This window comes from Octadecabacter sp. SW4 (assembly GCF_008065155.1).
Taxonomy (GTDB): Bacteria; Pseudomonadota; Alphaproteobacteria; order Rhodobacterales; family Rhodobacteraceae; genus SW4.
In genome coordinates this window covers 1-56,951 of the sequence record NZ_CP042819.1, presented here as the reverse complement: position 1 = coordinate 56,951, position 56,951 = coordinate 1, and the positions used below count along the sequence as shown (strand labels likewise).

Annotated in this window: 53 protein-coding genes and 2 pseudogenes (1 of these 55 running past the window's edge); 26 read left to right on the top strand and 29 right to left on the bottom strand. The window is 59.1% G+C overall.

The features are described from left to right. Positions 1–64: the 5' end (the start) of a 2,3,4,5-tetrahydropyridine-2,6-dicarboxylate N-succinyltransferase gene (gene dapD, locus FTO60_RS00270; RefSeq protein WP_148054084.1), read on the bottom strand. 764 nt of this gene lie to the left of the window's left edge; 64 of the gene's 828 nt are visible here — the first part of the coding sequence; its start codon is at positions 62–64; its stop codon lies beyond the left edge, outside the window. 153 nt (positions 65–217) lie between these two features. Between dapD and FTO60_RS00265 the strand changes: the two genes are divergently transcribed. Both FTO60_RS00265 and FTO60_RS00260 read left to right on the top strand, forming a co-directional pair. Next, the gene (locus FTO60_RS00265) at positions 218–1,066 is read left to right on the top strand and encodes a TIGR00730 family Rossman fold protein (protein WP_148054083.1); all 849 of its coding nucleotides are present in this window, start codon (positions 218–220) and stop codon (positions 1,064–1,066) included. Next, positions 1,066–1,560, top strand: coding sequence for a gluconokinase (locus FTO60_RS00260; RefSeq protein WP_254696841.1), 495 nt, complete (start codon positions 1,066–1,068; stop codon positions 1,558–1,560). The genes FTO60_RS00265 and FTO60_RS00260 overlap by 1 nt, the downstream gene beginning before the upstream one ends. Here the strand turns inward: FTO60_RS00260 and FTO60_RS00255 are convergent. Genes FTO60_RS00255 through FTO60_RS00245 form a run of 3 tightly spaced genes read right to left on the bottom strand, consistent with a single transcriptional unit; the run spans position 1,550 to position 4,773 of the window. Next, positions 1,550–2,650 (bottom strand): Gfo/Idh/MocA family protein, encoded by a 1,101-nt coding sequence (locus FTO60_RS00255; RefSeq protein WP_148056989.1) that lies wholly within the window; start codon positions 2,648–2,650, stop codon positions 1,550–1,552. The two genes, FTO60_RS00260 and FTO60_RS00255, sit on opposite strands and share 11 nt — an antisense overlap. Before the next feature lie 17 nt (positions 2,651–2,667). Continuing rightward, the gene (locus FTO60_RS00250) at positions 2,668–3,723 is read right to left on the bottom strand and encodes a sugar phosphate isomerase/epimerase (RefSeq protein ID WP_148054082.1); all 1,056 of its coding nucleotides are present in this window, start codon (positions 3,721–3,723) and stop codon (positions 2,668–2,670) included. A gap of 18 nt (positions 3,724–3,741) precedes the next feature. Further along, positions 3,742–4,773, bottom strand: coding sequence for a LacI family transcriptional regulator (locus FTO60_RS00245; protein WP_148054081.1), 1,032 nt, complete (start codon positions 4,771–4,773; stop codon positions 3,742–3,744). A 130-nt stretch (positions 4,774–4,903) separates the two neighbouring features. Here FTO60_RS00245 and FTO60_RS00240 point away from each other — a divergent pair, with 130 nt between their 5' ends. The 7 genes and pseudogenes from FTO60_RS00240 (at position 4,904) to FTO60_RS00210 (ending at position 13,396) form a co-directional block, all read left to right on the top strand. Further along, on the top strand, positions 4,904–6,133 hold the full coding sequence (locus FTO60_RS00240) for an ABC transporter substrate-binding protein (protein WP_148054080.1): 1,230 nt from the start codon (positions 4,904–4,906) through the stop codon (positions 6,131–6,133). Between the two features lie 134 nt (positions 6,134–6,267). Continuing rightward, positions 6,268–7,095, top strand: a complete 828-nt coding sequence (locus FTO60_RS00235; protein WP_254696840.1) for a carbohydrate ABC transporter permease — start codon at positions 6,268–6,270, stop codon at positions 7,093–7,095. Beyond that, the gene (locus FTO60_RS00230) at positions 7,088–8,002 is read left to right on the top strand and encodes a carbohydrate ABC transporter permease (protein ID WP_148054078.1); all 915 of its coding nucleotides are present in this window, start codon (positions 7,088–7,090) and stop codon (positions 8,000–8,002) included. The genes FTO60_RS00235 and FTO60_RS00230 overlap by 8 nt, the downstream gene beginning before the upstream one ends. Positions 8,003–8,006: 4 nt before the next feature. After that, positions 8,007–9,085 (top strand): annotated as a pseudogene (locus tag FTO60_RS00225) (ABC transporter ATP-binding protein). Next, entirely contained in the window at positions 9,082–11,487 is a 2,406-nt protein-coding gene (locus tag FTO60_RS00220) for a glycoside hydrolase family 2 protein (RefSeq protein ID WP_254696839.1), read from the top strand. Before FTO60_RS00225 ends, FTO60_RS00220 begins: the two are co-directional and overlap by 4 nt. A gap of 19 nt (positions 11,488–11,506) precedes the next feature. Then, positions 11,507–12,253: a sugar phosphate isomerase/epimerase gene (locus tag FTO60_RS00215; RefSeq protein WP_148054077.1), complete on the top strand. Its 747-nt coding sequence runs from the start codon at positions 11,507–11,509 to the stop codon at positions 12,251–12,253. Positions 12,254–12,265: 12 nt separating this feature from the next. After that, positions 12,266–13,396, top strand: a complete 1,131-nt coding sequence (locus tag FTO60_RS00210; protein ID WP_148054076.1) for a Gfo/Idh/MocA family protein — start codon at positions 12,266–12,268, stop codon at positions 13,394–13,396. Here FTO60_RS00210 and FTO60_RS00205 read toward each other — a convergent pair. Continuing rightward, on the bottom strand, positions 13,393–13,596 hold the full coding sequence (locus FTO60_RS00205; protein ID WP_148054075.1) for a hypothetical protein: 204 nt from the start codon (positions 13,594–13,596) through the stop codon (positions 13,393–13,395). The genes FTO60_RS00210 and FTO60_RS00205 overlap by 4 nt on opposite strands. A gap of 120 nt (positions 13,597–13,716) precedes the next feature. Between FTO60_RS00205 and FTO60_RS00200 the strand changes: the two genes are divergently transcribed. Next, complete coding sequence (locus FTO60_RS00200) at positions 13,717–14,631, top strand: hypothetical protein (protein WP_148054074.1); 915 nt, start codon at positions 13,717–13,719, stop codon at positions 14,629–14,631. Here the strand turns inward: FTO60_RS00200 and rlmN are convergent. Both rlmN and FTO60_RS00190 read right to left on the bottom strand, forming a co-directional pair. Further along, positions 14,628–15,815, bottom strand: a complete 1,188-nt coding sequence (gene rlmN / locus FTO60_RS00195) for a 23S rRNA (adenine(2503)-C(2))-methyltransferase RlmN (RefSeq protein WP_148054073.1) — start codon at positions 15,813–15,815, stop codon at positions 14,628–14,630. The two genes, FTO60_RS00200 and rlmN, sit on opposite strands and share 4 nt — an antisense overlap. A 101-nt stretch (positions 15,816–15,916) precedes the next feature. After that, positions 15,917–16,447 (bottom strand): invasion associated locus B family protein, encoded by a 531-nt coding sequence (locus FTO60_RS00190; protein ID WP_148054072.1) that lies wholly within the window; start codon positions 16,445–16,447, stop codon positions 15,917–15,919. Positions 16,448–16,638: 191 nt separating this feature from the next. On the opposite strand from FTO60_RS00190, the gene FTO60_RS00185 reads away from it, so the two are divergent. Beyond that, positions 16,639–17,625, top strand: a complete 987-nt coding sequence (locus FTO60_RS00185) for an asparaginase (protein ID WP_148054071.1) — start codon at positions 16,639–16,641, stop codon at positions 17,623–17,625. Here FTO60_RS00185 and FTO60_RS00180 read toward each other — a convergent pair. The 3 genes from FTO60_RS00180 to FTO60_RS00170 all read right to left on the bottom strand — a co-directional run bounded on the left by FTO60_RS00180 (position 17,622) and on the right by FTO60_RS00170 (position 20,125). After that, positions 17,622–18,380 carry a TSUP family transporter gene (locus FTO60_RS00180; RefSeq protein ID WP_148054070.1) on the bottom strand — a complete coding sequence of 253 codons (759 nt, stop codon included), beginning with the start codon at positions 18,378–18,380 and terminating at the stop codon, positions 17,622–17,624. The two genes, FTO60_RS00185 and FTO60_RS00180, sit on opposite strands and share 4 nt — an antisense overlap. Next, positions 18,380–19,249, bottom strand: coding sequence for a phosphoserine phosphatase SerB (serB, locus tag FTO60_RS00175; protein WP_148054069.1), 870 nt, complete (start codon positions 19,247–19,249; stop codon positions 18,380–18,382). The genes FTO60_RS00180 and serB overlap by 1 nt, the downstream gene beginning before the upstream one ends. 69 nt (positions 19,250–19,318) lie before the next feature. Further along, positions 19,319–20,125 (bottom strand): sterol desaturase family protein, encoded by an 807-nt coding sequence (locus tag FTO60_RS00170; RefSeq protein ID WP_148054068.1) that lies wholly within the window; start codon positions 20,123–20,125, stop codon positions 19,319–19,321. A gap of 172 nt (positions 20,126–20,297) precedes the next feature. On the opposite strand from FTO60_RS00170, the gene FTO60_RS00165 reads away from it, so the two are divergent. The 4 genes from FTO60_RS00165 to mnmH all read left to right on the top strand — a co-directional run bounded on the left by FTO60_RS00165 (position 20,298) and on the right by mnmH (position 25,209). Then, positions 20,298–21,437 carry a phosphoserine transaminase gene (locus FTO60_RS00165; RefSeq protein ID WP_148054067.1) on the top strand — a complete coding sequence of 380 codons (1,140 nt, stop codon included), beginning with the start codon at positions 20,298–20,300 and terminating at the stop codon, positions 21,435–21,437. 53 nt (positions 21,438–21,490) lie between these two features. Beyond that, entirely contained in the window at positions 21,491–23,083 is a 1,593-nt protein-coding gene (gene serA / locus FTO60_RS00160; protein WP_148054066.1) for a phosphoglycerate dehydrogenase, read from the top strand. Between the two features lie 123 nt (positions 23,084–23,206). Next, entirely contained in the window at positions 23,207–23,995 is a 789-nt protein-coding gene (locus FTO60_RS00155; protein WP_148054065.1) for a metallophosphoesterase, read from the top strand. Positions 23,996–24,156: 161 nt separating this feature from the next. Next, a complete protein-coding gene (mnmH, locus tag FTO60_RS00150) occupies positions 24,157–25,209 on the top strand; it encodes a tRNA 2-selenouridine(34) synthase MnmH (RefSeq protein WP_148054064.1) in 1,053 nt (350 codons plus the stop codon). On the opposite strand, the gene selD is transcribed toward mnmH, so the two are convergent. The 4 genes from selD to FTO60_RS00130 are packed head-to-tail and all read right to left on the bottom strand — an operon-like array spanning position 25,184 to position 31,500. Further along, positions 25,184–27,364 carry a selenide, water dikinase SelD gene (gene selD, locus FTO60_RS00145; RefSeq protein ID WP_148054063.1) on the bottom strand — a complete coding sequence of 727 codons (2,181 nt, stop codon included), beginning with the start codon at positions 27,362–27,364 and terminating at the stop codon, positions 25,184–25,186. The genes mnmH and selD overlap by 26 nt on opposite strands. A 59-nt stretch (positions 27,365–27,423) precedes the next feature. After that, the gene (locus tag FTO60_RS00140; protein ID WP_148054062.1) at positions 27,424–28,461 is read right to left on the bottom strand and encodes a lipocalin-like domain-containing protein; all 1,038 of its coding nucleotides are present in this window, start codon (positions 28,459–28,461) and stop codon (positions 27,424–27,426) included. Further along, entirely contained in the window at positions 28,451–30,847 is a 2,397-nt protein-coding gene (locus tag FTO60_RS00135) for an FtsX-like permease family protein (RefSeq protein WP_148054061.1), read from the bottom strand. Before FTO60_RS00135 ends, FTO60_RS00140 begins: the two co-directional genes overlap by 11 nt. Continuing rightward, entirely contained in the window at positions 30,844–31,500 is a 657-nt protein-coding gene (locus FTO60_RS00130) for an ABC transporter ATP-binding protein (protein WP_148054060.1), read from the bottom strand. The genes FTO60_RS00135 and FTO60_RS00130 overlap by 4 nt, the downstream gene beginning before the upstream one ends. Before the next feature lie 316 nt (positions 31,501–31,816). Between FTO60_RS00130 and FTO60_RS17570 the strand changes: the two genes are divergently transcribed. Next, positions 31,817–31,984 (top strand): hypothetical protein, encoded by a 168-nt coding sequence (locus FTO60_RS17570; RefSeq protein ID WP_172623764.1) that lies wholly within the window; start codon positions 31,817–31,819, stop codon positions 31,982–31,984. A gap of 35 nt (positions 31,985–32,019) precedes the next feature. Here the strand turns inward: FTO60_RS17570 and tdh are convergent, their stop codons facing one another. Further along, positions 32,020–33,057, bottom strand: coding sequence for an L-threonine 3-dehydrogenase (gene tdh, locus FTO60_RS00125; RefSeq protein ID WP_148054059.1), 1,038 nt, complete (start codon positions 33,055–33,057; stop codon positions 32,020–32,022). Further along, the gene (locus FTO60_RS00120; protein WP_148054058.1) at positions 33,054–34,238 is read right to left on the bottom strand and encodes a glycine C-acetyltransferase; all 1,185 of its coding nucleotides are present in this window, start codon (positions 34,236–34,238) and stop codon (positions 33,054–33,056) included. Before FTO60_RS00120 ends, tdh begins: the two co-directional genes overlap by 4 nt. A gap of 96 nt (positions 34,239–34,334) precedes the next feature. Between FTO60_RS00120 and FTO60_RS00115 the strand changes: the two genes are divergently transcribed. Beyond that, a complete protein-coding gene (locus FTO60_RS00115; protein WP_148054057.1) occupies positions 34,335–35,510 on the top strand; it encodes an acetyl-CoA C-acyltransferase family protein in 1,176 nt (391 codons plus the stop codon). Between the two features lie 22 nt (positions 35,511–35,532). On the opposite strand, the gene yaaA is transcribed toward FTO60_RS00115, so the two are convergent. The 3 genes from yaaA to FTO60_RS00100 all read right to left on the bottom strand — a co-directional run bounded on the left by yaaA (position 35,533) and on the right by FTO60_RS00100 (position 38,753). Further along, positions 35,533–36,306, bottom strand: coding sequence for a peroxide stress protein YaaA (gene yaaA, locus FTO60_RS00110; protein ID WP_148054056.1), 774 nt, complete (start codon positions 36,304–36,306; stop codon positions 35,533–35,535). A 49-nt stretch (positions 36,307–36,355) separates the two neighbouring features. Next, positions 36,356–38,389: a DNA helicase RecQ gene (gene recQ, locus FTO60_RS00105; RefSeq protein ID WP_148054055.1), complete on the bottom strand. Its 2,034-nt coding sequence runs from the start codon at positions 38,387–38,389 to the stop codon at positions 36,356–36,358. Positions 38,390–38,465: 76 nt separating this feature from the next. Continuing rightward, on the bottom strand, positions 38,466–38,753 hold the full coding sequence (locus FTO60_RS00100) for a YggT family protein (RefSeq protein ID WP_148054054.1): 288 nt from the start codon (positions 38,751–38,753) through the stop codon (positions 38,466–38,468). Positions 38,754–38,868: 115 nt separating this feature from the next. Here FTO60_RS00100 and FTO60_RS00095 point away from each other — a divergent pair, with 115 nt between their 5' ends. The 6 genes from FTO60_RS00095 (at position 38,869) to FTO60_RS00070 (ending at position 44,238) form a co-directional block, all read left to right on the top strand. After that, on the top strand, positions 38,869–39,438 hold the full coding sequence (locus FTO60_RS00095) for an acyl-CoA thioesterase (RefSeq protein ID WP_148054053.1): 570 nt from the start codon (positions 38,869–38,871) through the stop codon (positions 39,436–39,438). A gap of 63 nt (positions 39,439–39,501) precedes the next feature. Continuing rightward, complete coding sequence (locus tag FTO60_RS00090; protein WP_148054052.1) at positions 39,502–40,893, top strand: MFS transporter; 1,392 nt, start codon at positions 39,502–39,504, stop codon at positions 40,891–40,893. Continuing rightward, entirely contained in the window at positions 40,863–41,777 is a 915-nt protein-coding gene (gene mepA / locus FTO60_RS00085; RefSeq protein WP_148054051.1) for a penicillin-insensitive murein endopeptidase, read from the top strand. Before FTO60_RS00090 ends, mepA begins: the two co-directional genes overlap by 31 nt. Before the next feature lie 90 nt (positions 41,778–41,867). Continuing rightward, positions 41,868–42,491: a queuosine precursor transporter gene (locus tag FTO60_RS00080; protein ID WP_148054050.1), complete on the top strand. Its 624-nt coding sequence runs from the start codon at positions 41,868–41,870 to the stop codon at positions 42,489–42,491. A 287-nt stretch (positions 42,492–42,778) separates the two neighbouring features. Further along, positions 42,779–43,204, top strand: coding sequence for an alternative ribosome rescue aminoacyl-tRNA hydrolase ArfB (gene arfB / locus FTO60_RS00075; RefSeq protein WP_148054049.1), 426 nt, complete (start codon positions 42,779–42,781; stop codon positions 43,202–43,204). A gap of 41 nt (positions 43,205–43,245) precedes the next feature. Further along, the gene (locus FTO60_RS00070; RefSeq protein WP_148054048.1) at positions 43,246–44,238 is read left to right on the top strand and encodes a DUF3578 domain-containing protein; all 993 of its coding nucleotides are present in this window, start codon (positions 43,246–43,248) and stop codon (positions 44,236–44,238) included. On the opposite strand, the gene pncB is transcribed toward FTO60_RS00070, so the two are convergent. Both pncB and FTO60_RS00060 read right to left on the bottom strand, forming a co-directional pair. Further along, positions 44,235–45,527 carry a nicotinate phosphoribosyltransferase gene (pncB, locus tag FTO60_RS00065; protein WP_148054047.1) on the bottom strand — a complete coding sequence of 431 codons (1,293 nt, stop codon included), beginning with the start codon at positions 45,525–45,527 and terminating at the stop codon, positions 44,235–44,237. The two genes, FTO60_RS00070 and pncB, sit on opposite strands and share 4 nt — an antisense overlap. A gap of 57 nt (positions 45,528–45,584) precedes the next feature. Continuing rightward, positions 45,585–46,172 (bottom strand): DUF2585 family protein, encoded by a 588-nt coding sequence (locus FTO60_RS00060; RefSeq protein ID WP_148054046.1) that lies wholly within the window; start codon positions 46,170–46,172, stop codon positions 45,585–45,587. A gap of 375 nt (positions 46,173–46,547) precedes the next feature. On the opposite strand from FTO60_RS00060, the gene FTO60_RS00055 reads away from it, so the two are divergent. After that, positions 46,548–47,132 (top strand): NADPH-dependent FMN reductase, encoded by a 585-nt coding sequence (locus FTO60_RS00055; protein WP_148054045.1) that lies wholly within the window; start codon positions 46,548–46,550, stop codon positions 47,130–47,132. A 35-nt stretch (positions 47,133–47,167) separates the two neighbouring features. Then, positions 47,168–47,515 (top strand): annotated as a pseudogene (locus FTO60_RS00050) (pirin family protein); the annotation flags it as partial. Between the two features lie 127 nt (positions 47,516–47,642). Here FTO60_RS00050 and pncA read toward each other — a convergent pair. Beyond that, on the bottom strand, positions 47,643–48,236 hold the full coding sequence (pncA, locus tag FTO60_RS00045) for a bifunctional nicotinamidase/pyrazinamidase (RefSeq protein WP_148054044.1): 594 nt from the start codon (positions 48,234–48,236) through the stop codon (positions 47,643–47,645). Between the two features lie 101 nt (positions 48,237–48,337). On the opposite strand from pncA, the gene FTO60_RS00040 reads away from it, so the two are divergent. After that, complete coding sequence (locus tag FTO60_RS00040) at positions 48,338–49,243, top strand: rhodanese-related sulfurtransferase (protein WP_148054043.1); 906 nt, start codon at positions 48,338–48,340, stop codon at positions 49,241–49,243. Here FTO60_RS00040 and FTO60_RS00035 read toward each other — a convergent pair. The 7 genes from FTO60_RS00035 to dnaA form a co-directional block, all read right to left on the bottom strand. After that, complete coding sequence (locus tag FTO60_RS00035) at positions 49,240–49,611, bottom strand: GFA family protein (RefSeq protein ID WP_148054042.1); 372 nt, start codon at positions 49,609–49,611, stop codon at positions 49,240–49,242. The genes FTO60_RS00040 and FTO60_RS00035 overlap by 4 nt on opposite strands. A 97-nt stretch (positions 49,612–49,708) precedes the next feature. Continuing rightward, on the bottom strand, positions 49,709–52,126 hold the full coding sequence (gene gyrB, locus FTO60_RS00030) for a DNA topoisomerase (ATP-hydrolyzing) subunit B (RefSeq protein WP_148054041.1): 2,418 nt from the start codon (positions 52,124–52,126) through the stop codon (positions 49,709–49,711). Positions 52,127–52,228: 102 nt separating this feature from the next. Continuing rightward, on the bottom strand, positions 52,229–52,759 hold the full coding sequence (locus FTO60_RS00025; RefSeq protein WP_148054040.1) for a GNAT family N-acetyltransferase: 531 nt from the start codon (positions 52,757–52,759) through the stop codon (positions 52,229–52,231). Then, on the bottom strand, positions 52,746–53,183 hold the full coding sequence (locus tag FTO60_RS00020; protein WP_148054039.1) for a VOC family protein: 438 nt from the start codon (positions 53,181–53,183) through the stop codon (positions 52,746–52,748). Before FTO60_RS00020 ends, FTO60_RS00025 begins: the two co-directional genes overlap by 14 nt. Next, positions 53,180–54,295, bottom strand: a complete 1,116-nt coding sequence (recF, locus tag FTO60_RS00015) for a DNA replication/repair protein RecF (protein WP_148054038.1) — start codon at positions 54,293–54,295, stop codon at positions 53,180–53,182. Before recF ends, FTO60_RS00020 begins: the two co-directional genes overlap by 4 nt. Before the next feature lie 80 nt (positions 54,296–54,375). Next, complete coding sequence (gene dnaN / locus FTO60_RS00010; protein WP_148054037.1) at positions 54,376–55,494, bottom strand: DNA polymerase III subunit beta; 1,119 nt, start codon at positions 55,492–55,494, stop codon at positions 54,376–54,378. Between the two features lie 128 nt (positions 55,495–55,622). Further along, complete coding sequence (dnaA, locus tag FTO60_RS00005) at positions 55,623–56,951, bottom strand: chromosomal replication initiator protein DnaA (RefSeq protein ID WP_148054036.1); 1,329 nt, start codon at positions 56,949–56,951, stop codon at positions 55,623–55,625.

The following is a 56,951-nucleotide window of genomic DNA, read 5'->3' as shown; positions in this document are numbered from 1 at the left end:
GAGAAATTCCGTCGCGCGCCTCCCATGCGGCTTCAATGGCTGTTTCAAGGGCGGCGTTGGACATGGTGTTCTCCGGCTTGGCAAAGGTCAGGTTCGCCTGCGCTATAGCGGCGGCAGGCCTGTCGCGCAATCACTTGGACCAAGCGCGGTGGTGTTATTGGACTTTGCCCGCCAACCCTGCCAGACATTTCGAACAACTCACGAGGGAGCACACCATATGAAAGACGACCCGCATCGCCATCCGTTTCGCCGCAGTGGCGAGGACCGCGAGACCGCGTGCCATATTCCCGAAACGCCGCAAACCCGCGCGCCGTCCTATGCGTTGGCCTTTGCCGATCCTGACTTCATGCTCCGCGATGAATTGCGCCCTGTGCGGTTGCAGTTGGAGTTGCTCAAGCCCGAATTGCTGATGAATGAGGCCAAGGTGCAGTCCACAATCGTGATGTTCGGCGGGGCACGCATTCCAGCGCCAGAAAGCAAGGACAAGGCCCGCACCAAAACGCTGGCGGACCTGTCGATGTATTACGCGGAGGCCCGCAAACTTGCCCGTATCGTCACGACCGAAGGGTTAAAGTCAGATGCGCTTGAGAATGTCATTGTCACCGGCGGCGGCCCCGGTGTGATGGAGGCGGGCAACCGTGGCGCGCAGGACGCTGGCGGCAAGAGCATCGGCTTGAATATCGTGCTGCCCCATGAACAGGCCCCAAACGAATACGTCACGCCTGATCTGTGTTTCAACTTTCACTATTTCGCTATTCGCAAGATGCATTTCCTGATGCGCGCCAAGGCGATCTGCGTGTTTCCCGGTGGTTTTGGCACGTTGGATGAAACCTTTGAGGCGCTGACGCTGATCCAGACCGGCCGGATGGAGCGGGTGCCGTTTCTGCTGTTTGGGCGCGCGTTTTGGGAAAAGATCATCAACTGGGATGCTCTGGCCGATGCGGGCACAATTTCCGAAGAAGATCTGGACTTGTTCCGCTTTGTGGAAACCGCCGACGAAGCCGTCGCGGCCATCGCAAACTGGCAAGGTGCGGGCGAAAAGCGCGGCGCCATTCCGGGGCGGTGATGCGCGCTATTCTGGTGATGGGTGTTTCGGGGTCGGGGAAATCGACGATCGGCAAAGGGCTGGCGCGGCGGATCGGCGCGGCCTTTCTGGATGCCGATGATTTTCACCCACCCGAAAATGTCGCGCGGATGGCCGCTGGCAAACCGCTGACGGATGACATGCGCTGGCCGTGGCTTGATCGGTTGGTGACCGAAGTTGGCAGCGTGGGTGGCGATCGTGATGTTGTGCTGGCCTGTTCAGCGCTGCGGCGCAGTTACCGTAACCATCTACGCCGCGGCATTGCAAATCTGATCCTGATCTATCCAGATGCGCCCCGCACCTTGATCCAGTCACGGATGGCGGCCCGCGCGGGCCACTATATGCCGCTTGCCCTGCTGGACAGTCAGTTTGCCACGCTCGAGGTGCCCACGCCCGATGAAGGCGCGATCACCGTCAGCGTCGATCAGCCCGTCGATGCGATTGTTGCGCAGCTGGCCGAGGCCATCAGCGGCTAACCCAAGCCCCGCCGTCGCGCGATGACCGAATGCAGGCATCAATGAACCACATGCCCTGAAGCCCCGCGTCGATACCGGGCAGCAGCGCGCCGTCACCCTTGCCGCCGATCAGGTCCGCCGCATCGTTGTAGATGGTCGCGAACCCTTCAAGGTATCCTTCGGGGTGGCCCGGCGGGATGCGCGTCCAATCGCCCGCGCCGCCACCCAATCCGGCACCACCGCGTGTGATGATCTGCTTGGGTGCGCCCAAGGGCGTAAAGGTCATTGCGTTGGGGTTTTCCTGTCCCCATTCGAAGCCGCCCTTGTCACCGTAAATCCGCAGTCGCAGGCCGTTTTCATTGCCCACGGCAACTTGCGAGGCCCACAGCATCGCCTTGGCGCCTCCGTCAAGGCGCAGCATGATATGAGCGTTGTCATCAACTTGGCGTCCCTTGCCAAAGCTGTGCAGGTCGGCCGACAGGGCCGTGGCATCCAGACCCGTCACGAATGTCAGCAGGTTCAGCGCGTGGGTGCCGATATCGCCAATCGCCCCACCACCACCGGATTTCGCCGGATCGGTGCGCCAGACCGCCTGTTTGTTGCCTTCGGTTTCCAGCGCGCCCGACAGCCAATCCTGGGCATATTCCGCCTGAACGACACGGATTTTGCCCAGATCGCCGCGGGCAATCATCTGGCGCGCCTGGCGCATCAAGGGATAGCCGGTGTAGTTATGGGTGAGGATAAAATGCGCGCGGCTGGCCTTGATCGCGGTGGCAATTTCCGCGGCTTCGTCCAAGGATGCGCACAGCGGTTTGTCACAAATCACACTGATCCCCGCATTCAGAAAGGCAATCGTCGGGGCCGCGTGCATGTGGTTCGGTGTCACGATTGAAACAGCGTCAATCCCGTCGGCGCGCGCGGCTTCGGCCACGGCCATCGCGTTGAAATTGGCATAGGACCGGTCCGGTGCGATACCCAGTTCAGCGGCGCTGTCTGCGGCGCGCTGTGCGTTGGACGACAAAGCACCTGCGACCAATTCCCAGCGGCCATCAAGTCGGCTGGCATAGCGATGCACGCCGCCGATGAATGCGCCCTGGCCGCCGCCGACCATCCCCAGCTTCAAACGTGTCACAGGCCAAGCATCCTTTTGATTGTTGCTTCGTCTTTTGCGCCTCCGGCAAAGTCGTCAAACGCGGACTTCGGGGCCTCGATCAGGTGTCCGGCAATGAATGGCGCGCCTTCGGCGGCCCCCTGTTCGGCGGACTTGATGCAGCATTCCCATTCCAGCACGGCCCATGAATCGTAACCATATTGCGTGAGTTTGCTAAAGATTCCGGCGAAATCGACCTGCCCGTCACCCAAGGACCGGAAGCGGCCCGCGCGGTTTGTCCAGCCTTGGTAACCGGAATACACGCCTTGGCGACCGTCGGGATTAAATTCAGCGTCTTTGACGTGAAACGCGTTGATGCGGTCGTGATAGAGATCGATGAAGGCCAGGTAATCAAGCTGTTGCAGCAGGAAATGGCTGGGGTCGTAGTTGATCAGGGCGGCATCGTGGCCTCCACAGGCCTCCACGAACATCTCGTATGTCGCGCCATCAAACACATCTTCGCCGGGATGAATTTCATAGCCGATGGTCTGGCCGTGATCGGCGTAGTGGTTCAGGATCGGCGTCCAGCGGCGGCCCAGTTCGGCAAAGGCTTCGTCGATCAGGCCTTCGGGACGTTGTGGCCAGGGGTAAAGATAAGGAAAGGCCAGCGCGCCGGTGAAACTGACGGTGGCGCTCAGGCCAAGGCGCTGCGAGGCAACGGCAGCTTTCATCATCTGATCGACGGCCCAGGCCTGACGTTTGGCGGGGTTGCCCTTGCAGTCGTCTGGCGCGAAGGCATCAAACGCCAGATCATAGGCGGGGTTCACGGCGACCAGTTGACCCTGCAAGTGGGTGCTGAGCTCGGTGATCGCGACACCCGCATCGGCGCAGATGCCTTTGACCTCGTCACAGTAGGTCTGGCTTTCGGCAGCTTTGGTCAGATCAAACAGCCGACCATCAAACGTGGGGATTTGCACGCCCTTGTAACCCAGACCCGCGGCCCATTTGGTGATCCCTTCAAGGGTGTTGAACGGCGCTTCATCGCCAGCGAATTGCGCAAGGAAAAGGGCGGGGCCCTTGATTTGAGGTGTCATGGCAAGCCTATTTTCAAGTTAGTCCTTGGGGTGAGTTGGCACTTCAAGCCCCTGCATCGGCGGGGCGTTTGGTTCACGCACCGCCTGAATGGCCGCGCGGGCTAGAAATTCACCGGCATGTTTCACGTCCTCGGGAATGACGATAATGCCTTTGCGGAACAGTTGCAGAAACGGCATCGCTTCTTTCGAGAAGACATCAATGTCGGTTGCCACATCAAAACCTTCGGCCTCCATTCCCGCGACTGCGGCCATCGTCGCGGTGGTCGATCCGCTGATGACCCCGTCGATCAATGGGTCTTGTGTGACCGCCTGGGCAATGAATGTTCGCACGTCGGCCGAGCTGCTGTCGCTGTCGATGCGGCGCGCCACGGTCAGGTTCAGACCACAATCGCGCGCGGCGGATTGCGCGCCTTCGATCATTGCGCTGCCATAGCTTTGTGTCGTCGGCGGCGCGACCAACAGCAGACGTTTGCGACCGCGCCGGGCAAGATGTTCAACGGCGATCCGGCCAAAAACATCATTGTCGAAATCGAAATAGGGATGCTGATCGGCCCATTTGCTGCGGCCATGTGTGGCAAAGGGAAAGCCCATGTCGCGCAGATAGGCCACGCGCGGGTCGTCTTGCTCGATCTGGTTGAAAATGACCGCATCCGCCGAGCCGGTTTCGACAATATAACGGAACGGGCGCAGCAGGTCGTCACCGGGGTAGTGGGGCGTGACGTTGAGGTGAAATTGCGTTTCCTTCAGCCCCCCTGCAATCGATGAAATCAGACGGGCGGTGTGGTTCATCAGGTCATGTTCCGTCGACAACACGAGGCTGATCACATTGGTGCGCCCGGTGCGCAAACGCACCCCTGCCCGATTCGGCACATAACCGACCTCCTTGGCGATTCGCCGCACGCGTTCCTTGGTCTTTTGGCCGATGTCAGGTGCATCGCTCAGGGCGCGTGACACGGTCGGCACAGCCAACCCGCTGAGTTGCGAGATCGTCTTGAGAGTAGGCTTGCGGCCTACTTTTTCAGGGGTTGCGGGTTTTACCTCGTTTGTCACGTGTCACTCGTTTCAGGTTTGGCTCGGGATAGCAGAGCCGTTGGACAATTGAACAGAATAACTGTTGCCAGATCAATCTAAAACGTTATAGAAAAATCTACAACGATTTAGAACCAGGGAGGAGAGAATCGTGAAACTAACAACCAAACTGCTTGCCGCCACGGCACTTGTGGGTGCTTCGACGGCACATGCCGCCGAACTTGAGGTCACGCACTGGTGGACATCCGGCGGTGAAGCCGCGGCTGTTTCCAAGCTCGCCGAAGCGCTGAACAGCAACACAGAACATACTTGGGTCGACGGTGCCATTGCCGGGTCCGGCGGCACCGCGCGTCCGATCATTATCAGCCGTATCATCGGCGGCGATCCGATGGCCGCAACCCAGTTGAACCACGGACGTCAGGCCGAGGAACTGATCGAAGCGGGCCTGATGACAGACCTGACCGAACTGGCGGATGCCGAAGGCTGGCGTGATCTTGTCAACCCGTCCGCCCTTCTGGACAGCTGCACGCTGGACGGTCGCATCTATTGCGTTCCGATCAACATCCATTCGTGGCAGTGGATCTGGCTGAGCCATGCCGCATTTGAAGAAGCCGGCGTTCCGGTGCCAACGAACTGGGACGAATTTGCAGCCGCTGCCCCCGCATTGCGTGCGGCAGGTCTTCAGCCGCTCGCGATGGGTCAGCAGGGTTGGCAACAAAGTGGCGCGTTCGGTGTGATGGCGATTGCGCTTGCAGGTCAGGACGCATGGTCGGCCGTGAACATCGACAAGAACGCCGATGTGGCCGCGGGCCCCGAATACGCCCGCGTGTTCCAGGCGGCTGTTGATGCCCGCGCATTCGCTGCCGGATCAAACGTGCAGGACTGGAACCAAGCGACCAACATGGTGATCACTGGTCAAGCTGGCGGTCAGATCATGGGTGACTGGGCGCAGGGTGAATTCCAGGTTGCCGGTCAGGTTGCCGGCGAAGACTACACCTGTCTTCCCGGTCTGGGTGAAGCCGAGATTCTGGATACTGGCGGTGATGCATTCTACTTCCCCGTTATCGACGATCCCGAAGTAAAGGCAGCCCAGCTTGAACTGGCCTCGCTGCTGATCTCGCCCGAGGTGCAGGTCTCGTTCAACCTTGCGAAGGGCTCGCTCCCGGTGCGTGGTGACATCGACATGTCTGCCGCAAACGACTGCATGCAGAAGGGTCTTGATATTCTTGCAAGCGGGAGCATCCTGCCTTCTGGCGACATGAATCTGACGCCTGACACGCAGACCCAGATCGAAGAGCTGATGGCCGAATTCTGGTCTTCGGATATGAGTGCCACTGACGCCCAAGCGCGTTACGCATCGATCATCGCTGACGCTGATTAAGCTTTCGCGCAGTGCGGGCCCGGCCAATGTGCCGGGCCCAAAATCTTTCTAGACAAATGGGGGCGACGATGGACGCGAGCAAGCGACCCAGCAGGCTATTCCGAAACCTTAACGCCAAGATTGCATCTGTGCCGATGATCCTCACCGCCTTGGTGGTTTTCGTTGGCGGAACGACGTGGACTGTTGTTCACTCCTTCACCAGTTCGCGCCTGTTGCCCAGGCTCGACTTTGTGGGGCTGGAACAATACGAACGCCTTTGGTCCAGTAGCCGCTGGATGATTTCCATCTCGAACCTTGCGGTTTACGGCGTCTGTTCGCTGATCCTGACGCTGGTGATCGGCTTTACACTTGCGGCGATGCTTGATCGCAAAATCCGTGGCGAAGCTGTCTTTCGCTCCATCTTTCTTTATCCTTTTGCCCTGTCGTTTGTCGTGACCGGCCTTGCGTGGCAATGGATCCTGAACCCCGACTTTGGTGTGCAGGGCGTTGTGCGCAGCCTTGGCTGGGAGAGCTTTACATTTGACCCTCTCAACAACCCCAATATCGTGATTTACGGCATTCTGATCGCCGGGATCTGGCAGGGGTCGGGCCTGATCATGGTGATCATGCTGGCCGGTCTGCGCGGCATTGACGAAGACATCTGGAAGGCCGCCCGCGTTGACGGAATCGGCACCGTCAAAACCTATATCCGCGTTGTCATTCCCATGATGCGCCCTGTTTTCATCACCGCTCTGGTGCTGATCGCCAGCGGGATTATCAAACTCTACGACCTTGTGGTCGCCCAGACGAACGGCGGCCCCGGCCTCGCGTCCGAAGTGCCCGCGAAATACGTCATCAACTATATGTTCCAGGCGCAGAACCTTGCGCAGGGGTTTGCTGCATCAACGATGATGCTTTTGTCGGTGATCATCATCCTGATCCCCTGGGCCTACCTTGAATTCGGAGGCAAGAAAAATGGCTGATACGACCCTTCATACGCCGACCGACATGACCGGCCCGCGCGGCCCCAAGCCCAGACGCAAACTGTCGCGCAACAACATTTTCCTTTATGGTGCGCTATTGCTGGTCTCGGTTTACTACCTGTTGCCGCTTTATGTGATGGTTGTGACCTCGCTCAAGGGGATGCCGGAAATCCGGCTGGGCAATATTTTCAGCCCGCCCATCGAGGTGACATTCCAACCCTGGGTCACCGCCTGGGCCGAGGCGTGCACCGGTATCAACTGTGACGGGCTGTCGCGCGGGTTCTGGAACTCGGTGCAGATTCTGGTGCCTTCGGTGGTGCTGTCGATCCTGATTGCCAGCGTCAATGGCTACGCCCTGTCCAACTGGAAATTCAAAGGCTCCGAGGTGTTCTTTACGATCCTGATCCTTGGCGCATTCATTCCCTACCAGACGATGATCTACCCGATCGTGATCATGCTGCGCGAAATCAAGTTGATGGGCAGTATCTGGGGGTTGGTGCTGGTGCACACCGTGTTCGGGATGCCGATCCTGACGCTGTTGTTTCGTAACTACTTCACCTCGATTCCCGAGGAATTGTTCAAAGCGGCCCGCGTTGATGGCGCAGGTTTCTGGGGCATTTATTTCCGTATCATGCTGCCAATGGCGATCCCGATTTTCGTGGTGGCGGTGATCCTTCAGGTCACGGGTATCTGGAACGATTTTCTATTCGGCGTGATCTACACGAAACCCGAAACCTATCCGATGACGGTCCAGCTCAACAACATCGTCAACTCGGTGCAGGGCGTAAAGGAATACAACGTCAATATGGCGGCGACGCTGCTGACCGGGCTTGTGCCGCTGGTCATTTACTTCGCTTCTGGAAAACTATTTGTGCGCGGCATTGCGGCCGGCGCAGTCAAAGGCTGATCTCATGACTCACTCTGTTCAAATCAAAAACCTCGACCTTAATTTCGGCTCTGTTCAGGTACTGCGCAACCTGAACCTCGATATCAACGAGGGTGAATTTATCGTGCTGCTTGGGTCGTCCGGCTGCGGGAAATCCACGCTGTTGAACTGCATCGCGGGGCTTTTGGAAGTCAGCGACGGGCAGATTTTCATCAAGGGCGACAATGTCACCTGGAAAGAACCCAGCGAACGCGGCATCGGCATGGTGTTCCAGTCCTACGCGCTTTATCCGCAGATGAGCGTCGAGGGGAACCTATCGTTCGGCCTCAAGAACGCCAAAATGCCAAAGGCGGAAATTGCGCAACGTGTCGCCCGCGCCGCCGAGGTTTTGCAGATTGAACAATTGCTGAAACGCAAACCCGGCGCGCTGTCGGGGGGCAACGTCAGCGTGTCGCGATCGGCCGTGCGCTGGTGCGCGATGTGGATGTGTTCCTGTTTGACGAACCGCTGTCCAACCTTGATGCAAAATTGCGCGCGGACCTGCGGGTTGAATTGAAACGGCTACACCACAGCCTGAAAAACACGATGATCTATGTGACCCATGATCAGGTCGAAGCAATGACGCTGGCCGACCGGATCGCGATCATGAAGGGTGGCAACATCATGCAGCTTGGGTCACCGGACGAGATTTATAACCGCCCGCAGAATATCTATGTGGCCGATTTCATCGGCTCGCCCTCGATGAATTTCATGGAGGGCGAATTCCGCGATGGGACATTCACCACCAACGGGATCGCCATGCCGATGGAAGGTTACGAATACGCCAGTGAGACTGTCCACAACGGTGCCGCCGTGATCGGTATCCGCCCGGAACATATCGTCACCGGCGAACTGGTGAACAACGCACCGATCCAGATGGATGTGACCGCCGATCTGGTAGAACCGATGGGATCGGATACGCTGGTGCACGTTACGGTGGCGGATAAAACCTTTCGCATTCGTATGGATGGCCAGGCCCGCGTTCACGAAGGCGACGACCTTAAGATCGGCATCGTTCCGGCGCAGGCATCCCTGTTTGACAAAAAGACCGAGGCGCGACTTTGACACCAAAAGGCCGGTCCGATGGCACCGATCTGACGGGCGCCTGGACATTGACCGACATAAACGGCGATTACCGTTGTGACGTGATGCTGCCCGGTGACGGCATTACCGCGCTCCACGCCGCGGGGCATATTCCCGACCCCTATTGGGGACGCAACGAATATGATCTGCGCTGGATCGGCGAGCGTGACTGGGTTGTGCGCCGCGATGTGACCTTGACCGACATGGCGGTTGATCTGGTGGTGTCCGGCGTCGATACCGTTGCGACGATCCGGTGGAACGGGCGGGTGGTCTTGCGCTGTGATAACGTGCATCGCAGCTTTCGGATTGATCTGTCCGATGTGGCCAAGCCGGGCAAGAACACGGTCGAGATCACCTTTCATTCCCCCGTGGCCGAGGGCGCAAAACGTCAGGTCGCGCACCCTTTCCCCATCCCCTATTCCACCGACAACAACCCGATCCCGAACGGAAATATGCTGCGCAAGGTGCAATGCGATTTCGGCTGGGACTGGAACATCGCGCTGACACCCTTTGGCGTGGGCGGCGGTATTCGGCTGGAGCCAACAGGCGCGCCGCGGATTGATGCGGTGCTGGTGCAGCAAACCCACAGCGATGGTCATGTGGCCGTTGATGTGACGGTGAATGCGGCCTTTCTGGACGGTGAAACGGTGCGGGCGCGCCTATGTGATCAGACGGCAAGCGCCGAGATAGATGGCGGCAAAGCTTTTGTGCGCCTGTCCATCAAGAACCCTGACCTGTGGTGGCCAAACGGGCAAGGGCCCCAGACCCTGCACGACCTTGAAATCGACGCCGGCGGCGTGACCGCGCACCGGCGTCTGGGCCTGCGCAACATCGAATTGGTCACGCAACCTGACACGGCCGGTGCGTCTTTCGGGTGTCGTGTGAATGGACGCGCTGTATTTGCCAAGGGTGCCAACTGGATCCCAGCCGATGCCCTGCAGGGCAACATCACCGACGCAAAGACGCGTGGATTGCTGCAATCGGCAGCCGACGCGCATATGAATATGATCCGCGTTTGGGGCGGCGGGCGCTACGAGCCGGACAGTTTTTATGATGCCTGCGACGCGTTGGGCCTGATGGTCTGGCAGGATTTCATGTTCGCCTGTTCGATCTATCCGTCCGACGATGCATTCCTTGAAAACGTCACCGCCGAGGTGCGCGAAAACACCGCCCGCCTCCAGCATCACGCCTGTCTGGCGCTGTGGTGCGGCGATAACGAATTGGTCGGCTCGCTGGACTGGTTCCCGGAAACCCGCGACAACCGCGACCGCTATCTGGTGAATTACGACCGGCTGAACCGCACTATTGAAACGGCGATGAAATCGGTTGATCCCGCGGCGAACTGGTGGCCCTCGTCACCTTCGCTTGGGCCGATGGATTTTCGCGATGGCTGGCATGTGGACGGGCAAGGCGACATGCATTTCTGGTCGGTCTGGCACGAGGGGCGCGATTTCGACCACTATCGCGATGTGACCCCGCGCTTTTGTTCGGAATTCGGTTTTCAATCCTATCCGTCGATGTCGGCGATCCGCACATTCGCCGCGCCCGAAGATTTCAACATCGCGGCTCCGGTGCTGGAAAGCCACCAAAAGAATGCTGGCGGCAATGCGCGGATTGCGGAAACCATGTTTCGCTATTTCCGCTGGCCCGCGCAATTTGAAGATTTCGTGTATCTGAGCCAGGTGCAGCAGGGCATCGCGATCAAGACCGCCGTGACCCACTGGCGCAGCCTGAAACCGCAGTGCATGGGCACGCTTTACTGGCAGTTGAACGATACCTGGCCGGTGTGTTCCTGGGCCTCGCTTGATCATGGTGGCAACTGGAAATTGCTGCACCATATGGCGCGCGATTTTTATAACCCCGTGCTGGTGACGGCCGTGCCTATGGGCGACGGTATCGTGCTGCGCGGCGTCAATGATCTGGCTGACAGGGTCGATGTCTTTGTCACGGCCGTTGCCCTGGCGATGGATGGCAGCACCCGCGACCTTGGCAAGGCGGATGCCAGCATCGGCAGCGATGCAGTTGATGTTTTAACCGTGCAGGCTGGCGATCTAGGTGCGCAAGAGATGCTGTTTTTCGCCTGGACCGGCAGCGATGGAACCAGCGGCAGCGATATATACGCACCCCACCCCTTCAAACATTACGCATTGAACGCACCCGATATCGCAATGGCTGTCGCGGACCAAGGTGGCGTTTGGCAGATCACGCTGACGGCGCAAAAGCCCGCGTTTTTCGTCAGTCTCGAGGCATCTACGGCCGGACGGTTTGACCGCAACGCTGTGCATCTCATGCCTGATACGCCCCTTACGTTCTCATTCGTGCCGGAGAGGGGCGACACCCCCGCATTCACCCTGCGCGATCTTCATACGGCCACGATGGCCTGACAACCTGAAAGGAAACCCGATGCCGACGATTGCCTATCAACTTTACTGTTCCCGCAACTTCCCGCCGCTGGGCGATACGCTGTCGATGCTGTCGCGCCTCGGGTATTCGTATGTCGAAGGGTATGGCGGGCTTTATGACGATGCGGCTGGCTTGCGCGCCCAACTTGATGCGACGGGGCTGCAAATGCCGACCGGGCACTTTGGTCTTGATATGGTCGAAGGCGATCCCGCACGCGCGATCGAAGTCGCCAAAACTTTGGGGATCAAACACGTGCTTGTGCCCCATATCGCGCAGGACTTGCGCCCGACAGATACTGCTGGTTGGCGCGCCTTTGGTGCGCGGCTGGCCAAAGCCGGGCAGCCGATCATCGACGCGGGGTTGAATTTTGGCTGGCATAACCACGACTTTGAACTTGTGGCCGGTGCCGATGGTGTCATGCCGCTCGATGCAATGATGGAAGGCGGCCCATCGCTCTCGCTCGAGCTTGATCTGGGGTGGGTGCAGCGCGCAGGTCAAAGCCCTGCCGCGTGGATCGCTAAATATGCGGACCGGCTTGTTGCTGTTCACATCAAAGACATTGCCCCCAGCGGTGAATGCGTGGATGAAGATGGCTGGGCCGATGTGGGCCACGGCACGATGGATTGGGCATCGATCACGGCAGCGCTTGCGGCTGCGAATGTTACGCACTTTGTCATTGAACACGACAACCCCAATGACGACGAACGCTTTGCGCGCCGATCACTGGCAACCGCAACGAAATTCTAAAGGATCACGGATATGAAGAAACTTGGGGTTGGCATCATTGGATGCGGGAACATCTCGGCGGCCTATTTGCGTTTGGGTCCGCTGTTCAAGGCGCTGGATATGCGCGCGGTAGCCGATATCAACATGGATGCCGCCAAGGCGCGTGCCGATGAATTTGGCGTGCGTGCCGACACCGTTGAGGGGCTGCTGGCGGCGGGCGATATCGATGTGATCGTGAACCTGACGATCCCTGCGGTGCATTATCAGGTCACGCGGCAAATTCTTGAGGCAGGCAAGCACGCCTATTCCGAAAAACCGCTGGTGTTGACACTTGAGGAAGGCGAAGCCCTGCGCGAACTGGCGGCGGCCAAGGGTCTGCGCGTTGGGTCAGCGCCCGATACATTTCTGGGCGGTGCACACCAGCAGGCGCGTGCGGCCATTGATGCGGGCGATGTGGGCCGGATCATCGGTGGCACCTGCCACGTGATGAGCCACGGCATGGAGCAATGGCACCCGAACCCCGATTTCTTTTTCCAGCCGGGGGCCGGACCGGTTCTGGATATTGGCCCCTATTACGTGACCAACCTGATCCAGCTGATCGGGCCGGTCAAAACCGTCAGCGCGATGGCCGCGGCCACCTTCAAGACTCGCACCATTTCCAATGGGCCACGGGATGGCGAAACCGTGCCGGTGGACACGCCGACCAACATTCATGCCCTGCTGGAGTTTCACAACGGTGCCATCGTGACGCTGGGCGCGAGCTGGGATGTTTGGGCGCACAGCCACCCCAACATGGAACTTTACGGCGAAACAGGCAGCCTGTTTGTGCCCGACCCGAATTTCTTTGGTGGCAATGTCGGCCACGCGGGGATGGATGGTGACCGCACAAATCTGGTGCCAACGGACCATCCCTTTGGGATCGCCAATCAGGATGACAAGGGCACGCCGCGCGCCAATTATCGCTGTGCCGGTCTTGCCGATATGGCCCAAGCCATCAGCGAGGGGCGCAAGCACCGGTGCGACATTGATCTGGCTGTGCATGCGATTGAAGTGATGACAGGTATCCTGCGCGCCGCCGAATCCCGCGGCTTTGTAGACATGACGACGACCTGCGAACGCCCCGCCGCCCTATCGGCCGACGAGGCCCGCGCGTTGTTGGCCTAAGGTGAAAACGCCCGTTGGCTGGGCGCGCCTTGTGAAATTTTGGCGGCGGCAACCTGATGTTGCCGCCGTCGCCTGATTTCACGCGCGATCGCATCACGCACCACATGACCGAGCGTTGTTTCATCTTCCCACGCGGCAAGGCGCAATGCCTCCTCCATTGGGGCGGCGATTTTCAGTTGAACTGTGAGTGTCTGGTCCATGCCGCCAAACTGACGCGATTCTGGTGAACGCGAGGTTAACCACCGCGATACGTCACGCAACCACCCGCCGTTTTGCGGATTCGCGACTGTGGGCTATGCTTTGGCGGATTGGGGGGCACTATGAAAATCAAAATTGGCAGCATCGACTTCGAGGCGACACCCTATGTGCCGCAAGACCCGCCGCGCACGATGTTTCCATCGCCACATAGCTATCGAAATTTCTTTGAACATGCCGATTGGGAATTACGCCAGAAATCCAACCGCCTTGTCTATCGCTATGATTGCCGCACCAAGGTCGAAAAACGCTTTGCCATCGACGTGAATAACCAGATCACGCTTGAGACCGATTTGTTCGCCTTTGTGCCGCGCAAGCCGGACCCCAGCGCACCCAAGGCCCCACCCGGCAATCACCCCAAAAGGGCCAAGGCGTTTGCCAATGCCACCGCCAAGGCGGCGGGTTTGTCCGGTCTGGCGGACCTTAACAAGGCGCTGCAAGGCGCGCTGGCCAGTTTCAAGGTCACCGTGCCGATTGCCAAATTCAAGGCGGGGTTTGCGCCCGATACCAGCTTTGCCATTCGGGCCGAAGTCGAATACCGCCACTTTATTCTGAGGGTTCCGGGTAAACAGTTGCGCGGCTACCTGTTTGTGTCCTTCCCCTTTGCGGTGCAGTTTCACGGCAGTTTCCTGCGCCACTGCGTCAAACCCAAAAAGGGCGATCCGATCCCATCGCGGTTCGAAGATCCGCCGCGCCCCCTGCTGCCTGATGACCTTGGCACGCTAGGCATCACCGAAGATGCCCTGAAGGCGCATCGTGCCAAGGTCGAGGCCCACATCAAATGGCTGCGCAAACGCGCGCAGGAAGAACGCGACAGACCCCTGACCAAAGGATTGACCGACAAGAAGGCCAAGAAAGAAAAGGATTTCCGGGATTTCATGGTCAAGATCTTCACCGACGCCATAGAACGCCACGAAAAAGAGCTTGAAGCCTTTGACAAAGCCCTGCGCGAGAAGAAAGCCGCGTTGGGCGGGGGTTAGTCGCCCAAGCCTGCCTCTGCGTCGATTTGCTTGCGGGATTTGCGGGCACGTTCGGTGGCAGATTTCAACTGACCGCAGGCAGCCATGATGTCTTCGCCGCGTGGACGCCGGATCGGGCTGGCGTAGCCGGCGCGATAGACGATTTCGGCGAAGGCGTCGATCCGCGCCTTGTCGCTGCGTTCATAGGGCGCGCCGGGCCATTCGTTGAACGGGATCAGGTTGATCTTGGCGGGGATGCCGTCGATCAGTTTCACCAGACGGCGGGCATCATCGTCGCTGTCGTTCACGCCTTTCAGCATCACATATTCAAAGGTGATCCGTTCGCTGTTGGACACCTTGGGATACGCGCGCAGGGCGTCCAGAAGCTCGGCGATATTCCAGCGCTTGTTGATCGGCACCAGTTTGTCACGCACCTCGTCCGTGGTGGCGTGAAACGACACGGCGAGCTGGCAGCCAATTTCCTGCGCCGTGCGGTGGATTTCCGGCACAACGCCGGACGTGGACAGGGTGATGCGGCGTCGCGACAGGGCGATGCCTTCGCCGTCCATCGCGATCTTCATCGCGTCACGGACGTTTTCAAAATTATAAAGCGGTTCACCCATGCCCATGAGCACGACATTGGACAAAAGGCGCGGGCCTTGGTCGGCGGTGCTGACGCCCTGTTCCGGCCAGCCGTCCAGATCATCGCGGGCGAGCATGATCTGCCCGACGATTTCACCGGCGGTCAGGTTGCGCACCAGTTTCTGCGTGCCGGTGTGACAAAAGCTGCAGGTCAGGGTGCAACCGACCTGACTGGAAATGCACAACGTGCCGCGATCGGTTTCGGGGATATAAACCACCTCGACCTCGTGACCGCCGGCAATACGCACAAGGTATTTGCGGGTGCCGTCGGTGGATACCTCGCGTGTCACAACTTCGGGCAGGGCGATGACAAAGGTATCCGCCAGTTGCGCGCGAAAATCCTTGGAGAGGTTTGTCATATCAGCGAAATCGCGCGCGCCCCAGTGATAGATCCATTGCCAGATCTGGTTCACGCGCATCTTGGCCTGTTTTTCCGGTGTGCCCATTGCGATCAGGGCCTCGCGCAGCGCATCACGGGTCAGACCGACGATATTTGTCGGGCCTTCGGGAAGCGCGCGTTTGATGGTCATGACGTCTTGGGTGATCGGTGCAGTGGCCGACATGATGAACCTTTTGGGTTTGGGGTCAGATAGGCCCAATATAGGATTCGGGGCCGGTTTCCAAAGAAAACCGGCCCCGTTCATTTCACAACACTGTTTTCAGCTTAACCCGAGCAGCGGCGCTGCGCCTCTTCAACGGCGGCCGTAAAGCCCAACAGCGAGAAAGTATCGGCTGTTTGCGTGCCACGACCCGACCGCGCGGTCAGCTTGGCTTCGGCACCGCGGCGCATTGCGGCGACAATGGCTGCATCATCTTCGGGAGTGGCAGGCCAGGCCCATTCGCCTTCGGTAAAGAGTTCAAATTTCGATCCGTCGATGTCCACTTCCACGGTCGAGCCGCCGGCAAAGGGGTAGCCGCCTGTAAACGTCACCTGCCCTTGGACGCCCGAACCGGGGCGATAGAACACGAACAACAGGATATCGCCACGCCGCACGGCCACGGGCTGCCCGTCGCGGGTATTCACCGTTTCCTTGGGGGCCGACACACCCCAGCATTCGGTCGGGCTGTCCTCGACGAAAACGGACCAATCGGTGTTTGCGGCGACGCGGTTGCCGCTTTCCTCTTGCGCGGAAACGCTACCCGCAATCATCAGGGCGGTCGTAACGCCAATCACACGTGAAAATGCTGAAATCATATCTACACAGCCTCCAAGCTGTCCTTGCCTCTGGTGTCCGGCCCCTGATGCATCTTCTGGCATCTTATGGCTGGTCGGACGTGTTTCAACTCGATACGTGTAGGGATAACAAGAATTTGCGCCTAGGGGAAAGCCTAATTGCCCCCCATATTTGCGCGGAAAGCCGCTGAAATCACCTTTAGGAGAGCGAAATGGGAAATCCCGTGACTTTGGTCGAACTTTGGCGCGGTGGCATTTTTGAATCCGCGCACCAGGGGCATGCGGTGATTTGTGACGGGTCGGGCCAGATTATCGACGCCTGGGGCGATCCCGAAATGGTGATTTTCCCGCGTTCGTCGTGCAAGATGGTGCAGGCGCTGCCGCTGGTCGAAAGCGGCGCGGCAGATGCATTCGGGTTGACGGACGCGCATCTGGCGCTGGCCTGCGCATCCCACAGTGCGGCAAAAATCCACACTGATACTGTGCGCGAGTGGATTGCCACGCTTGGCTATAGTGATGCGGATTTTCGCTGCGGGCCAGCCATGCCAGCCGACAACGATGCCCGCAACAAACTTATCAAGACCGACAGCAGCCCCTGCCAATACCACAACGAATGTTCGGGCAAACACTCGGGCTTCCTGACTGTGGTGAACCACCTCAAGGCGGGTCCAGAGTATATTGAGCTCGACCACCCGCTCCAGAGGGCATTCAAGCAATCCTTCGAAGACGTCACATCGCAAGATAGCCTTGGCCACGGACTTGACGGATGCTCGGCCCCGAATTTTGCGACAACGGTCCACGGTCTGGCGCGTGCGATGGCGTTCTTTGCCACAGCACAGGATCGGAACGATCTGCGTTCACAGGCTGCGGCGCGGCTGACCCAAGCGATGATCGCCTTTCCCGAGATGGTCGCGGGCAAAGCACAGTCCAGCACGGATTTGATGCAGGCGATGGATGGCAAAGTCGCCGTGAAGTTCGGGGCGGAAGGAGCATTTACCGCAATCATTCCCGACAAGCGTATCGGTGTTGCTCTCAAGATCACCGATGGCGCCACACGCGCATCAGAATGCGTGATTGCCGATATCCTTGTGCGGCTTGGTGTGCTGGACCCGAACCACCCCACCGCAATTAAATATCGCAATCCGCGCATCTTAAATCGGAACGGTTGGGACACGGGCGAAATGCACCCCGTTCTTTAGGTCATGTCCCAGATCAGTTTCAGCGCCAGCGCGGTTGCAGCGATCACCACCAGTGGTTTGATCAACCGTGCCCCGATGCGCATGGCAAGGCGTGATCCGACATAGGCCCCCGCCATCTGTGCCGCACCCATCGCCAGCCCGACAAACCACCAGGGCTGCGCCACGACCGCATAGGCGACAATGCCGCCGGCGTTACTGGCAAAGTTCAGCAGTTTCGTATGGGCTGTTGCCTTGAGGACGCCATAGCCCGCTAGCCCGACAAAACCGATCATATAGAACGATCCCGCCCCCGGCCCGATTAGCCCGTCATAAAAGCCGATTAACGGCACAAGCGTCAGCGTGAATACCACGGGCGTGACCCGCGCGGTGCGGTCCAGATCGTTCAACCCCGGCTTCAGCGCGAAGAACAGCGCAATTGCGATCAGCAGGACCGGCAAGCCAAGGCGGATCACCTCGGTCGGGAGGGAAGATGTGAGGAGAGCGCCAATAATCGCGGCCGCGAAGGCTATGCAGGCCGCTTGCCACTGGCGGTGCAGGTTCACATGGCCACCGCGGGCATAGGCAAAGGCAGCCATAGCCGCACCAAAGACCCCCTGCACCTTGTTTGTCGCAATCGCCGTCAGGGGTGGTGCGCCAGCGATCACCAGAACGGGCAGCGTTATCAGACCACCACCACCGGCAATGGAATCGACGATTCCCGCGATGAAGGCTGCGGCCATCAGCAGCAACAGGATGTCAGTGCTAACCTCGATCATCAGGTGATGAATTCGTCGCGGGCATAGCCTTGGATAAACAACAGCGCCGTCAGATCACCGTGGTTGATCTTGACTGCGCATTTGTCTTGCAGGGCGGGTTTGCCATGCAGCGCGACACCGGTTCCGGCGCGCGACAGCATCAGCAGATCGTTCATCCCATCACCCACGGCCAGCGCATCGGCCGGATCAATCCCCAACCGCGCGGTCATGTCGTTCAACGCGTCCAGTTTTGCCTCTTGTCCAAGGATCGGGCGCACGACTTTGCCAGTCAGCCTGCCCTCTTGGATGCCGAGCGTATTGGCACGGTTTTCATCAAATCCCAGATCGGCGGCGACCTTGGCCGTAAAGGCCGTAAACCCGCCGGAAACAAGCGCCGCGAACGCCCCTTGCGCCTTCATGGTTTGCACCAATGCGCGCCCGCCGGGCATATAGGTGATCCGCGTGTTCAGGACGTGATCAATGATGTCCGCGCCCAGGCCGGCAAGCAGGCCAACCCGTTCGTCAATCGCGCCCTCAAAGTCCAATTCGCCATTCATTGCGCGGGCAGTGATGTTGGCTACGCGCGCACCAACGCCCGCTTCGTCGGCCAGTTCGTCGATACACTCCTGCTGTATCATCGTGCTGTCCATATCGGCGATCAGCATCTTTTTGCGGCGGTTCGCGATGGGCTGGATCACCAGATCGACGCCCTCGCCCTGCAAGCTGCGCCACACATCATCGGCGTTCGCAGGCTGAGCCTGTATATGAAAGGCCGCCGCCTCGTCTGGCGACAGCCACTGGGCATCGCCACCACCCCATGCGTTGCGCAGGGAATGAACGAGGGCAGGATCAAGCCCACCAGCTTTGGCAATCAGGGTTGCAACGTGCATGATCAATCCTTTGGTTCGTGGTGCAAAAAGCACATCTTGACCAAGGGCACCAGAGGATCGTGCGTTGCCCTACTTTCGGTCAGGGCGGAAAGGCTGGATCAACAGGCGGTCAAGCCACTGTTCGCGCCGCTCGCCAAATTTACCGATCCCGATCACCATCTTGTCGTGACCAAACTTTGGCTGGTCACGGTAGGTGCCAAAGACCCTATCCCACCACGGCAGGCAAAACCCATAGTTGCTATCGGTTTCCTCCCGGAGTTCCGAGTGATGGACGCGGTGCATGTCAGGGGTCACCAGAAGCCAGCGCACCGGCTTTTCCGCCCATGCGGGAAGGCGCGCGTTGGAATGATTGAAAAGTGCCGTGCCGCTCAACGCGATTTCAAACAGAATGACGGTGACGGGCGCAAGCCCAAGCGCCAGGACAACGCCCATTTTGATCAACATCGACAGCACGATCTCGATCGGGTGAAACCGTAGTGCCGTGCTCATGTCAAAGTGCGGATCAGTGTGATGCATCCGGTGCAGGCGCCACAAGACGGGCACCTTGTGAAACACGATGTGCTGCGCATAGATTGCCAGATCAAGAAGCAGGAAGCCAAGAAGAATCGCGCCGAGTCCATCAAAGCTCAGCCACCCAAACAGCCCCCATCCGCGTTCCGTGGCAACAGCCGCAACGCCAACCGCAAGGATCGGGAACACCAACCGCAATACCAGCGTATCAAGAACGACCATCGCAAAGTTATTTGTCCAGCGGATCAGGCGCGGAATTTCGGTGCGTCGCGCGGGCGCGGACAGTTCCCAAATCGCCATCGCGGCAAGGATCACCACAAAAATACCGCCCCGCCAGAGGGCTTCGTATGTTATCAAGTTCTCCATCACATAAACATATGTAGATTTTCTTATTTGTCCAGCCGTGCAATCGCCGGAAAATGACCCCGTCCCGTCGTTTTTGATCTTTTCTATCTTGTCGCGCCGCAGCAATACGCCTAACAGCGTGAGTGGGACACCCTTCCCCAACGAAGGGCGCATATCTGTGAGGATACCAGCAATGGTTACGACAAAACCGGCGACGCGGCCGATGAATCCGCGTTTTTCTTCTGGCCCCTGTGCCAAACCCCCCACATGGACAGCCAAGGCATTGGACGACGCGCCCCTGGGCCGCTCGCACCGCGCAGCCGAGGGCAAAGCCAAACTCAAGCAGGCCATCGACCTGACTCGCGAGATATTGGGGATGCCAGCGGATTACCGCATCGGCATCGTGCCCGCGTCGGATACAGGTGCCATGGAAATGGCCATGTGGTCGCTTCTGGGCGAACGCCCCGCTGAAATGGTCGCATGGGAAAGTTTTGGCGCAGGCTGGGTCACGGATGTGGTTAAGCAGTTGAAAATCGACGCGAGGGTGCACACGGCTGACTATGGGCATATCGTCGATATGGCGGGGCTGAACTATGACAACGATGTGGTATTCACCTGGAACGGCACGACATCGGGCGTTTGTATGCCCAATGGCGCCAAGATTCCCAATGATCGCGCAGGCCTGACGATCTGCGATGCGACCAGTGCCGCATTTGCCCAGGATCTCCCTTGGGACAAGCTCGATGTGACGACCTTTTCCTGGCAAAAAGTCATGGGCGGCGAAGCAGCACATGGCATGATCATCCTGTCGCCCCGCGCCGTTGCGCGGCTGGAAAACTACACACCCGCATGGCCGTTGCCCAAGATTTTCCGCCTGACCAAAGGCAGCAAACTGATCGAAGGTATCTTTGTCGGTGAAACCATCAACACACCCTCGATGCTGTGTGTCGAAGATTACCTTTTCGCGCTGAACTGGGCGAAATCCATCGGTGGGTTGGACGCCCTGCGTCACCGCGCCGATGCCAACGCGCGCGCCGTGTGGAATTTCTGCGCTGCACGGGACTGGATTGACAACCTCGCGATTGATCCGGCCACGCGATCCAACACCAGCGTCTGCCTGAAATTCACCGATGATCGGATCAGCGATGGTGCTGTCTTTGCCAAGGCCGTTGCCAAACGGCTGGCTGATGCAGGCGTCGCACTTGATATCGGGGCTTACCGCGACGCGCCCGCCGGTCTGCGGATCTGGTGCGGCGCGACTGTGGACACCTCGGATATCGAGGCGATGCTGCCCTGGCTTGAATGGGCATTCATGTCTGAAATCAACGCCTAGGGTGGGTTTCCGCCCCACCTACCCCCTATCATTCAAATCAAAGGACCATCGAAATGGCCCCCAAAGTGCTCGTCTCTGACAAACTTTCTGAAACCGCAGTGCAGATTTTTCGTGATCGCGGCATCGACGTAGATTTCATGCCCGACCTTGGCAAGGACAAGGAAAAATTACTGTCGATCATTGATCAATATGACGGTCTTGCGATCCGCAGTGCCACCAAGGCGACCGAGAAACTGATCAAGGCTGCGACCAACCTCAAGGTGATCGGGCGCGCCGGGATCGGCACCGATAACGTGGACAAGGATGCCGCATCCAAGGCCGGTATCATCGTCATGAACACGCCGTTCGGCAACATGATCACCACGGCGGAGCATGCCATCGCGATGATGTTCGCCGTTGCGCGCCAGATCCCCGAAGCCAGCGCTTCAACCCACGCCGGGAAGTGGGAAAAGTCCAAGTTCATGGGCGTGGAACTGACCGGCAAAACCCTTGGTGTGATCGGTGCGGGCAATATCGGCGGGATCGTCTGCGAGCGCGCGCTGGGCCTCAAGATGAAGGTGCTGGCCTATGACCCCTACCTTGGCGAAGAAAAAGCCGAACAGATGGGGGTGCATAAGGTCGAATTGGACGAATTGCTTGCCAAGGCCGATTTCATCACCCTGCATGTGCCATTCACCGACCAGACCGCAAATATCCTGTCTGCCGAAAACATCGCCAAGCTGAAAAAGGGCGTGCGGATCGTCAACTGCGCGCGGGGCGGCCTGGTCGATGAAGCGGCCCTGGCCGAGGCGCTGAAATCGGGCCATGTGGCTGGCGCGGCCTTTGATGTCTTCGCCGTTGAACCGGCCACCGACAGTCCGTTGTTCAACCTGCCCAACGTCGTGGTCACGCCTCACCTGGGTGCTGCCACGACCGAAGCGCAGGAAAACGTGGCGCTGCAAATCGCGGAACAAATGGCCGACTACCTCCTTACGGGTGCTGTGACCAACGCGCTGAACATGCCCTCGGTCACGGCCGAAGAAGCCAAAGTCATGGGGCCGTGGATCAAACTGTCCGGCCACCTTGGCAACTTTGTCGGCCAGATGACGGACGAACCGATCAAGGCGATCAATATCCTGTTTGACGGTGTAGTCAGCGAAATGAACCTCAAGGCGCTGACCGCTGCCACAATCGCGGGCATCATGAAAAAGGCAAACCCCGACACGAATATGGTCAGCGCGCCCGTGATCGCCAAGGAACGCGGCATCCAGATATCTACCACCAAGCAAGACCAGTCCGGCAGCTTTGACGGCTATATCAAGGTCACGGTTGTCACGGACAAACGCGAGCGTTCAATCGCGGGCACGGTGTTCAGCGACGGCAAGCCGCGCTTTATCCAGATCAAGGGGATCAACATCGACGCCGAAATCGGTGCGCATATGCTTTATACCACCAACGAAGACGTGCCGGGGATCATCGGCACACTGGGCATGACGATGGGTGAAAACAACGTCAACATCGCCAACTTTACCCTTGGGCGATCTGCTGCCAAGGGCGAAGCAATCGCGCTGCTTTACGTCGATGATGCCGTGCCCGCGCCGATCATCAACAAGCTCGAATCAACAGGGCTGTTCACGCAGGTCAAACCGCTGACTTTTGATGTCTGACAACTGGGTGCCCGTCACGATCGTCGGGCGCCCATTTCGCTTTTTCTTCCAGAATAACTTTCGCCGAAGGCTCCGCCAGTCGCCACAAAGTCTGACCATCCGTTTTGCAACCCCGAGGTCCACATGAAACCAATTTACGCCGTCGGCGACATCCACGGGTATCTCGATCAACTTGATCGGGCCCTGGCGCTTATTCAGGCCGATGGCGGGCCGGATGCGGACATCGTGTTTGTCGGCGACTACACAGATCGCGGGCCTGACAGCCGCGGTGTCATTCAGCGGCTGCTGGATGGCGTTACCGCGGGGCGGCCGTGGCACGTCTTGCGTGGCAACCACGACCGGATGTTCACGCGGTTTGTGCGGAACGGCACATCGACCGATCCGATGATTGCCTCTGGCAAGGGCTGGCTGCATACGGCTTTGGGTGGCCCGGAGACACTGTCGTCCTATGGGGCGTTAAACGGGTTCCATCACCCCGATGGCGGTGATGGCGACACTGTTCTGCGCAACGGTTTAGACCCTGTTCCACGCCAATCACGCGATCAGCTGGTTGCCTTGGCTCAGGCGGCTGTGCCGACGACACATCTAGACTTTCTTGAACAGCGTCCGCTGACACATGTCACCCGCGACCTATTGTTCGTTCACGCAGGGATCCGGCCCGGTGTCGCACTCGCCGCTCAAACCGAGGACGATCTGATCTGGATTCGCGATGGTTGGCTGGACGATCCGCGCGATCACGGGCGGCTGGTGGTGCATGGCCACACCGCCTTGGATCACCCGCACCACTACGTAAACCGTGTAAACCTTGATGGCGGTGCCGGATATGGCCGGCCATTGGTGCCGGCCGTCTTTGAAGGGCGCGATGTCTGGACGTTGACAGATGCGGGACGGGTGCCGCTTTTACCCGATTAGACACTGATCCGTGCGAATGACGCCCGTGAAACAGAACGCCATTGCGCAGCAAGATGTCGCGGGCCACGTCCGCGCGCACCGCGCAATCGGGCGCCTGAACGGCAGTGTCACAAGATAACTTGATGCTTTCACCCGTCGTGGCAGCGGGCTAGAACCGCCCCATGCCCAAGACATTCGACACCCTCGCAGCGCTTTTGGATCACGGCTATGACGCGGTAATCGACGTGCGCAGCCCCGCCGAATTTGCCGAGGACCACCTACCGGGCGCGATCAACCTGCCTGTTTTATCCGACACCGAACGGGCAAAGGTCGGGACGATCTACAAGCAGGTGTCCGCCTTTGATGCGCGCAAGGTCGGGGCCGCGCTGGTGTCACGCAACGCGGCCGACCACATTGCCGGGCCGCTCAGCGGGTTTGACGGAGGCTGGCGACCGCTGGTCTATTGCTGGCGCGGCGGGCAGCGGTCAGGGTCTTTCACAAGTATTTTGCAGCAGATCGGCTGGCGCGCCGACGTGATCGCGGGTGGATACCAGACCTACCGACGCCTTGTTCACGGGGCGATGTATGACGTGCCCCTGCCCCATCGTATGGTCCTTTTGGATGGCAATACTGGCACCGCCAAAACCGACATTCTGGCCCGTTTGGCCGCCTTTGATGTGCAGATCGTCGACCTTGAGGGGCTTGCTGGGCATCGCGGATCGCTGTTGGGCGAAATACCCGAGGGCCAGCCAAGCCAGAAGCAATTTGAATCCCTGCTGGCGTCCGCCTTCGCAAGGCTTGATCCGCACAAGATCACCGTGGTCGAGGCCGAAAGCAGCAAGATCGGCAAACGGGTCATTCCGCCGACAGTCTGGGCGCAAATGATCGCCGCGCCGCGTATCCAGATTGACGCATCACTTGCGGCCCGTGCCGGGTGGCTGGTCGCGGCCTATGCCGAAGTCATCAGCGACCGGCAACGCCTGCGTGGGCAACTGGATTTCCTGCGCCGTCACCGCGGGCACGAAACCGTGAATCGTTGGGTGGCGTTGTTGGAAAGTGGCGATCATATCGGGCTGGCCACCGCGCTTATGGCCGATCATTATGATCCCGCCTATGCAAAATCACGTGCCAACCATAGGCATGATGTGATCGCAACATTGCACGCGGAAACGCTTGATCGCGAGGGTCGTGCCGCCATGACAGAACAGATCAAGCAGATTCTGGATCGTTTGTGATCACATGAATACCGCGCCCTTGGCCAAGACTGCCGATTAGCGCTGCCGTGTAGCCCGCCGCGTGCAGCTTCTTTAGCATCGAAGGCGCTGAACGCGGGGAAACCGCAGCCAAAAGGCCGCCAGCGGTTTGTGGATCAAACAACAAGTCAGCATGCGGACCTGTCGCGCCAAAAATAGAGTCTATTCCAGCAAAATTGTCCTGAAACAGCGTCGATCTTGTGCCGCTCTGGGACAGTTCAAGCGCGCCATTCATGACCGGAATATGGTTCAGTTTCAACGTTGCCGCAACGTTAGACGCTTCGCAGATACCTGCCAGATGCCCGGCAAGGCCAAAACCAGTCACATCGGTCATGGCGTGGGCTTTTGACAGGATACTTGCGGCTTTGGCCTGCGATTGACACATCAGGTCAAGAGCTGTGATCACATCCTCACCACGCGCAGCGCCAGCCATGTCAGCGGCCATGATCACACCCGATCCAACAGGTTTCGTCAGGATCAACACATCTCCCGCCCTGGCCCCCGCGATGGTAATCGGAGTGGACTTGGCCAGACCGGTGATTGTGAACCCGATCGTCATTTCGTCGCCTAGTGAGGTATGGCCACCGACAATCGCCGCACCAGCCTCGCGCAGCACGCGATCCGCGCTTTGCATGATTTCCGTCAGAGTGCGTTTTTGCAAATCGGCCGACATCCGCGGCAGGATCACATTGATCGTCGCCGCTTGGGGCGCGGCACCCATCGCCCATATGTCGCCCAGCGCGTGAATCGCAGCAATACGCGTCATCACCACCGGATCATTCGAAAACGCGCGCAGGTGGTCGGTTGTCATAACCTGCGTCACCCCTCCGGTGCGTAAAATCGCAGCATCATCGCCCGCAACAGACTGCACATCATCGCGCCCGTGCTGGGGCAGGCCCGCTAGCACGCCGCGCAAAGCGCCACGCCCGACCTTGGCACCACAGCCGCCGCACATGGGCTTGTCACCCAAGGCCGACGTCACCCCCACCGCAGCGGTGCGCGGTATTTTGGGTTGGTCCATTTGTGGCAGGTCGCGGAACTGATCCATGAATTTCCGGTCAATCCTGTCTTTCCAGCGCCACAGCAACGCACCCCTGCGCGCGGTTCCGAATTTCTCGGCCAAGGCTTGTTTTGCGCCAAGCGAGACAATTTTGAGGTAGTCTCTTTGCGGGTGGTAGTCGCGCAGGTCTCCGCCAGACATCGCAGCGCGCATATTATCAAATAAAACAGGTGCCTGGCGCACCGCATACACGCCAGCCTTGGGGCGTGGTGCATGGGCCATGTGGGCACAATCGCCCACGGCAAAGATGGCAGGATCATTACTGCGCAGATCGGCCCCGACAGTGACAAAACCATCGTGCAGGTCAAGACCGGTTGCAACAATCCAGTCATGCGGTCGCGCACCAGCAGCACCGGTCACAAAGGCTGCCGCGATCGTGCGTCCGTCAGACAGCACCGCACCATCGGCCATGACGCATTCGACGCCTGTGTTTTCGATCAGCGCGACCCCCTTAGCGGTCAACGCGTCGACCATAAGGCGGCGCGCAGTTTCGCCAAAACCGTCAAGGATGCGACTGCGATCAATAAGCGTGACCTTGGGATCATGCCCGCGCGCGCGCAAGGCGTGGGCCATCCCCATTGCCAGTTCTGCGCCCGCAACACCACCTCCGATCACCGCGACCGAAGGGTCATCTGTAGTTTCACGAAAAGCATCCCAGCGCGCGGCAAACGCGCCCAAGGGTTTCGCGGGTATTCCATGTTCGGCAAACCCCGACAGTTTGGGCATTTCCGATGTGATGCCCACATCAAGCGAGGCGATATCATAGGCTATCGGCGGACGCCCCTGAACCATGATTTCCCGCGCCGCGCGGTCAATCGCGATTGCCTTACCGTTGATCACCCGCGCACCAGCGAACCGCGCAAGCTGAACAAGGTCGATATCAAGATCATCGCGACCGTAATGCCCCGCAACAAAGCCGGGCAGCATGCCGGAATAGGGCGCGGTAGGGCCGGGATTGATTACCGTGACCCGCACACCGGCAAGCGGGTTCATCCCCCATTTTCGCAGCACCAGTGCATGCGTATGGCCACCACCGATCAGCACAAGGTCTTGGACAAGGGGAAGATCGGGTCTCATAAACGCAGCCTTAGCCCAGCAAGCCGGTTTCGGCCACTGGCAGGTTTGTCACGTCTGCGTCACTCATAGCCAGTCATTTCAAGATAGCCGCGCCCAGCATGGCTGCCCGTGATCCGGACCGGCCCCTCCCAATAGGGCACGCTGACATCCATCCACGCATCGGTGTTGATCGCCCTGACTGAAACATCGACGTCGCGTTCCGGCAGCGTGACTTGCCATTCAGTCGGGATATCGCGGCCGGCGACCTCGGAACGCTTTAACGGGCGGGCGGAGAAAGCACCGTCCGCATAGGGCGTGACGGTGCCATCGGCACCGATCCATGTCGCCGAAGAATAGCTGCTGCCATCGCTTTGACGAAGCAGAAAACCCATCAGCTTGTCGCCGGTGTCGAACGACAGCGAAAACCAGTCCCAGCCCGTCTGGCTTTCCGAAAGCGGTTGTGATGACCATTCACGGTCAAGCCATGCGGTGCCGGTAACGGGAACCTCACCTTCTGGCAGACTGAGCACACCCGACAGCGCGTAATTGGGCTGCGAGTAATAATACGAGGCCTGCCCTGCCGCGGATTTCACGGAATAGCCGTCCTCGCCATGAAACACGAGCGGGCCTCGCGCCGTCAAATCGACTTCATACGCGAAATCTGGACCGGTCGCTGTCATGGTTAGCGTGTCAAAACCAGACCCTATCAATGCCCAATCGTCGATCCAGGCCGCGAATGGCCCGGCTGTCACGCCTGCCTGACCAATCCCGCCACGTGCCAGCCTTTCGGTGACAAAGTGATCTTCAGGCGTGGTCACTGCCGCGTGCCCCATCCATAGCTGCGGCGATTGCCAGTTTTCCCCATCCGTGGGTGCAAGGGCCGAACGAAACAAGGTCCACTGCAGCCCATAGTCCGTCCCGTCAGGGCCGGTCATGTTCGCTGTGACATACCACCATTCAATGCGGTAGTCGGGGTGCGCACCATGATCGCGCGGAAAGTCAAAAACCGGCGCAGGTGTTGGCACTGCAAACCCTTCGGCATCGCTGCCCAATCCCGCGAACCCCTGGGCATGGGCGGCGAACGGCAGAAGACAGAGGGCGATTACCTTAGCGTTCATTGGAAAACACCTTGAGAAGCTCGCTCGCCGGGGTGCGCGCAAGACGCAGCGCGGGCCAGAGCGCAGCAAGGGCCGCTGCCGCCAGCGCGAAAACACCAAGCCGCAGATAATCGAGCGGGAAAAGATAAAGCGGCAAACGCCAGCCAAATGCCTCGACGTTGACGACTGCCAGCAGGATCCATGCCAGCGCAAGGCCAAGAGGAAGCGCAAGTACGGTCGTGACCACGGCAAGCACCACCGCGCGCGCCAGTTCGTATCGCCCGATCTGCGCGCGCGTCAGCCCAAGCGCCCAGACGGGGGCAAGCTGCGGCAGGCGCATGCCTGCAAGGGTGAGCAGACTCATCAAAATGGCAAAGGCCGCGACCGCAAGGGTCAGGACATTGAGCGCCGTTGTGACGGTAAAGGTGCGTTCAAACACCGACAGCGAAAACGCCTTGATCCCGGCCTGATTGATCACATTGCCCCCGCTTAGTCCGAAATCATCGCGCAAAGCCGCGGCTAGAGCGGGAACTTCGTCTTGCGGCAGGCGCAGGCCAAACCGCAATGGCACGGCTTCGGGGAAGGTCTGTGCAAAAAGAGACTCGGTAATGACAGCCTGCCCGATGGGGTTGCCGTAGTCACCGTAGACACCAATGACAGGCAGTGTCAGCCCTCCTGCGACTTGTACGGGATCTCCCAAAGCCAGCCCGGCGCGGCGGTAAAGCTGTTCGTTGATAATCACGCCTTCCCCACGCCCCAGAACGCCCCATGCGTCTTCGACGGCGGTCAAGAATTGCCAGTTGTCTGAATAGGTTGCGTGCGGGCGGTAGCCATAGATTTCCGCAGGCAGCCCCGCCAGATCACGTTCGACCGACTGGATCGGCAAGACAGCGTCAACACGCGGTGCAACATAGGCCGCGAGGTCCGCTGCCTGCTGTGCATCATGCGCATAGACGTAAAGTTCGGATGCAAGGCGCTGATCAAGAAAGCCGACAAATGTGAGCCGGAAGCTCGAGACCATTGTCGACACGCCGACATTCGCGGCCATCGCCAAAAGCAGCGCCATGAGGGCCAGTGACAGGCCCGGCAGCTGTTGGCGCGTATCGGCCCAAAACCAACTGACTGTCGCGCCTTTGCCCAAGGATTGCCCAATGGCAAGGACACGATCCAGCACAAGCGGCAGTGCAAGCGCCGCGCCAATCAACAGGGCTGCAAGTGCGAAAAACCCCAGCAATAGACCCTGTCCAAAGACGATCAGGCCAGCCGCGATGATCAACAATGCCAGCGCCACAGCGCCTTGCCAACGCGCACCCTTGCCTGCCGCCATCGCCCATGCCCGCGGGCGCGCCGAGGCCAAAAGCGGCATGCGCGCCAACCGCCAAAACGATCCCGCAGCTGCCAGGCCCGTGCCACCGACGGCGATCGCCATCCCCGATAGCCACCACGACGGGCGCAATTGCAGGTTGCCCGAGACCTCGGCCCCGTAAAGACCGCGCAGGGTTGCCGCCACATCAGGCAAAAGAGCGGCCGCGATCAAATAGCCCAGGAATACCCCGAGCGCCCCGGCTAGAAGTGCAAGAAACAGCAATTCAACCGCCATCAGGGCGATCAGCATCCGCAAGGGGAACCCAAGCGCGCGCAGGGTTCGCACCACGCTGCGCCGTTGTTCAAACGCAAGGCCAATCGCGCCGTTCACGATGAATATCCCCACGGCAAACGAGAGCAGCCCAAAGGCCGAAAGGTTCAGGTGGAAACTGTCAGTCAGCCGCGCGACATCACTACCGCCCTGCGGGGGGCGCAGTGCAAGATCGGGCGCGATTTCGGCAAGCGCCGGTTGCCCCAAAGGCTGATCCGGCGCAACAATCAAACGCGAGATCTGCCCCTCGCGCCCCAGTAACTGCTGCGCCACACCGATATCTGTCATCGCAACGTTGGGGGCGATATCCGGCGCTGTGATCAGATCGGCCGCGATCTGGCCGCGCAGGGCATCCACGGTCTCTTGTGTGCCATAAACCTGCCCGCGCCCAGTCAGAAAGCCCGCGATATCTGTGCCGGGGGCCAGGGACACCGGGCCGATCGTTCCGGGTGATGTTAGCGGATCGATTCCGACAACCCGCACGCCATTGATGCGCCCTTCGACAACGGGGCTGACCAGCCAACCGGCGCGGCGCAACGCGATATAGGTGTCCTGACTGATCGCCGCGTCAGCCGCGGGCAATAGTTGCGCGAACTGCCCTTCGCCCAATGTTGCGGCGGCGGCATCATAGCTTTGGCGCGCCTCGGCGTTGACGGCCTGCACCCCTGACCAAAGCGCCGTCGCCAGCGCCAAACCAGCCAGTAAAGTAAACAATTGCAACGGGTTGCGCCACCAATGCGACGCCAACGCCTGCAAGCCCACGCGGATCATGCGATGTGACCTGCGCGCAAATGCACCTGACGGTCCATCCGTTCGGCAAGCCGTATCGAGTGGGTAACCATCAACAAGCCTGCCCCTGCCTCGGCCACCAGTTCAAGCATCAGATCAAGCACGGTCTGCGCTGTATCTTCGTCAAGGTTTCCAGTTGGTTCATCAGCCAACACGAGCGCCGGGCGCGCCGCAAGCGTGCGGGCAATCGCGACCCGCTGCTGCTGCCCGCCCGAGAGCTGTTCGGGATATTTACGGACCTGTTCGGCCAGCCCCATCCGCGTGATCAACGCGCTTTCCCATGACGCATCATGCCGGCCGCCAAGGCGCGCCTGAAAGCTGATATTGTCGGCAACGTTCAACGACGGAATCAGGTTGAACTGTTGAAAGATGACGCCGACCGTTTCGCGCCGCATCCTGGCGCGGGCGCGGTCATCCATGCCCGCGATATCTGCGCCGTTGATCAGGATTGACCCGCTGTCCGGCGCATCAAGCCCGCCGATCATGTGCAATAGCGTGCTTTTCCCGCTGCCGCTTTCGCCCGTCAATGCCAGTGATTCCCGCGCGCCAAGGTCAAGGTCAATCCCGCGCAGGACCGCCACAGGCCCATCCGCAGAGGTAAAAGTTTTCGCAACATCGCGCGCTGTCAATAACATGCCCCCTTCATCCCAGAGAGACACAGGATGGGCAAGCGAAAGCGCTAGGAAAAGACCCCGATCACTGCGACAATAGCGCCCGGCGCGACGGTCGCGATGGCGAATGTCACCGCCAAAACCCGCACAAAGCGCAAGGCGTTTTCTATCTGTCGCATGAAGTCCCCCAACTCGGTCAGTCTTGCGATCAGAGCGCCGCCGTCAAGCCCAAAGCATTTGATATGAATCCCGATTTCTTGCTGGGGTGCGATTTACCTTTTGATAGGAACTTGGCGGCAAATTCATCCGTGGGGGCGCTAAAGTGCCAAAGGGTGAGAGAATGAAAACCAAGATGATCGACGGCGTGAAATATCTGAAACTTGAAGAAACACATCCCGAAGAAAACAGCCGCGCAAGCGAAGCTTTGGGGATGCTGCATTTGTGGACATTGATCACCGGCGAAGACGCCTTGCGTGATACCACCGTCGGGAACCGTCAGTTGCGATAACGCGGATGGCGCGCCGATTTCCGGCGCGCCGCCACTTATGTCCAGTCCAGCACGACTTTGCCGCTACTCCCCGACAGCATCGCGGCAAATCCACTTGCAAATTCATCGACCGGAAAACGGTGGGTGATGACGCGACGCACGTCCAATCCGTTTTCAAGCATGGCAATCATTTTATACCAGGTCTCGAATATTTCGCGGCCATAAACACCCTTGATCGTGATCGCCTTGAAGACGATGCGCGACCAATCGACCGGGCTTTTGCCGGGTGGAATACCAAGCAAGGCAATCCGGCCACCCATCACAAGGCTTTCGACCATTTGGTCAAGGGCGCGCTGATTGCCCGACATCTCCAATCCCACATCAAAGCCCTGTTTCATCTTTAGATTAGACACTGTTTCAGCCAAATCATCCGTCCCAACGTTCACGGGCACCACATCGGCAACCTGCGCAGCCAGATCAAGCCGGTCCTGGTTGACATCCGTGATCACCACATGGCGTGCACCGACATGGCGGGCAACGGCGCCCGCCATGATCCCGATCGGACCAGCACCTGTGATTAAAACATCCTCGCCAATCAGATCGAACGACAGGGCGGTGTGCACGGCATTACCCAAAGGATCGAGGATCGCACCGATCTCGTCATCAATCGCATCGGGGAGCGGCACGACGTTGAACGCTGGCAGACGCAAAAACTGCGCAAATGCCCCCTGTTCGTTCACGCCAATCCCGCGCGTCCCCGGATCAAGATGAAACTTGCCTGCGCGGCTTTGGCGGCTGGTCTTGCCAATTAAATGCCCTTCACCGGAACAGCGCTGGCCAATCTCCAGATCTTTTACATCGCGTCCGACTTCGACAATTTCGCCGGCAAATTCGTGCCCGGTGATCATTGGCACGGGAACCGTATGCGCCGCCCAGTCGTCCCAGTTCCAGATGTGTATATCGGTGCCGCAGATGCCGGTTTTCTTGATGCGGATCAGCACGTCTTCGGGGCCGATCTCTGGCACGGGTGCGCGCTCCATCCAAAGGCCAGTTTCTGGCTTGGCTTTGACCAGCGCTTTCATCTGGTTGCTCATGATAGCACTCCTGTGGCTTTGCCCGCCTGCGTGAATGCCGCAAGCGCCTGTTCAAGGTCTGCGCGCGACAGGGCCGCATTCATTTGGGTGCGGATGCGCGCCTGCCCTTTTGGAACGACGGGAAAGAAAAAACCCGACACATAGACGCCACGGTCAAATAGCTGCGCGGCGAGGGTCTGCGCCTTATGGGCATCATAGGTCATCACCGGAATAATCGGATGCTCGCCGGGCAACAGATCAAATCCTGCGCGAGTCAGTCCAGCCCGCCAATATTTGGCATTTTCAGTCAGTTGACTGCGCAGATCATCACCGTTTTCAACCAGATCAAGCACCGCGATCCCGGCCGCGACGACCGCTGGTGGCAAGGCGTTGGAAAACAGGTAAGGCCGCGCACGCTGGCGCAACAGGTCAACAACCTGCTGCGGTCCGGCAATATAGCCGCCAATCGCGCCACCCAGCGCCTTGCCCAAAGTGCCTGTCACAACATCCGCCGTAACGCCGAAATGCGCTGGCGTTCCCGCCCCTTTGGGCCCCATGAACCCGGTCGCATGGCAATCATCGACCATCAGAACAGCATCGTATGTATCGGCGAGCGCGCGAATTTCGGGCAGTTTCGCAAGCGTGCCATCCATCGAAAACACGCCGTCCGTTGCGATCATGATCTGCTGCGCCCCATCGGCACGGGCCTTGCGCAGCTGTGCCTCAAGATCGTCCATATCCGAGGTGGCATACCGGTACCGCCTGGCCTTGCTTAACCGGATGCCATCAATGATCGACGCATGGTTCAGCGCATCTGAAATCACCGCGTCCTGATCCGTCAAAAGTGTCTCGAACACTGCGCCATTCGCGTCAAAACAGGCCGCGAACAGGATACTGTCGTCGTGCCCCAGAAACCCGGCAAGACGCTGTTCAAGCTGGCGATGCAGGTCTTGCGTTCCGCAGATAAACCGCACTGACGCCATGCCGAACCCATGCGTATCCATCGCGTCCTTTGCGGCAGCCACAAGGGTGGGATGATTGGCCAGCCCAAGATAGTTATTGGCGCACAGGTTGATCAATTCACGCCCGTTCACCGTGATATGCGTGCCTTGGGCTGTCGTAATGGGGCGTTCGGTTTTCCACAGCCCGTCATTGCGAATGTCGTCCAAGCGGGTCGCGATACTGTCCAGAAAGGTAGTCATGGCATTCTTTCCCGTCCAAGTTACGGCACGTTCTGCTAGGCATCACACCGCGCGTTTTTTAGGATGAGGTCAAGCAGGAAACCGGAAGGGGTTAGCATGTCTGAAATCGTGATCATGGGGGGCGCCCGCACGGCAATTGGCGCGTTTGGCGGTGCATTGGCCGGAACGCCGCCCATCGAACTGGGGGCAATTGCCGCCAAAGCGGCGCTGGATCGGGCAGGTATCAGCGGTAACAAGGTCGGTCATGTCGCCTTTGGACACGTTATCAACACCGAACCGCGGGATATGTATCTGTCGCGTGTCGCAGCAATGAATGCGGACGTCCCCGACAGTGTTCCCGCGATGAATGTAAACCGGCTTTGCGGCTCTGGTGTGCAGGCGATTGTGTCGGTCGTGCAGTCCCTGATGTTGGGTGACGCCGAATTTGGGCTTGCGGGCGGGGCCGAATGCATGAGCCGATCGCCATTCATCAATTCCGACCAACGCTGGGGCGCCAAGATGGGCGATATCACCATGCGCGACATGATGCTTGGCGCGTTAAATTGCCCGTTTGGGACCGGCCACATGGGGGTTACGGCAGAAAACGTCGCCACCGAACATAGCATCAGCCGCGCCGCCCAGGATGCGTTTGCGCTGGAGAGCCAGGACAGGGCGGCGCGCGCCATTGCTGCGGGTCACTTTGATAGCCAGATCGCGCCCGTCATGGTCAAGAAACGCCGCGAGGAAGTTGCCTTTGCGCGTGATGAACACCCCAAGGCGACGACACTCGAAGCGTTGGCGGGCCTGCGCCCCGCATTTCAGAAAGACGGAACCGTTACGGCGGGGAACGCCTCGGGGATCAACGACGGGGCGGGCGCGATTGTATTGGCACGGCTCGATTCCGCGAGTCGGGCCGGGTTAGAGCCTGCTTTTCGCGTGCTGGGCTATGGCCACGCCGGAGTGCGCCCCGAGGTAATGGGCATTGGGCCAGTCCCTGCGGTGCGCGATCTCTTTGCCAAAACGGGGCTCGGACCCGACGATTTCGACGTGATCGAATCCAACGAAGCGTTTGCCGCGCAGGCCCTCGCGGTCACCCGGGAACTGGGGCTGGACCCGCAGCGCGTGAACCCAAATGGCGGCGCGATTGCGCTTGGCCATCCGGTAGGTGCCACCGGTGCGATCATCACCGTCAAGGCGATGTATGAACTTGAGCGTATCAAGGGAAAGCGGGCGTTGATCACCATGTGCATCGGTGGCGGACAGGGCATCGCGCTAGCGATCGAGCGGTTCTAACGCAATTCGAACACGGCGTGCGCTACCCTGTTGGATAATCGCGTAGGAAAACCATTCTTTCGCCGTCCGACAGATCGGCGTCAAACCCGTAGCCGCCGCTGTCAAACCCGCGCAGATCGTCGACCGATGTCACCCGGTTTTCGATCACATAGCGCGCCATCGCGCCACGCGCCCGTTTGGCGAAAAAGCTGACGATGCGGGGTTTGTCGTCCTTCACTTCCATGAAGACCGGCGTGATGACACGCAACTTGAGCGCCGGTGTGTCAGCAGCACCGAAATATTCCTGCGAGGCGCAGTTGACTAATATGTCGGTGCCCGTTGCCGCGGCCTGTTTGTTCAGCGCCTTGGCGATCGTATCGCCCCAGTAATCATAAAGCGATTTGCCGCGCCGCGTTTTCAGCCGGCTACCCATTTCAAGCCGGTAGGGCTGTATCGCGTCCAAGGGGCGCAGCAACCCGTAAAGCCCCGACAGAATGCGCAGGTGGTCCTGAGCATAGCGCAGGTCTTCATCGGATAGCGTCTTCGCCTCGAGTCCCTGATATGTGTCACCGTTAAACGCCAGTGCTGCGGGCTTGGTCGCATCAGCATCAGGCGTCTGCGAAAAATCGCGAAAGCGGTCACGGTTCAGCCGCGCCAGATCGTCGGAAATGCCCATCAGATCGCGCAATCCCTTCAGCGTGAGCCCGCGCGAGGTTTTCGCGAGGCGCACCGCGTCGGCCTGAAATTCCGGCTGTGTGGCCGCAACGGTGACGGGCTCCATATCAAGCGATTTGGCGGGGGAAATGACGGTCAGCATGGGCGATCCTTTGGCGTTCACGGTTTAGATAGCAGGCGGGTCGCCAACCTCAACCCTCGGACAGAACTTCGAGAAAGGCATCGCCAAACCTTTCGGCGTGACGGTCGCCGACAAGACGGGTCAGCGCGTCAATATCGGAGGGTTTCTTTTGCGCGACCTTGGCCAGTTGCGAGGCGGAACACGACATCGGTTTGTCCGCCCCATGCGGGCCGCGCGCAAGGTCGGCCTGCGCCTGCAAAAGCCGATCGTAAATATCGCCTTCGGCCCGTCCGGCCAGCTTGCGCCGCGTAGGGTGCAAGGTTTCCGCCTCGCCGTTGATCACCTCTAGGAACCCTTTGCCATAGCTTTCCAGCTTTTTGGCACCGACACCACCAATGCCAGCCATATCGTCCAGGTTTTTTGGACGGGTTTCGGCCATTTCGATCAGCGTCCGATCGTTAAAGATGATATAGGCGGGCACGCCCTGCTGTTCGGCATAAGCGCGGCGCTTGGCCTTGAGAGCCGAGAGCAGCAGCGCGTCTTCCTCGCTCACCATCTGGCGCACCTTGGGGCCGGATTTCGCCGCCTTGATCGTGTCGCGGCGCAGTTGGATCGCCGCTTCGTCACGCAGGATCGGGCGGGCCTTTTGCGTCATGCGCAACGCACCGTGGCGTTCACCGTCGGGGCGCATCAGGTCGTGGCCCATCATCTGCCGGAAGATCGCCTGCCACTGGACGCGCGAATATTCCTTGCCCACGCCGAACGTGGGCAGTTGATCGTGGCTGCGTTGGGCGACCTTTTCGGTCATATTGCCCAGCAGAATGTCGATCAGATGGCCCGCGCCGAACCGTTCATCGGTGCGCAGCGCGGCCGACAACGCCATGCGCACCGCTGTCGTTCCGTCAAACACCTCGGCGGGTTTGTCGCATAGGTCACAATTGCCACAGGGCTGCGGATCCTCGCCAAAATAGGACAGCAGGGATTGGCGGCGACAGGCCAGCGCTTCGGCCAATCCGGTCAGCGCATTCAGGCGGCCATGATCTGCTGCGCGCCGTTCTGGGGGTGCCAGCCCTTCGTCGATTTGCTGGCGGCGGTAACGGATATCATCAGGGCCGAACAGCGTCAGGGTTTCGGCAGGGGCACCATCACGGCCCGCGCGACCGATTTCTTGATAATAGGCCTCGATTGACTTGGGCAGGTCGGCGTGGGCGACCCAGCGGATGTCGGGCTTGTCGATCCCCATGCCAAAGGCGACCGTGGCACAAACGATCAGCCCGTCTTCTTGCTGAAAGCGGCGTTCGACGATACGGCGGTCTTCGGCCTCCATCCCGCCGTGATAGTGACAGGCGGAATGGCCCGCTTCGCCCAGCGCCCGTGCGAGCGTTTCGGTCTTGGCACGTGTGCCGCAATAGACGATGCCGGATTGTCCCTTGCGTGCATTGGCAAAGTTCAGGATTTGCGCGCGCGGCCCGTCTTTGGCGGCGAAGGCAAGGTGGATGTTGGGGCGATCGAAACCTTGCAAGAACGTGTCAGGCGGCGCGCCATCGAACAGTTTTTCCACAATCTCGGCGCGGGTTTCGGCGTCAGCCGTCGCGGTAAAGGCCGCCAGCGGGACGTCCAACGCGCGGCGCAATTCGCCGATCCGCAGATAATCCGGGCGGAAATCATGGCCCCATTGGCTGACGCAATGAGCCTCGTCCACGGCAATCAGTGACACGCCCGCCTGACGCAACATCCGCTGGGTGCCGCCGGATGCAAGCCGCTCGGGCGCCATATAGAGCAGTTTCAGACTGCCCTGTTCCAGCGCGCGCCAAACCGCATCGGTTTCTTCTTCGGTATTGCCAGAGGTCAGCGCGCCGGCCTCGACACCCGCTTCGCGCAGGCCGCGCACCTGATCACGCATCAGGGCAATCAGCGGGGAAATCACAACCGTGACGCCATCGCGCACCAGGGCAGGCAATTGGAAACACAGAGATTTCCCGCCACCCGTGGGCATGATCGCAAGGGTATTGCGCCCATCGGTGACGGCTTCCACGATCTCTTGTTGGCCGGGCCGAAACCCGTCGAATCCGAAAACATCACGAAGAAGCGTGGCGGCACTCATGCCCGAATGACCTGTCAGATTGTTGTTAACTGCTCGTTAACAGCACAGTCTCACATGCCGGAATCGGGGGCAAGAGTCAGAGGAAGATGCCGGAGTTGTTAATCAGCAGGATGCGAATGATCTCTAGCCCGATCAGCGCGACCAGCGGCGCAAGGTCAAGCCCGCCCATTGGCGGCAAAATCCGGCGGATCGGCGCATAGATCGGATCAAGCAGGCGGCTCAGGCCATACCAGACCTGCGACACAAAGGGCTGACGGACATTGAGAACCTGAAAGCTGATCAGCCAACTCATGATGAAGTGCGCGATGATAAAGAACCGGACGACACCGATCAACAGCATGAGGATCTGAAAGAGAGATTGCATTTGACGGTCCTTTGTTGCGATTTGGTGGAGAGGTAAGCACAGGTGCGCCAAAGGGCAATGCCTTTCCGCTGCGTCACGGATTGACGTTAACGTAAAGCTACCTAATTGAAGACGCATGTATCCTTTTGTTCGCCTTGCCCATTCCCTGCTCAAAGCGCGCCGTATGCCCGCGATGTCACCGCTTGACCCGCATGTGTCGCAGCACCGCTGCTGGCCGCAGGACTGCGACATCTTCATGGAAATGAATAACGGGCGTATCCTGACGCTATACGAACTCGGGCGCTTTCAGGCGGCGGTGCGCATGGGGCTTTGGGCGCTGCTGAAAGAACGCAAATGGGGGCTGACAGTGGCAGGGACGTCGATTAGATATCGGCGACGTTTGCTGCCGTTTGAAAAATTCGAAACGCGCACGCGGATCGCCACCTGGGACGACCGGTTCGTCTATATCGAGCAAGGGATGTTCAAGCGGAACGGCGAATGCGCCAGCCATGTGTTGTTTCGCACGGCTGTTGTGGAAAAGAACCGTGCGGTGCCAACCGATCAATTGATTGCCGCGCTCGGGATCACCGCGCCGCGGCCCGTTCCCGCCGCCTGGGTGCAAAACTGGATCGCCGCCGAGGCCACGCGCCCCTGGCCACCGATGCAGGATACCAACGACGAACAGCCGCGCGCCCTCGCGTCCTAAGATCATGCCTTGCCAGATTGCCGCACAGCGGGTCTTATCCCTGAAAAACAGGGGGACGCCAGAATGGCAACGGCAGCACGCAAACGCATTTGGGGGTGGATGGCTTTTGATTGGGCCACACAACCGTTTTATACCCTTGGTCTGACGTTCATATTTGGCCCGTATTTCGCGACGGTCGCGGCGGAATATTTCATGACGGGCGGCATGGCCGAAGGTGCCGCCGATGCGCAGGCACAAACGGTTTGGTCATTGGGTCAGACCCTCGCCGGGCTATTTATCGCCATTACCGCGCCGATCCTCGGGGCATATGCCGATAGCACCGGACGGCGGATGCCTTGGCTCATCGGGTTTTCGATCATCTATGTCATTGCCGCATGGATGTTGTGGTATATGGTGCCGGACGGATCGGCGATCTGGTTTGCACTGATCGCGTTTTGTATCGCCTTTGTGGCCGCCGAATATGCGCTGATCTTTACCAACGCCATTCTGCCCAGCCTTGGTGACAAGGATGAAATCGGGCGGATTTCGGGGGATGGAGCTGCGCTGGGCTATTGGGGCGGTGTTGTCTCGCTCGCCATCATGCTGGTGTTTTTCTTTGAGCTCTCTGAAGGTAAGACCCTGATGGGCAACCCACCGCCATTCGGCTTGGACGGCGAATTGCGCGAAGGCACGCGCATTGTCGGACCATTCATTGCTGTCTGGTTTGCCATCTTCATGATCCCGTACTGGATGTATGTGCGCGAAGGCCGCGACCCGAACCGACAGGGTGGTATGGGCGAGGCACTGCGCGATCTGAAAACCTCGCTCAAGGGTGTGGTCAAACGCAAAAGCCTGCTGAATTTTCTAATCTCGTCGATGCTGTATCGTGACGCGCTGAATGCGCTTTATGCCTTTGGTGGCGTTTACGCTGCACTGGTGCTGGATTGGCAGCTGATGCAGATCGCCGTGTTTGGCGTTGTCGGTGCGATTACGGCCGCCATCTCGACATCCATTGCCGGACGGATGGATCGCAAATACGGCCCCCGCCCCGTGATCCATTTCTGTATCATCACCCTGATGGTCGTCTGCGTGATCATCGTCGGCATGTCGCGCGAAACGTTTTTCGGGGTGCCGCTGGCCCCGGGATCATCCCTGCCCGACATCGTGTTTTACATCTGCGGCGCAATCATTGGCGGTGCGGGTGGCGGCATTTATTCGGCCAGCCGTTCCATGATGGTGCGGCACACCCATCCCGAGCGCCCGACCGAAGCCTTTGGGCTGTTCGCACTGTCGGGCAAGGCCACTGCATTCCTTGCGCCGGGGCTGATCGGTCTGTTCACGTGGTGGCTACAAAATGCCCGTTTGGGCTTTTCGCCGGTGATCCTGCTTTTCCTGGCGGGATATTTTCTGTTACGTTACGTTAATCCAGAGGGAGATCGCGACGAATGGTCAAAATCCTCAATACCGGCGCCCTGATCCTTTCGCTTGCCGTGCTGGCAGGCTGTCAGCAAGACGCCGAGGTCACCCAGGCGGCGACCGTTTCCACCCAAAACGCAGGCGATATGCGTGTGGCTAAGGCGCTGTTCGCTGCCGTGCCCGGCCCATCGGCCCAGTCCTCCGAAGCCCTTGGCAGCTATTCCCGCGGCTGTCAGGCAGGTGCTGTGCAGTTGCCCGAAACCGGACCAACTTGGCAGGCGATGCGCCTGTCGCGCAACCGCAATTGGGCGCAACCCCGCATGCTGGATTTCGTGCAGGATCTGTCGCGTTTCGCCGCCACCTTGCCCGGCTGGGAAGGGCTTTATGTCGGGGATATATCGCAACCACGTGGCGGGCCGGTTCAGGGCCATGCCAGCCACCAAATTGGCCTTGATGCCGATATCTGGATGCTTCCGCCCAACCGTTTGAACCTGTCACCCGGCGAACGCGAACAACTGTCCTCGATTTCCATGCGCCGCGCCAATGGCGCCTATACCAATGGCAACTGGACAACCCAGCATATGGAATTGCTGCGCGCTGCTGCAAGTGACCCGCGTGTCGCGCGTATCTTCGTGTTTCCCGGGGCCAAGGTTGCCATGTGCGATTGGGAAACCGGTGATCGGTCTTGGCTGAACAAGGTCCGGCCCTGGTATGGGCATTACTCGCATTTTCACGTGCGCCTGACCTGCCCAAGTGGAGATCGAAGCTGCGAAGACCAAGCGCCAGCACCTGCCGGTGACGGCTGTGCCGATGCGCGGCGCTGGGTAAACGATATTCTGAACCCGCCACCACCTGACCCGAACGCACCCCGGCCAACACCGCGGGGCGAACTGACGATGGCCCGGTTGCCAGCGCAGTGCGTGGATGTGCTCAGCTCCCAATAAGGTGGATTGACGCCTGCCAGGGGCGGCGTTAGACGGGCGCGTCCCATCATGGGGCCAAGTCGCCGCACCCTTGTCAAAACGGAACCCAAAATGACCCGCATTCTTCCTGGCGTAATTGCTATGGCCGCCATTGTTGTGGCCTCCAATATCCTTGTTCAATTCCTGATCCTTGATGGCCTGCTGACTTGGGGGGCGTTTACCTATCCGTTTGCCTTTCTCGTCACGGATGTGATGAACCGCGTTTACGGGGTTGGTCCGGCGCGGCGCGTTGTATTTGTGGGCTTTGTCGTCGGGATCATCTGTTCGCTGATCGGGAGCCAGATCATGCTGGAGTTTGGCCCTGCCGTTGCGCTGCGTGTCGCGATCGGGTCGGCTACGGCGTTCCTGGTGGCGCAACTGCTGGACGTGGCGATTTTTGCGCGGCTGCGCGATGGGGCGTGGTGGCGTGCGCCGCTGACCTCAACTTTGATCGGATCAACCGTGGATACGGCGCTGTTTTTTACCATTGCTTTCAGTGGCTTGCTGTCGTTTGGGGCAAATGCGGATGCGCAGATCGACTGGGCGCAAAGTCCCGCGCCCTTTTTGCTGGCCGGTCCGGACGCGCCGCTTTGGGTCACGCTGGCGGTCGCGGACTGGGGCGTGAAGCTGGCGATTGCCCTTCTGGCGCTGGTCCCGTTCCGCCTAATTGTGGGGCGATTGCAACAAACCCACTAGGGGTGGGCATTTTTCTTTTGGCGATCCCCACAAGTTGTGCTTACCTATATTCAGGCGAAACAACGAAAGGAGGTGATCCAGTGTCATTAGAGAGATTGGAGAAGTGTGTCGGGACAGCTTGGGAGGTGCGTGGCTAGAGCAGCCTTTGGCCATGTGAACACCCAGGTGGATGCGTTCTAACCGACCGCCACCTCCGCGAACTCGAAAGGGCCGTCCCATCGCCGGGGCGGCCCTTTTTGTGATATGGAACGGGTATGGAAACCGTATGGAAAGCGTATGGGTAACCTATGGACGACTTGCGGATCAACGATGACATCACGATTGCGGCGTGGGAGCTGACGGAAAGCTTTGCCCGCGCCTCGGGCCCCGGCGGGCAGAACGTGAACAAAGTGTCCACGGCGGTGGAGCTGCGGTTCGAGGCGGAACGCTCGCCCGCGCTGACGGGTCCGGTGAAAACGCGGCTCCGCCGATTGGCCGGACAACGCTGGACCAAAGAGGGCGCCGTGGTGATTTTCGTGCAAGACACCCGCTCGCAAGCGCGCAACCGAGAACTGGCGCGGGAACGGCTCGCCGATCTGGTGCGCGCGGCGCTGGTCGTGCCGAAACGACGGGTGAAAACGCGGGTGTCGGTTAATCAGAAGCGGAAGCGGGTGGAAGGGAAGAAAAAGCGCGGGGAAGTGAAGGCGCTGCGCAAAGGCCCTGTAGTTGATTGATAGACCCTCACCGACTACCCTAGGCGGTGAAGCTTCAATGAATGGTTCTATCTACAATGCTCTCAGAAATGCTCTCTCGTGTTGCAACTGAATTCACCTATGCGAGGGGAAAGCCATTTAAAAATAGCGCGTTTGGTAATTTTGTAAGGAAAGAAATCGCTGAAGAAGCGAAGAAGCGACTTATTTTCTTGCCTTTTGAAATGACCGTGAAGGCGAGCGTAGGAAACGGCAATTGGGCCGCAGTCCCTTGGTTGGCATTTTTCGATCCACTCATAACGACCACAGCTACGCGGGGCTATTATATTGTCTACCTGATCAACCCCCAATCGGAGAAGATTTTCCTATCCTTGAATCAAGGTACTACGGCTGTTGACGAAGAATTCGGTGTTAAGACTGGCCGTGACGTCTTGCGCCGAAGAGCCCGTGATATCGCACTTCGGGTATCCGACTTTTCGCGGCACTTTGACGATGGCCCGATTGATCTCGGCTCTGATGCAACTCTCCCATCCGGATACGTGGCGGGCCATGCCTTTGGGAGAGAATATGATGCTAGAAATATCAATACCAAAGATTTCAATTCTGACTTGGAGAAAATGCTTTTCGCCTACGAGGCGCTGATAGATCGAGGAGGTACTTCCCCGACGGATGCCATGATTGAGGAGGCCGGAAATCAGGGTATTGAAGAGACGAGAAGGTATGTTCTTTCAAAGAGGATCGAGCGGGCCCCAAGCGTAAGGCGACAGGTGCTGGCAAAGCGTGGAACGGTCTGTGAGGGCTGTGGATTGAACCCAAAAACTGACTACGTGTTCTCTGGGAGACCTGACCAAACGCCGCTCGATGTGCACCACTCCAAGCCGCTTCAGGGTTTGGCTGAAGGGGAAACGAGACGATATGAAATTCCGCGGGATTTCCTAGTATTATGCCCCAACTGCCATCGAATGATCCACAAGCAAGATGATCCTTCCGACTTGTCTCAGCTCAAGAAAAGAATTCGTTTCAAGTATATGCGCGATATCGGTGTTGGTTCATTCTAAACCACAACCTCCATCCTATCCTGCTCTCCGACCCCGAACACCCGCTTATAACGTGCAATCTCATCCTTCGGCCCCATCGCTTTATTCGGGTTGTCCGAGAGTTTCACGGTGGGGTGGCCGTTGGCCGCGACGGCTTTGCAGACCAGCGAGAAGGGGGCGAGGGCGTCGCCGGTTGTCAGGCCTTTGAAGTCGTTGGTGAGCATGGTGCCCCAACCGAAGCTGACTTTGCAGCGGCCAAGGAATTGTTGGTGGAGCTCGACGATTTTGCCCGCGTCCAGCCCATCGGAAAAGATCACCAGTTTATCCGCTGGGTCTTCGCCGCGCGATTGCCACCAGCGGATGGCACGCTCGGCCCCTTCGGCGGGGTCACCTGAATCGACGCGGATACCCGTCCAGCCTGCCAGCCAATCGGGCGCGTTATCAAGGAAGCCCTGGGTGCCATAGGTGTCGGGCAGGATGATGCGCAGGTTGCCGTCGTGCTCTTCGTGCCAATCGCTCAGCACGTCATAGGGGGCCTGCGCGAGGGCGGCGTCATCAGGGGCCAAGGCGGAATAGACCATCGGCAATTCGTGGGCGTTTGTGCCGATTGCCTCGAGGTCGCGGTTTTTCGCAATCAGGCAGTTGGAGGTGCCGGTAAAGCCGGTTCCCAGCCCTTCGTGCATCGCGCGCACGCACCAGTCCTGCCACAGGAACGAATGACGGCGGCGGGTGCCGAAATCGGCGACACGCAGCCCTTTGAGCGGGCGCAGCAGCTCGACCTTTTCCCAGACCTTCGTCATGGCACGGGCATAAAGCACCTGTAGTTCGAATCGCCCCATCGTGCCAAGCACGGCGCGCCCGCGCAGTTCCATCAACACGGCGAGGGCGGGAATTTCCCACATCATCACCTCGGGCCACTTGCCCTCGAAGGTCAGTTCATACTGGCCGTCGCGTTTTTCGAGGTGGTAGGGGGGCAGGCGCAGATTTTCGAACCATTCGACAAAGGCAGGGGTGAACATCTGCCGTTTGCCATAAAATGTGTTGCCGCGCAGCCATGTGCTTTCGCCCCGCGTCAGGGACAGCGAGCGGATGTGATCAAGCTGTTCGCGCAATTCGCCTTCGTCCACCAGATCGGCCAGCCGCACGGATTTGGTCCGGTTGATCAGCGAGAATGTGACGGTCACATCAGGTTTGTTGCGAAACACCGACTGGCACATCAGCAGCTTGTAGAAATCCGTATCAATCAGGGAGCGGACGATCGGGTCGATCTTCCACTTGTGGTTCCAGACGCGGGTGGCGATATCGACCATTGCAGGCTCCCTTTGCTTTGACCGCTTAGATCAAAGGCGGGGGGCCAAGGGCAAGGATTAGTTGGCGATCCCGATGTAAGGCACGGGGTTCAGCTCTTGCTGCCAGTCGTCAATTGCATCAATCGGGGCGATCAGTTGAATCGTGCTGAGCGTCAGGTTATCGCGCCCGATCAGCCCTGCCGTCAGTTCAAGGCCAAGCACACCGGCAATCACCAGCGGGACGCGAAAATTATAGGCCGCAAAGAAGCCGGCCAGCATGAAGAGGTAGTCGCTGACGGCGTTCAGCACGCTATCACCAAGATATCCGGCGTTGATCGTCGTGGCACGGAAGGCATCGAGAACCCAGTTGGTATGCTCGATGATCTCCCAGAAGATGCCGGAGGTAATGGCCACAAGGAACAGCACTTCGAAACTGAGGCGCGGAAAGAACAGCCGCCCAATCAGTGCGACCAGCACGCCATGCAGAATGTGCGAGAGCGTATACCAGTCAGCGATATGCTGGGAATTGCCGCCATCAAATATGGAATTGACCCAGAGCTTCACCTCGCCACAGGTGCAGATCAGCGGTTGCCCCCAAAGATAGAGGGTACCTGCAATCAGGAAAAGGCCCGTGACGGCAAAGGTATAAAGGGACGTGCGGGCCATTTACGGCTCCTGTGTGCTACTCGTGATTGACGCGTCGTTAATAGGGGGATGTGGCAAGAATGGGGCGGGGGCGTGGATGGCCACTTTGCGGACAAAGCCGACCTTGTCGTTCGCCTGACCAACGGCCGCTTTCGAACACAGCGCACGCAGCGAGAAGCACCAAGACCGAGAAGCGGTCGTCCGCTGCAGGTGCGCACTTGACGGCTTCTACAGAAACAAGCGGATATAAAAATACGTCGGAATTGCATTTTCGACTGCACTCAGAGACTTCTGTTTTTCCTCGCACAGGACCTGCGCTCTTACATGGACTGTTGTCACTGGGCTGATCGGCCTAACTATTCCATATATAGTTTTATGAACCTCAGGAGATAAGTTGTGTCCGACACACCAAAAATCGCCATCATTATCGGCTCAACGCGTGGTGCACGCTTTGCTGACAAGCCCGCACAGTGGATGCTAAAGCAAGCGCAAGCTCGCACAGACATGACGGCCGAACTGGTTGATTTGCGCGATTTCGAACTGCCGCTGTTTAATGAAATGGCATCGAACAAATGGATGCCGTCTAGCGACCCCAAGGCGCTTGCTTGGCAGGCAAAGATTGCGGAATTTGACGGCTACATTTTTGTAACCGCAGAATACAACCATTCGATCACTGGCGCCCTGAAGAACGCGTTGGATCAAGCCTACAACGAATGGAATCGCAAACCAATGGGTGCCATCGGGTATGGTGGCGTTGGTGCTGCGCGTGCAGTCGAGCATCTGCGCAACATCGCGGTCGAACTTGCGATGGTGCCAGTGCATGGTGCAGTCCACATTGCCGGCGGTGATTTTATGGCCGTGCATCCGCTCGGTGCAAATGGTGAGATTGAGACAATCGAAGATCACTTGATGGCCGGAGCAACTGATCTTTTGGACGATATGGTTTGGTGGGCAAATGCGACCAAATCCGCAAAGAAGTAGCGTTCTCAATGGCCTAACGCAAATGGAAACTTATTATCAGTTGGAACCCCACCCTTGAACCGCAAAGTCCCGACGTAAATGCCATGGACGCAATTGAGACCGTCATAATCCCGCGTGCGCGAGACATTGGCGATTTCGAAGTGCGTCGCGCATTGCCGTCGACAAAGCGGAAAATGGTGAGGCCTTTTGTGTTCTTCGATCAAGTTGGTCCCGCAGAGTTTTTGACCAACCAAGGCATTGACGTCCGTCCGCATCCCCATATCGGGCTTGCAACGGTAACATATCTATACAAGGGCGAAATTCAACACCGCGACAGCATTGGGACCAATCAGATGATCCATCCTGGCGAGGTAAACTGGATGATCGCAGGCAATGGCGTAACCCAACAGTGGCGTAATCTTTGGCTAGGGTTCACTCGAAGTCGGAAATTGCTCCTGCAACTAGCAGTTTCCGATTGCTGACATTCGCTGCAAGATAGAAAATCGGTAAAGTTGGGCTCAAAGCGGCCACTCAAACCACCACGACCCCCGCGCCATTCATTCCCGCCACGGCCGCGTCCAGTGACCCGTCGAAATCAATCGCACGGCAGAGGTCCATGCGCACGGTGACGTCGAAGCCCAGCTTGGCGGCGTCCACGGCTGAGTAGTTGACGCAGAAATCGGTGGCTAGCCCGACCATCGTCAGCGTCGTGATTGCGCGCGTGCGCAGGTAGCCTTCCAGCCCCGTGGGGGTCGTGTGGTCGTTCTCGAAGAAGGCCGAGTAGCTGTCGATGGCGGGGTTGTAACCTTTGCGGATGATCATGGCGGCACGGGTGGTGTTGAGGTCGGCGTGGAACTGCGCGCCGGTGCTGCCTTGGATGCAGTGATCGGGCCAGAGCACCTGGGGACCGTAGGGCATGTCGATTATGCTCATCGGGGCGGCCTTGTGGGTGGACGCAAATGACGAATGGCCTGCGGGATGCCAGTCTTGTGTCAGGATCACGGCGCCGAAATCATCCATCAGCGCGTTGATGCCCGCCACGATCGCATCGCCTTCGGGCACGGCAAGTGCACCACCGGGGCAAAAATCGTTCTGGACGTCGATAACAAGAAGGGCGTGAGTCATTGGGGTCTCCGGTGGTGTGGGTTGAAACCCACCTTACCCAAATGCGTGGGCAACGTAAGGTGGGTCTTGACCCACCCGCCTGACAGGATCAAAACGCGCGCATGTTTACAGTCGCCGCGCTATACCACTTTACCCGGTTTGATAACCCCGCCGCGTTGCAAGGGCCGTTGCAGGACCTGTGCAAGGCGCAGGGCGTCAATGGCACGCTGTTGTTGGCGCGCGAGGGGATCAATGGCACGATTGCGGGCAGCCGCGCAGGGATTGACGCCGTGTTGGCGCATATCCGCGCCCTGCCCGGCTGCGGCGATCTGGTGCATAAGGAAAGCACTGCCATCGACGCGCCCTTCATCCGCATGAAAGTGCGTTTGAAAAAGGAGATCGTCACAATGGGCCAGCCAGATGTAGACCCGCGCGCAAGCGTTGGCGCCTATGTCGACCCCGCCGATTGGAACGATCTGATCAGCGCCCCGGATGTGGCTGTGATTGATACGCGCAACGACTACGAGGTCGGGATCGGCACCTTCAAGGGGGCCATTGACCCGCAGACCGATACTTTTCGCGACTTTCCCGCATGGTGGGAGGAAAACAAGCATCGGTTCCACAACAAGCGGATCGCGATGTTCTGCACTGGCGGGATTCGCTGCGAGAAATCAACGAATTACCTGATCGGCCAAGGGGTCGAGGATGTGTTTCACCTCAAAGGGGGCATCCTGAAATACCTTGAGGACGTGCCGCAAGACGAGAGCCTTTGGGAAGGCTCGTGTTTTGTATTTGACGGGCGCGTGTCGGTTGATCACGGGCTGACCGAAGGGCCGCATATCCTGTGCCATGCCTGTCGCCGCCCCCTGCTGCCCGAGGACCGTGACCGCCCCGAATTTGAACAGGGCGTGTCCTGCCATCAGTGCGCGCAAGAAACCAGTAGCGAACGCAAGGCAGCCTTCCGCGAGCGGCAAAAGCAAATGACGCTTGCCGCAGCGCGGGGCGAACGCCATATCGGGCCTGCCTAGCGGCGGTCGCGGTCGTATGGCGTCATGCCATCAAACGGTGGCAGCCATGTTTCGCGATGAATTGTCCAGCATTCGTAAGTCGGGGTAAATTGGTTTGGCGCGTCCATTGCTCCCAAATGCAGTTCAATGTCGTCCCCGCTGCGGGCAAAGACGGACGCACCACATGACGCGCAGAAAAAGCGGCCTGAATGATCCTTTGGGGTGCCGGTGATCGTGACCTTGGCCGCTTCAAAGACAGCCGCCGCATAGAACGGCGCACCGTGATGTTTGCGGCAATCAAGACAGTGACAGATCCCGACGCGCAGCGGTTGGCCACGGGCGATAAACCGCACCTTGCCGCAACGGCAGCCGCCAGTGGTTGTTGTCATGGGTGCCTCCTTGCGCAGGCGTGGTCAGCGCGCGGAAAGGCTGACCGGGATTCCGTCACAGCCGTGATTGCGGCTTCCCAATCATATGATCTGGCACTTAGAAGTCGAGGTTTTCGACAGATAGCGCGTTTTGCTGGATAAATTCGCGCCGTGGTTCCACGACATCGCCCATCAGCTTGGTGAACAGGTCATCGGCCTCGGCGACGTCGTCGATCTTGACTTGCAGCAGTGTGCGCGCGTCAGGGTCAAGCGTGGTTTCCCACAGCTGATCGGGGTTCATTTCACCCAGCCCCTTGTAGCGTTGCAGGGTCAAGCCGCGCTCGCCCTCTTCCAGAATCGCGGCCAGCAGATCAAGCGGGCCGTGGATCATCTGATGGCGGTCCTTGCGGTGCAGTTGCGCGGGTTTGTCGTAGACCTCTTGCAGGTTCTTGGTGAACTGCCCGGTCTTGCGTGCCTCACCGCCGCGCAGCACGGGGCCATCAAGGGTGCGCACTTCTTCGACGCCGCGCAGGATGCGGGCAAGGCGAATGCCCTTGTCCTGGGTGATGCGGCCCTGCCAGCCCTTCTCGTATTCCAGCGCGATGGCATCCAGACGCGCGGCGACCTTGTCGGCGACCCCCTGCAAATCGCTGTCTACCGCTCCGGGCACAAAGGCGCCGGCGATGGCGGCCTGTTCCAGAATGTGCCGTGGATAATGGGTTGGAAAGGCATCAAGCACACGTTTCAACTGCCGCGCCTCTTCGACGACGCGCACAAGGTCCTGGCCGGACATATCCGCGCCGCTGCCCAGTTTCAGGAGCGCCCCTTCGGTGCCTTGCTGGATCAGGTAATCGTCCATTTCGGCCTGATCCTTGAGGTAGACCTCGGACTTGCCGCGCGACACTTTGTAAAGCGGCGGCTGGGCAATGTAGAGGTATCCACCTTCGATCAGTTCCGGCATTTGACGGAAGAAGAACGTCAGTAGCAACGTGCGGATGTGCGCGCCGTCAACGTCGGCGTCGGTCATGATGACGATCTTGTGGTAGCGCAGTTTGCTGATATCAAATTCATCGCGGCCGATGCCGGTGCCCAGCGCCATCACGAGGTTGCCGATTTCCTGAGAGTTCAGCATCCGGTCGAACCGGGCGCGTTCAACGTTCAGGATCTTGCCCTTGAGGGGTAGAATGGCCTGCGTGCCACGGTCACGGCCCGTTTGGGCAGAGCCGCCGGCGCTGTCACCCTCGACCAAAAAGACTTCGGTCTTGGCCGGGTCTTTTTCCGAGCAATCCTTGAGCTTGCCTGCAAGAAAGTTCACATCCATCGCCGTTTTGCGCCGCGTCAGTTCGCGCGCCTTGCGGGCGGCTTCGCGGGCCTGTGCGGCTTCGACGATTTTGCCCACAACGATCTTGGCAATCGCGGGATTTTCCTCGAACCATTCGGCCAGTTTTTCACCGACAAGGTTTTCAACCGCGGGCCGCACCTCGGAGGAGACAAGTTTATCCTTGGTCTGGCTGGAAAACTTGGGGTCGGGCACTTTGACGGACAAGACACAGGTCAAACCTTCGCGCGCATCATCGCCGGTAAAGCTGACTTTTTCCTTTTTGGCGATACCGCTGGATTGGGCGTAGTTGTTGATGGTGCGGGTCAGCGCGCCGCGGAAACCCGCCATATGGGTGCCGCCATCGCGCTGTGGGATGTTGTTGGTAAAGGGCAGCACCATTTCGTTGTAGCTGTCGTTCCACCACATCGCGACTTCGATGCCGATGTCGTCACGCTCGCCGGTAATGAAAATCGGCTCGGGCAGAATGCTGGACTTGGAGCGATCCAGATATTTGACGAATTCCTTGACCCCGCCCTCGTAGAATAGTTCGGTGCGCAGGTGTTCGGCGGGGCGTTCATCGGTCAGGATGATGCGCACGCCAGAGTTCAGAAATGCCAGTTCGCGCAGGCGCTTTTCCAGCGTGTTGAAATCATAGTCGCGGTTGGAAAATGTATCCAAGCTGGCGAGGAAACGCACCTCGGTTCCTGTCTGATCACCGCAGTCACCCACGACCGTCAGGTGTTCGGTGGTAAAGCCACCCTCAAAACGCGCGACGTGTTCTTTTCCGTCACGCCAGATGCGCAGTTCAAGATAGTCCGACAGCGCGTTCACCACCGATACGCCGACGCCGTGCAGGCCGCCGGACACCTTGTAGGAATTGCTGTCGAATTTACCGCCAGCATGCAGTTGGGTCATGATGACTTCGGCCGCCGACACGCCTTCTTCCTCGTGGATGCCGACGGGAATGCCGCGCCCGTTATCGCTGACAGAAACGGAGCCGTCATCGTGGATTTTGACGTTCACGGCGTCGGCATGACCGGCCAAAGCCTCGTCAATGCCGTTGTCCACGACTTCATAAACCATGTGGTGCAAACCCGAGCCATCATCGGTGTCACCGATATACATGCCCGGACGCTTGCGCACGGCCTCTAGGCCCTTGAGAACCTTGATGGAATCTGCGCCGTATTCTTCTTTTTTCTGCTCGTTCTCGGACATGCAATCTTTCCTGCGTATTTTGTCCGTTTTTATACGAGGTTTAGGGGGGGATGTCACGCAATCGCGCTATATTTTGCGTATTTGCGGGGCCTCGCCGCTGCGTCAGAATTTGTGACCCAGAAGATCAACCGGAAGGCTGGAATCCCAAGCGGAATCGCCCAGTTGCATGACCATCAAATTGCTGGCGGCGACGGTCTGAACTGCGCCGGTGCGCGCGCCGATAAGCGCGGTAAAGGTGACCGAATTTGGCTGCGCCACAAACCCGCGCCCTGCATAAATCGGGCGGTCACCAAACAGCAGGAAGAACTGCGCGCGCATGGCGCGGGCCTCGTGGATCGCTGCCGAAAGCAGGTGGCTGGCGATCCCTCTGCCGCGCAGATCAGGGTGGGTTGCGACCTCGGCCAGACCCGCGACGGGCATCAGGGTGTCCCCGATGCGGATATCACGAAAATCAAGCGCCATGTGGCCGGTGATTTTGCCGTTTTCGCGTGTTACCAGCCGGACATGGTGGCGTTGCTGGTAATAGCTGCGGCCACCAAAATCGGTGTCAAAGGCACGCGCCATAAGGCCTGCGATCTGCGCCTCGTCCTGCGCTGTCAGGCGCGTTTCTTCGATCCGCTCAATCAGCATCATTCGTTGGCAACGTCAGGCTGCCGTCTTTGTTCAAGGGCCAAAACGGGTTCATCGCGACCTCCCAAACGTGGCCGTCCGGGTCGGCGTAGTAACCGGAATAACCGCCCCAGAATACCTTTTCCGGTGCTTTCAACGGGGTCGCACCCACGGCAAGCGCGGCGGCGTAAGCGGCGTCAACCTCGGCTTCAGTGGTGAAGTTCTGCGCAAGGGACATCGCACCGGTGCCAAGGGTCGCGTCGGGGCGTCCTTGATCATGTGCGAGCGGGCCAAGGCCAAACAGCCCAAGCACCAAGCCGTTGATTTGATAGAAAATCACACCCTCGGTGCTTTCGGTCGCCTGCCAGCCAAGCGCATCGTAGAATGATTTGGAGCGGGCCAGATCGGCAACGCCAAGGGTGATCAAAGTGACGCGTTGTGGGGTCATGGAGCGGGCCTTTCATGAACGGCAGAGCTGCCATCGGTTTCGGTGACTTCGATATATTGCGCGCAGTGGCCCAGTTCGGCAAACAGCTCGGGGCCGGTGCCCGTCATCCAGGCCTGTGCCCCCAGCGCGGTGATTTCATCGTAAAGCGCGGCGCGGCGGGTCGCATCTAGATGGGCCGCAACCTCGTCGAGCAAAAGGATTGGCGGTGCGCCAAAATCGCGCGCCAAGGCGCGGGCGTTGGCAAGGATCAGCGAGATCAGCAGCGCCTTTTGTTCACCGGTCGAACAGTCCTTGGCCGCCACGCCTTTAGCAGCGAATGTCGCGTCCAGGTCGGCGCGGTGTGGACCGGACAGGGTGCGCCCGGCGGCCAAATCACGCAACCGCCCTTCGGCAAAGGTGACGCGCAGGGCCTCGGCGTCCCCAGGCGCATCGCAGACCGGTTCGGGGTGCGTCAGCGCAAGCGTGGCGGTGGGAAAGACGGTTTGCGCCGCCTCTTGCGCGGCGGTCAGGGCCGTCAGTGCGTTCAAGCGGTTGACATGGATTTGCGCGCCCGCCTCGGCCATTTGGGTTTCCAGCGCGGCATACCAATGGGCATCGCGCACCATGTCTTTCAGCAACCGGTTACGTTCGCGCATGGCCTTTTCATAGGCAAGGACGGTTTCGGCGTGCCGCGGCTCGAAACTCAGCGTGGCGCGATCAAGGAAACGACGCCGCCCTTCGGCCCCTTCGATCCATAGGCGATCCATCGCGGGGATCAGCCACAGGATGCGGCCGATGCGGCCCAGCGCGACCTGCGCGGCGGTTTTATCGTCGATGCGAACAGTGCGGCTTGCCCCGGCCTCGGCGCTGGTTTCAATCTCGTGGGTGTGATGCAGGGTATGCAAAACGCCTCTGACTTTCCATCCCAGGGCTTCGGGGCGACGGGCGATATCATCGACGCCTGCGCGGCGCAGACCGCGCCCCGGAGACAACATGGAAATCGCCTCGAGGATATTGGTTTTACCCGCGCCATTTGCGCCGTAAATCGCCACAGGGCGACCATCAGCCGACATCTGCGCGCGCTTGTGCGAACGGAAATGCGATAGGGTAAGGTCCGACAAAAAGAGGCTCATTTCACCGTGCCCCTTTTCGTTTTGCGGGCCAAAACTCTTGATACGAGTTTTGCACAGTTTGTTGAAAAGAAACTGGCCCCTTAAACACGCATCGGCATGACCACATAGACGGCGCTGGTGTCATTGCCTTCGCGCATCAGGGTCGGATCGCCCGAGGAGTTGAACATGAACACGGCGTTTTCGCGATCTACCTGGCTGGCGATTTCCAGCAGATACTTGGCGTTGAAACCGATTTCCAGACGTTCGTCACCATAGGCCACCGCGAGCTCTTCTTCGGCGGCACCGCTGTCAGGCGCGTTGACGGACAGCACCAGCCTGTCTTCATCAAGCGACAGTTTTACAGCGCGCGAGCGTTCGGATGACACGGTTGCGACGCGGTCAACGGCCCTGGCGAATTCGGCCGCGTCCACTTCCATCTTGCGTGTGTTCCCCTGCGGGATCACGCGGGTGTAATCGGGGAACGTACCGTCGATCACCTTGGAGGTCAGGGTGATGTCGGGAGTGGCAAAGCGCACCTTGGTTTCTGACACGGACACGGCGATTTTCATATCGTCGTCGTCCAGCAGCTTGCGCAATTCGCCCACCGTTTTGCGCGGCACGATCACACCTGCCATACCATCGGCCCCTTCGGGCAGGTCGGCATCGATGCGGGCAAGGCGGTGGCCGTCTGTCGCCACGCAGCGCAGCACCTTGCCGCCGTCCGCATCCGAGACATGCATGTAAACGCCATTCAGGTAATAACGGGTCTCTTCGGTGCTGATCGCGAATTTCGACTTGTCGAACAGGCGGCGCAGCACGGGCGCGGGACAGGAAAAGTTCGTCGCGTAGTCCGACGAGGCCATCACGGGGAAGTCTTCTTTGGGCAGGGTGGCGAGGCTGAAGTTTGACCGCCCCGCTTCGATTGCCAACCGGCCCGACGCGCCATCCTCGGACAGTGTCACAAGCGCGCCATCTGGCAGCTTGCGCACGATTTCGTTCAAGGTCACGGCACTGACGGTGGTGGCGCCGGCGCGTTCAACCTTGGCCGGAGCCTTGTCGACAACTTCGATATCCAGATCGGTGGCGCGGAACTGCACGGTGTCGCCCTCGGCCTCGATCAAGACATTGGCGAGGATCGGGATGGTGTTGCGGCGTTCGACGACCGATTGGGCCTGTGCAACGGCCTTGAGAAGCGCGCCGCGCTCGATGCTAAGTTTCATATCCCTTGCTCCGCATTTCTTCCGGGCTGACAGATGCCGGAGGGGAAAACTACCTGTTTCCCCCTCCAACTCAAGCCAATTCTATTTTCTGGACTGTCCGTTACTGCGCGCGCCGCGTCAAGCGCCGCTTATGCTTCGAGGGCGCGGCGCAGCATTTCGATGTCATCGGCGATCTGGCTGTCTGTCATTTGCAGCTCTTCGATGCGTTTGACACCATGCATGACTGTTGTGTGATCCTTACCGCCGAAACGACGACCGATATCGGGCAAGGAGCGCGAGGTCATGCGCTTGCTAAGATACATCGCAATCTGGCGCGGGCGCGCAAAGGCGCGCAGGCGCTTGGAGCCAACCAGATCCGACAGGCGAATGTTGTAGTAATCCGCGACCTTGCGCTGAATTTCCTCGACGGTGATCTTGCGATCAGAGGCGCGCAGAATATCGGCCAGACAGTCCTGCGCCAGATCAAGCGTGATCTCACGCCCCACAAGTGACGCGAAAGCATAAAGACGGGTCAGCGCCCCTTCGAGGATCCGCACGTTCATGGCGATCCGATGCGCCATGAATTCAAGCACGCCGTCTGTCAGCACCACATCGGGGTATTGCAACGCAAAGGCCTGTTCCTTGTTTTGCAGAATGCCCAGGCGCAGTTCGTAATCGGTGGGGTGCAGATCAACCACCAGGCCACATTGCATGCGCGATTTGATCCGATCCTCGAGGTCCTTGATTTCACCGGGCGCGCGGTCGGCCGAAATGATGATTTGCTTGTTCTGATCAACCAAGGCATTGAAAGTGTGGAAAAATTCTTCTTGAGTAGATTCCTTGCCTGCGATGAATTGCACATCATCGACCATCAGCACGTCAACGGCGCGGAACATCTGCTTGAAGTCGATCATCTTGCGTTCGCGCAGGGCGGAAATGAACCGATACATGAACTGCTCTGCCGACAAATACAGCACGTTCAGTTCGGGCTTGGCGCGCTGCAACTCGTGGGCGATGGCGTGCATCAGGTGCGTCTTGCCAAGACCGACACCGCCGTAAAGGAACAGCGGGTTGAACGACACGGGCCCACCTTCGGCGACCTTGCGGGCGGCGGCATGGGCCAGTTCGTTTGGCTTGCCGACAACGAAGCTGTCAAAGGTAAAGCGGGCGTCGATATTGGCGCTTTTGGCATGTTTGGCCGGGGCGGCATGGGCCTTGGGCGCGGCGCGCTCGGCTGACTTGTTGACGACAAATTTCAGGCGTCCGATTGCATCGTGCCCACGCTGTATCTGATAGAGGATTTGATCACCGAAATTCTGCGAAACATAGTTTCCAAAGAAGTTGGTGGGCACATGGAAGGTTGCGATCCCACCGGACAGATCATGAAGATCCAGCGGTTCGATCCAGTTCTTGAAATTGTTAGCTCCCAATGTCCCTTGCAGCGTCTCTTTTACGTCCGACCAAATCGCGTCTTTCAT

Excerpts from the sequence above, each read along its gene's own strand:
- FTO60_RS00265 (WP_148054083.1), top strand. The coding sequence starts at position 218 with ATGAAAGACGACCCGCATCGCCATCCGTTTCGCCGCAGTGGCGAGGAC.
- FTO60_RS00260 (WP_254696841.1), top strand. The coding sequence starts at position 1,066 with ATGCGCGCTATTCTGGTGATGGGTGTTTCGGGGTCGGGGAAATCGACG.
- FTO60_RS00255 (WP_148056989.1), bottom strand. The coding sequence starts at position 2,650 with ATGGTCGGCGGCGGCCAGGGCGCATTCATCGGCGGCGTGCATCGCTAT.
- FTO60_RS00250 (WP_148054082.1), bottom strand. The coding sequence starts at position 3,723 with ATGACACCTCAAATCAAGGGCCCCGCCCTTTTCCTTGCGCAATTCGCT.
- FTO60_RS00235 (WP_254696840.1), top strand. The coding sequence starts at position 6,268 with ATGATCCTCACCGCCTTGGTGGTTTTCGTTGGCGGAACGACGTGGACT.
- FTO60_RS00230 (WP_148054078.1), top strand. The coding sequence starts at position 7,088 with ATGGCTGATACGACCCTTCATACGCCGACCGACATGACCGGCCCGCGC.
- FTO60_RS00215 (WP_148054077.1), top strand. The coding sequence starts at position 11,507 with ATGCCGACGATTGCCTATCAACTTTACTGTTCCCGCAACTTCCCGCCG.
- FTO60_RS00210 (WP_148054076.1), top strand. The coding sequence starts at position 12,266 with ATGAAGAAACTTGGGGTTGGCATCATTGGATGCGGGAACATCTCGGCG.
- FTO60_RS00205 (WP_148054075.1), bottom strand. The coding sequence starts at position 13,596 with ATGGACCAGACACTCACAGTTCAACTGAAAATCGCCGCCCCAATGGAG.
- FTO60_RS00200 (WP_148054074.1), top strand. The coding sequence starts at position 13,717 with ATGAAAATCAAAATTGGCAGCATCGACTTCGAGGCGACACCCTATGTG.
- rlmN (WP_148054073.1), bottom strand. The coding sequence starts at position 15,815 with ATGTCGGCCACTGCACCGATCACCCAAGACGTCATGACCATCAAACGC.
- FTO60_RS00190 (WP_148054072.1), bottom strand. The coding sequence starts at position 16,447 with ATGATTTCAGCATTTTCACGTGTGATTGGCGTTACGACCGCCCTGATG.
- FTO60_RS00185 (WP_148054071.1), top strand. The coding sequence starts at position 16,639 with ATGGGAAATCCCGTGACTTTGGTCGAACTTTGGCGCGGTGGCATTTTT.
- FTO60_RS00180 (WP_148054070.1), bottom strand. The coding sequence starts at position 18,380 with ATGATCGAGGTTAGCACTGACATCCTGTTGCTGCTGATGGCCGCAGCC.
- serB (WP_148054069.1), bottom strand. The coding sequence starts at position 19,249 with ATGCACGTTGCAACCCTGATTGCCAAAGCTGGTGGGCTTGATCCTGCC.
- FTO60_RS00170 (WP_148054068.1), bottom strand. The coding sequence starts at position 20,125 with ATGGAGAACTTGATAACATACGAAGCCCTCTGGCGGGGCGGTATTTTT.
- FTO60_RS00165 (WP_148054067.1), top strand. The coding sequence starts at position 20,298 with ATGGTTACGACAAAACCGGCGACGCGGCCGATGAATCCGCGTTTTTCT.
- serA (WP_148054066.1), top strand. The coding sequence starts at position 21,491 with ATGGCCCCCAAAGTGCTCGTCTCTGACAAACTTTCTGAAACCGCAGTG.
- FTO60_RS00155 (WP_148054065.1), top strand. The coding sequence starts at position 23,207 with ATGAAACCAATTTACGCCGTCGGCGACATCCACGGGTATCTCGATCAA.
- mnmH (WP_148054064.1), top strand. The coding sequence starts at position 24,157 with ATGCCCAAGACATTCGACACCCTCGCAGCGCTTTTGGATCACGGCTAT.
- selD (WP_148054063.1), bottom strand. The coding sequence starts at position 27,364 with ATGAGACCCGATCTTCCCCTTGTCCAAGACCTTGTGCTGATCGGTGGT.
- FTO60_RS00140 (WP_148054062.1), bottom strand. The coding sequence starts at position 28,461 with ATGAACGCTAAGGTAATCGCCCTCTGTCTTCTGCCGTTCGCCGCCCAT.
- FTO60_RS00135 (WP_148054061.1), bottom strand. The coding sequence starts at position 30,847 with ATGATCCGCGTGGGCTTGCAGGCGTTGGCGTCGCATTGGTGGCGCAAC.
- FTO60_RS00130 (WP_148054060.1), bottom strand. The coding sequence starts at position 31,500 with ATGTTATTGACAGCGCGCGATGTTGCGAAAACTTTTACCTCTGCGGAT.
- FTO60_RS17570 (WP_172623764.1), top strand. The coding sequence starts at position 31,817 with ATGAAAACCAAGATGATCGACGGCGTGAAATATCTGAAACTTGAAGAA.
- tdh (WP_148054059.1), bottom strand. The coding sequence starts at position 33,057 with ATGAGCAACCAGATGAAAGCGCTGGTCAAAGCCAAGCCAGAAACTGGC.
- FTO60_RS00120 (WP_148054058.1), bottom strand. The coding sequence starts at position 34,238 with ATGACTACCTTTCTGGACAGTATCGCGACCCGCTTGGACGACATTCGC.
- FTO60_RS00115 (WP_148054057.1), top strand. The coding sequence starts at position 34,335 with ATGTCTGAAATCGTGATCATGGGGGGCGCCCGCACGGCAATTGGCGCG.
- yaaA (WP_148054056.1), bottom strand. The coding sequence starts at position 36,306 with ATGCTGACCGTCATTTCCCCCGCCAAATCGCTTGATATGGAGCCCGTC.
- recQ (WP_148054055.1), bottom strand. The coding sequence starts at position 38,389 with ATGAGTGCCGCCACGCTTCTTCGTGATGTTTTCGGATTCGACGGGTTT.
- FTO60_RS00100 (WP_148054054.1), bottom strand. The coding sequence starts at position 38,753 with ATGCAATCTCTCTTTCAGATCCTCATGCTGTTGATCGGTGTCGTCCGG.
- FTO60_RS00095 (WP_148054053.1), top strand. The coding sequence starts at position 38,869 with ATGTATCCTTTTGTTCGCCTTGCCCATTCCCTGCTCAAAGCGCGCCGT.
- FTO60_RS00090 (WP_148054052.1), top strand. The coding sequence starts at position 39,502 with ATGGCAACGGCAGCACGCAAACGCATTTGGGGGTGGATGGCTTTTGAT.
- mepA (WP_148054051.1), top strand. The coding sequence starts at position 40,863 with ATGGTCAAAATCCTCAATACCGGCGCCCTGATCCTTTCGCTTGCCGTG.
- FTO60_RS00080 (WP_148054050.1), top strand. The coding sequence starts at position 41,868 with ATGACCCGCATTCTTCCTGGCGTAATTGCTATGGCCGCCATTGTTGTG.
- arfB (WP_148054049.1), top strand. The coding sequence starts at position 42,779 with ATGGACGACTTGCGGATCAACGATGACATCACGATTGCGGCGTGGGAG.
- FTO60_RS00070 (WP_148054048.1), top strand. The coding sequence starts at position 43,246 with ATGGTTCTATCTACAATGCTCTCAGAAATGCTCTCTCGTGTTGCAACT.
- pncB (WP_148054047.1), bottom strand. The coding sequence starts at position 45,527 with ATGGTCGATATCGCCACCCGCGTCTGGAACCACAAGTGGAAGATCGAC.
- FTO60_RS00060 (WP_148054046.1), bottom strand. The coding sequence starts at position 46,172 with ATGGCCCGCACGTCCCTTTATACCTTTGCCGTCACGGGCCTTTTCCTG.
- pncA (WP_148054044.1), bottom strand. The coding sequence starts at position 48,236 with ATGACTCACGCCCTTCTTGTTATCGACGTCCAGAACGATTTTTGCCCC.
- FTO60_RS00040 (WP_148054043.1), top strand. The coding sequence starts at position 48,338 with ATGTTTACAGTCGCCGCGCTATACCACTTTACCCGGTTTGATAACCCC.
- FTO60_RS00035 (WP_148054042.1), bottom strand. The coding sequence starts at position 49,611 with ATGACAACAACCACTGGCGGCTGCCGTTGCGGCAAGGTGCGGTTTATC.
- gyrB (WP_148054041.1), bottom strand. The coding sequence starts at position 52,126 with ATGTCCGAGAACGAGCAGAAAAAAGAAGAATACGGCGCAGATTCCATC.
- FTO60_RS00025 (WP_148054040.1), bottom strand. The coding sequence starts at position 52,759 with ATGATGCTGATTGAGCGGATCGAAGAAACGCGCCTGACAGCGCAGGAC.
- FTO60_RS00020 (WP_148054039.1), bottom strand. The coding sequence starts at position 53,183 with ATGACCCCACAACGCGTCACTTTGATCACCCTTGGCGTTGCCGATCTG.
- recF (WP_148054038.1), bottom strand. The coding sequence starts at position 54,295 with ATGAGCCTCTTTTTGTCGGACCTTACCCTATCGCATTTCCGTTCGCAC.
- dnaN (WP_148054037.1), bottom strand. The coding sequence starts at position 55,494 with ATGAAACTTAGCATCGAGCGCGGCGCGCTTCTCAAGGCCGTTGCACAG.
- dnaA (WP_148054036.1), bottom strand. The coding sequence starts at position 56,951 with ATGAAAGACGCGATTTGGTCGGACGTAAAAGAGACGCTGCAAGGGACA.